Raw genomic sequence first — 55,951 nt, 5'->3', positions numbered from 1 at the left:
AAGCGAGGGCTGAAGGTCGGCGTGATCGATGCCGATATTTATGGCCACTCCGTGCCCGGCTTGATGGGCTCCACCGACAAGCCGCACCAGGTGGACGAGATGATCATGCCGCTGCAAGCACACGGCGTGAAATTGATCTCCATTGGTCACTTTATTGGAGACAACTCGCCGGTTGTGTGGCGTGGCCCAATGCTGCACCGCGCAATCCAACAGTTCCTGGCAGACGTGTTCTGGGGCGACCTAGACATTCTGCTGCTGGACCTGCCGCCGGGAACCGGCGACGTGGCGATCTCCGTGGCGCAGCTTGTGCCAAACGCCGAATTGTTGATCGTCACCACCCCGCAGGCTGCAGCAGCCGAGGTTGCGGAGCGTGCGGGCTCCATCTCTCAGCAAACTCGCCAGCGAATTGGTGGCGTGATCGAGAACATGAGCTGGATGGATATGCCGGATGGCACTCGCATGGAGGTCTTTGGCTCCGGAGGCGGCCAGTTCGTTGCGGATCGCCTGTCCCAGATCACCGGGGCGAAGGTACCCCTGATGGGGCAAATTCCACTGGACCCGAACCTGCGCATCGGTGGCGACCTCGGTAACCCCATTGTGCTTTCGGAGCCGAACTCTCCGGCCACGATCGCATTCGGAGGAATCGCCGATCAGCTAGCTGTGCGTCGTAGCTCGCTGGCCGGTAAATCACTGAACCTCGGCGTCACAAAGAAATAGGCCGAGCTCCAGGCTACGTTACGTCCTCCCACCCGTTGCTGGGTGCGGAGGGCTTTTCATTGCCAGTCAGCTGCTGGGCAGCATTGGCCACAGGATCGTCCAATTGGGAAGAACGGGACTCCCCCGCTGCGGACTGCTGTGACACGCTCACACCACCGTTATCAGCACTTCCGCTAGCCGGGGCGGGTTGACCTGGCTTATTTCCAGACTTCAGGGTCTCGCGAAGATTTGGCTTGCGCACCGTATCGACGGTGTCTTTGACATCCTGCTTCGTCTCATTGAAGGAGGTCAGGAAGCTGTCATCGTCATCCAGCAAAGTCTTGGTGATGAACCCCTTCGCACCCATTTGGCGTACAGAGTTCAGCTCCTGCAAAGGCTTGGAGAACTCGCGAAAGTCCTCCCCCAGCTCACCGTCTAGTTGATCCTTTGCCTGCGATACTGCCTTGCGTACCGCCAGCAAGACCGCGCGAACCTCCTTGATAAGACCCGGCAATCGCTCCGGGCCAATGAGGAACAACGCGACGATCAAAAGTACGAGGACTTCGCCCCAACCTACATTGGAAAACACCTGTCTAACCTAACTCAAACTGCAGGGCATTTCACTTTACTTGCCGCGGAACTGCATTTTACGCAGCAAAAGATCCAGCCGATCAACCAACGTTTCGGGGCGGCGACAGCCATCCACGGAGAAACGATGCGGCGCATCATCCTCGCGGCACTCTTCCGGAATGCGCTGTAACTTTTCCATCAATCCGCCCGGGGTGTGTACGTCCGAAGCGTGCTCGCGCATCCGGTTGGCCGCACTTCGCTGGGCACGCACCTCCGCCCTGCACGTTTCACAGTGAACGAGGTGGATTTTTGCTCGGTGTTCCGCACGGCGGGAAAGTTCCCCATCAACAAGCGCAGCGATGGCCTCGGTGGACAGGTGGTCGACGGACAGTTCCCCCGTGAGGTTTTCAACGAAAGATGTCACGTGCTTTACCTGCCTTTCCACTTCAACGGTGTCTTTTTCTTTAGCGCCGTTCCCAACGTCTCAGACCGACACTAGTCGCTCAGCCTTTAGGCCTGGCCGGTGTAGACCAGTTCGCCTTGGTTACGTTCCAGGTTACCGCGAAGTTGCGCGCGGGCGCGGTGGATGCGGGAGCGCACGGTTCCCATCTTCACGCCAAGGGTCTGGGAGATTTCGTCGTAGCTCATCCCCAGCCCGTCACAGAGCACAACAGCTACGCGGTACTCCGGCGCTAGCTGATCCAGCGCCTTTACCAGTGCAGGATCCAGATTGTTCAGTTCAAAGATGGCTTCGGGGTCGTCAATGCCGCCCTCGATTCGGTCGTAATCTTCGGGCAGCGCTTCCATGCGAATCTTCGCACGCCGGCGCACCATATCCAGGAATAAGTTAGTGGTGATGCGGTGCAGCCATCCTTCAAAGGTTCCCGGCTGGTAGCTCTTGAGGCTGCGAAAGACTCGCATGAACGTATCTTGCGTGAGGTCTTCTGCGTCCTGTTGGTTTCCTGCGAGGTGATAAGCCAGCCGGTAGACGCTGTCTGCGTGTTCTGCGACCAATTCCCCCCAGCTCGGAAGTTCGCCGGTACCTGCATCGAACTCTGCAGTGGTTCGTGGGGCGGGGGTTTGATCTGCGTTCATGCCCATATTGTGGCTGATTGTCCTCAAAATCTTGTGCTGCACGCCTGGCAGTTTCCTGTGAGGATTTTACCCCCTGTGGGGGTGGAACGAAAGTTCGTCACTCGGGTCACTCTTGTTCACTTGCTTTTCTATTTTTGACGCCGGCGCCTGACATGCCGAGAACAAGCACAACATTGACGCTTTCCTGGCCTATCGTCGTGAAGCGTGAATGCTGCATCATCTTCCCCCATTGAGGCCATCCGTGAGTACGTTCGGGCGACCAGCGAGCCGGACGAGGTGACCATCACCGCTGTCGAGGCGGCACAGGAGTTTGGTCTACTCACCCCCGATGCGATGACTGCTGAGTTTTTGGAATTCATCGCCACCCGCGCAGGCGCCAGCGCCGCCGCCCAGGGGCACACCCCCACCGGCATTATCGTTTCGCCAGCCAGTGGCGTAATCGGCCTGCACCTTTTCAAGGGCCTTAACGCCGCACAGACCGAAGGACACCTGACGTGCATCGAGCCGGAGGTACAACACCAACAGTTGGCCAAGCAAGCTTTCGCCAATGCCGGTCAGCGCCCCAATACCTTCCGTTTCTTGCCCAGCGCTCCGCTGGATGTAATCCGCCGTCTAGCCAACGATAGTTACGACATGGCGGTCGCAGAGGCCGCGACAGAGGAGTTCACCGCGATTGTGGAATCCACGCTCCCGGCACTTCGCACTGGTGGTGTCCTCGTACTTCTGGATTCTTTGATGGACGGCCTGGTGGGCGATGAAAACCGCACCGACCGCCAGACCACCCGGGCTCGCGAAGCAGATCAGTTCTTCCGCGAGCTGGAAAACGCCAAGGTCTCTCGCCTTCCTCTGGGCGCGGGTGCGACGCTGATCACGAAGATCGGCTAAAGAACCTCGGCTAAGAACGCAAGTCTGTTAGACGACTACGTTCTTGCCAATGCAGACCACGCCACCCTTGGAGATCGTAAAGCGATCCTGATCGCGGGCGCGATCCACGCCGATAATCTCCCCTGCCGAGACCTGCACGTTCTTGTCCAGGATGGCGTGACGCACCACTGCACCGCGACCGATGCGCACACCTGGCATGATCACGCAGCCTTCCACAGAGGCACCTTCCTCCACGACGACGTTCTCACTCAGCACGGAGTTTCGCACCGTGCCCGCGGAGATGATGCAGCCCGCGGAGACCATCGAAGACTGAGCAATACCGCCCTTGACGAATTTCGCCGGCGGCAGGTTGCCCGTCTCAGCCGTGTGGATGGGCCACTGCTGGTTGTACAGGTTAAACACCGGGTGCACGCTGATGAGATCCATGTGCGCCTCGTAGAACGCATCAACGGTTCCGACGTCACGCCAGTAACCCTTGTCACGCTCGGTCTCTCCTGGAACGTAGTTGTTGGAGAAGTCGTATACATAGGCCTCGCCACGGTCCACCAGGCGCGGGATAATGTCACCGCCCATATCGTGGTTGGAGTTCTCGTCTTCAGAGTCTTCCTTCAGGGCGTCGATCAAGGTCTGTGCGGTGAACACGTAATTACCCATGGAGGCAAAGGCAACCTCTGGGTCATCCGGAACGCTCGGCGGTTCGGCAGGCTTTTCGAGGAACTGCTCGATCTTGTTGTCATCGCTCGCCTGGATCACACCGAACGCGGTAGCTTCGTGGCGTGGCACCCGTAGGCCAGCGACCGTCACACCGGCGCCACTGGCGATGTGTTCCTGCACCATCTGCTCCGGATCCATGCGGTAGACGTGATCCGCACCGAAAACGATGATGTAATCCGGCTGCTCGTCGTACACCAGGTTTAGGGACTGCAGAATGGCATCTGCAGAACCGGTGAACCAACGCTTGCCCAGGCGCTGTTGAGCCGGAACAGGAGTGATGTACTGGCCTGTCAGGCCGGACAGTTGCCAGGACTGGGAGATGTGGCGGTCGAGGGAGTGGGACTTGTACTGGGTCAGCACACAGATTTTGTAGTAACCGGCGTTGACCAGGTTAGACAGCACGAAGTCGATCAGGCGATAGTTGCCGCCGAACGGTACGGCAGGCTTAGCGCGATCGGCGGTGAAAGGATACAAGCGCTTTCCCTCGCCACCGGCAAGGACAATGGACAGGACATTTGATCTGCTCTTCACACTTTCCAACCTAGCGACCTCGGAATAGTTTTGCTTGTCAAGCAGGCAATCTGATATGGAACGGTGCCCCCTAATGCGTTAAACCGGATGATCGTCGACGTTCTTACCAGGACACACAGCGCCTAGCCCGGTTAGGCTGGAAGCATGCGTATCGCCATGCTGACAAAGGAATATCCCCCAGAGATTTACGGTGGTGCCGGCGTGCACGTCACCGAGTTGGTTCGTTACATGCGGAAGCTCGAACACGTCGATGTGCACTGCATGGGTGGGCCACGCACAGAGCAGGATGTCTACGTTCACGGAGTTGACCCGGAGCTCGCTGAGGCCAATGGTTCGCTCAAGACTCTTTCCACCGGTTTGCGTATGGCTGATTCTTTGGGCGACGCCGAGGTCGTCCACTCCCACACCTGGTACACGGGACTGGGCGGCCACGTTGGTGGACTTCTGCACGGTATTCCCCACGTGGCAACGGCTCACTCACTGGAGCCACATCGCCCGTGGAAACGCGAACAGCTTGGTGGCGGTTACGATGTTTCCTCTTGGTCGGAAAAGAATGCGATGGAAAACGCAGATGCGGTCATCGCCGTGTCTGCCAAGATGAAGGAATCCATCCTCGACGCCTACCCAGCTATCGACCCAAACCGCATCCACGTGGTGCTGAATGGAATTGATTCCGAGCTTTGGCAGCCTCGCCCGACCTTCGAAGCGGCAGTGGAGGCTGGCAACCGTTCCGTACTCACGGAACTAGGCGTCGACCCCAACCGCCCCATCGTCTCCTTTGTCGGACGCATTACGCGTCAAAAGGGCGTCCCTCACCTGCTGAAGGCCGTAGCGCACCTCGATCCGGAGATCCAGGTTGTTCTGTGCGCGGGCGCGCCTGATACCCCGGAAATCGAAGCCGAGGTCACTGCACTGGTTGAAAAGTTGCAGGCTGAGCGCGACGGCGTGTACTGGGTTAAGGAAATGATGGAAAAGCCGAATCTGCAGGAGATCCTCTCGGCCTCCGATGCATTTTTGTGCCCTTCCATCTACGAGCCACTGGGCATTGTGAACCTAGAGGCCATGGCATGTGGAACCGCCGTTGTGGCCTCCGACGTTGGCGGTATTCCGGAGGTTGTCGTCGACGGCGAGACGGGAACGCTAGTCCACTATGACGAGAACGATACGGCGACTTTTGAGCGTGGCCTGGCCGATGCTACAAACGCTCTCGTCGCAGATCGGGATAAGGTACGCAGCTTCGGTGAGGCTGGGCGCCAGCGCGCCGTTACGACCTTCAGTTGGGCGACCATCGCCGAGCAAACCGTCGACGTATACAGGTCCCTGCTTTAAATTCAATCCGCTGGTATGAATGGTGGCATGCATTCTTCCTCCCATAAGCACCGCCCGGAACTGCACGTCACCGCAGAAACGGGGGTGCTGGAAGCACCCGCAGGCGCCGTGTTCTCAGGTAACGCCCTGCATGTGTTCCACCAGTTCCGCCCGCGGTCTTCCGAAGGCTCTCGTTGGGCGCATCAGGTAGCCTCTGAGGCAACTTATGACTGGGACATCTGTGACGATGTCATCGTCCCGAACCAGGGACTAGGCGAACAGAGTGCCAGCGCGGAAGCTGCTTCCCACGGCACCGAAATCGATATGCTCGCCGGAGCCGCCGTGCCTATCGACCATGGTGCCGAATTGTTTTTCGTCGTCACCCATGCCACCTCCGCGGCCACTGCGGAGCAAGCTCTGGCCGCGGAGATTCCCCATGGCCAGCGCGGCCCACGTACGTTCACCATTGAACGTGCGCAGATCCCGAACCTGCTCGAGGCCACTGAGGTGTCGGACGATCCCAGCCTGCCGGATCCCCATGTGCTTCGCCTGGGGCCAATCGACATCGACGATTCGGCGTTCCCTGTAGAAAATCTGGTGACCCCCAGCGTGATTCGTCATGAGGATCCCGCTTTCCCCGACGAAGGCTGGCTCATGGTCGCTCTTTCGTTGACCGGTGACAAGGACGCGCAGATTGTTGTTCTACGTTCCGCAGACCGCCAGCACTGGCGCGTCCTGGGGCCAATCGAGTTGCCGAGCGAGGCAGGTTTGCGCCCCGGCCGCCCGTTCGCCCCGCGCATTGTTTCTATGGTGGACGCCGACTCTTCCGCCCGTCGCGATATCCTCTTCGTCACCTTCCCCGGCGGTGCCGGAGAGTCCGATGAGGTTGCCGGTTACGTGGTTGGCAACCTCAGTGGCACCTCGTTTAGCGTTATCAGTCCCTATACCGTCATCGACTTTGGACACGACTTCACCCGCCCGCGCGTCATCGACCACACCACCCCGGTGATGTTTGGCCTGGTCGGCGCTCACCCGTCCTTGGATGGACAATGGGCAAATTGTCTCTCCGCGCCGCGTTATCTCACGCTGGTGAACGGCGAGCTCTTCCAAGATGTTGTCGGTGCGCCCACGGCGGTACGTACTTTCTCGGACTACGCATTCATCTGGTCGGCCCAGCTAGATGCCGAGGAGGGTCGCGTGGACGTCGACGTCACTGATGACTCCGGCCAGGTGATCGCCACTATCAGCTACACCAAAGACGCTGTCTCCGTTACCCGCTTGGGTGTGGACACCCGCACCGCTCCGCTAAAGGATGCGGACTCGGATACATTGACGGTATTTCTCGATGGCCCCGTATGCGAAGTATTCGCTGACGGCGGTGCTGTCACTTTGACCAGCGCCATCCCAGCACACTCGCAGATTTCCGATATTGATGTACGCGCCACTGGCGGGGCGAAGGTTATTTCCTCCATGCAAACGGCGGGGCGCCATTTGATGCGCATGCAGGCAGGACTGACCACCCCGGAAGAACAGGAACACTACATGGCAGAAGCTCTCATCGCAGATCGCGATGTGTCCGAAGGAATCTTCGACGAAGAAGACTAGCGGGTGGCTTTTGCCAAGCGTGTAATCGCTGCACGGGCGGTAACTTCCATGGTCTCCGGCAGAGCTTCGATGCGTTCCTTCAAAACGTCCGGGTGGATGTGACGCGCCGAGGGGCTCATGCCGATCTGTGCTGCGATGGAAGCCTGATCGAGAACCATCGGGAACTCGATATGCTCGGACTCCCCTACCGGAACCAAGTGACCGGAAGCCTGGCTGATCATCCGCTCAACCTTGCCCTCCTCAACGTCCAAAATGCCCAGCGGCTCACGCAGTTCACCTAGGTGGCCGACCTCCGCGGTGAGGACTACAACCTGTCCCTCCGGCGTAAGGATACGGGCGAACTCTGCCGCATTACGCGGTGCGAAGACAACCATGATGGCGTCAACACTTTCCGAAAGAATCGGCAGGCGCGACCAGGCGTCAGCGACGACGGCGCCTACCCGTGAATGCGACGAGGCCAGCCGCTTAGCCGCAGCAGTCGAAACGTCGATTCCCACCCCGCGGGAACGCTCGACCGTGTCCAGCGTGTGGGCGAGGTAGTAGCCGGTACCGGCACCGATCTCCACGATGGAAGGTGCGTGCTCAGCGGCAACATTGCCATCGTCCAGAACGTTTTCAACATTTGCGGTCACAGCCTCGACGAAAGGTGCGAAGTGGCCGCCAGACAGGAAGGTTTCGCGGGCGTCGATCATCGACGCATCGTCACCGGAGTAGCGCAGTCCGGAGCCGCCCGCGAGGGTCACATACCCCTGCCTTGCAACGTCGTAGCTGTGGCCGGACTCAGAGACTAGAGTGCGCCACTCTTCGTCGCCAGCGCTCAAGCGGGAACCGTCTACGGGATCGGCGAGGAGGTCAATGACATCTGCAAGCACGAACAGATTCCTTCCTGATTTCTCTTACAAAGCCCGCTGTGGGGAGCTAATAAACGACCACCTTATGGTAGACCGTCTACAGCTCGAAACATATATCGGGCAGCGATTTCAACAAAGGATTAGTGGATCAGCCACTGCACCAGAGTGCGCGCGCCGAAACCGGTACCTACAGGTGTGACCTCATCGTAGGCAGATTCTGCGCGACCGGGTCCAGCAATGTCCAGGTGAATCAGCGGCACACCCCGGGTAAAGCGACGCAGGAACATAGCCGCGGTGGTCGCACCCGGCCCCTTGGGAGTTTGACGCACATCTGCGATCTTGGAGTTCACGTTCTCCTCCAAGTAATCCTGCATCGGCATTGGCCACCAGTGCTCCCCTACTGTCGCACCACGACGAGCAAGTTTGACGCCTGCACCCCAGTTGTCGGCGAATACCGCACCGGTGCGCAGCCCCAAGGCCACCTTTGCTGCACCCGTCAGCGTTGCGACAGTCACCACGGCAACCGGCTTGTATTTCTTCGCGCCATAACTGATCGCATCGGCCAAAATCATGCGACCCTCTGCGTCGGTGTTCGTCACCTCGGAGGTCAGGCCACCATAGTGTTCCACCACATCGCCCGGGCGGTAGGAATTTCCATCGATCATGTTTTCCGCCGTCGGAATCAGCGCCACGATCTTTCGCGGTACCTTTTGCTCCGCCAGGGCGCGGAACGCGGCAATGACACTGGCTCCGCCCGTCATATCGGTGCGCATGGTATCCATTCCCGCAGCGGGCTTTACGCTAATTCCACCGGTATCGAAGGTCACGCCCTTACCAACCAGCACGACGGTGCGGCGACGACGGCGCAAGTCGACCTTCTCCGGATCCCACACCAACTCGATCAACATCGGCGGACGGGAGGATCCCTTGCCGACGGCCAGTACTCCGCCAAAGCCCTTATCCTTCAGCCATGCGGCATCGCGCAGGCGAACCTTGACGCCTTCAATGTCCGATACCGCCTTCTTGGCCTGGGTTGCGAGCCATTCCGGGGACTTCACGTTGGCCGGGGCATTGGCCAGATCTCGCGACAAGCAGGTTGCCTTGCCCAGGGCCTTGCCTTCCTTCACAGCAGCTACATAATCCGCAGTGTCGAATCCGGAAGATTCAAAATCCTGCGGCAGTACTAGGTGTACGTCGCGCACTCGGGCGGGCTTACGCTTATTGGTGGTAACAAAGCTGTGGTTGCCAACAATTAGGCCGATCACCAAGGAACGGACGTTGTCGGGAGTGAACTCCTCTGGAAGGTGTACCTGCACAATGTGCCTCTTCGCCCGCACAGGGTGGCCATCTACGACCTTGCCAATACGGCGCACCAGCTTTGCGCCTGCTCCGCGCCATCCGTCCTCCAGGAACTCACGTCCATCGCTGAGGTCGAGAGGACGGGTCGGGTCGGCAGGCACCCTTACAACCCACTGGCCGGTGGAATCAAGCTCGACCTCACCCGGCGCGGAGGAACCGGCGGCCACCTTCACCTGCGCTTCGATAATTTCGGATCCCTCTGCGCGCGGGCCGATCGTCACATTGGTCACTCTTTGGGGGATATTCGGAATCGGTGCCATTGTTTAACGCTCCTGTTCGCGGGGTTCTGCGGGGTTATCGACGGTGGCTTCGTCTTGATCTGTATGCTGCGCACCAACCTGCTGCTCAAGCTCTTCGATACGCCCGGCGAGGCGATCGATATAGAAGTCGACTTCAGCTTGATTGTAGCCACGAATTTCCAGCGAAAAGCCGGTGTCGCGAATGCCCTCGGCGGTCAAGGGCTTGCTCTCGAGATCCCGCCAGTGTTGCTTCTTTGCTTCTCCTGCAGCCACGGGAGGCAATGCCTCTCCACGGCCAAAGACCGTGCCGAGCAAATAGACCAAGAGCGCGCCTACAAGGAATGCTCCGACGAGAGACAACAACCAAAACATGTCTTCAAATGTACCGTCTCTTCACTTTCTGCTGGCGCTTAGTGAGGCTTTTATTCGAATACCTCGCTACTTACCGCGCTTTCCTTCACAATCGAAACGATCCAGCTGCTCGGAGATACGATCCTGCTCCGCAGCCAGCTCCTCCTGGCGGCGCTTCAGCTTCTCTACAGCGTCGGCGTGAGCATCGACGCAAATCTGCACGGCCTCGGCAGGATCATCAGTGACGTGGAACAGATCCACGTCCTCCGGCGAGATCATGCCCTCGTCCACCAGACGGGTGGTGATCCATTCGACGAGCCCACCCCAGAATTCCTTGCCGATCAGAATAATCGGGAACTTCCGGATCTTTTCGGTCTGCACCATGACCAGTGCTTCAAAGAGCTCATCCAAGGTGCCGTAACCGCCCGGTAGACACACAAATGCCTGTGAATACTTAAGGAACATGGTCTTGCGTACGAAGAAGTAGCGGAAGTTCAGTCCCAGATCCACCCACCGGTTCAGGCTCTGCTCCATGGGAAGCTCAATGCCAAGTCCAATGGACAATCCGCCGGACTCCTGTGCTCCGCGGTTGGGGGCCTCCATCAGGCCGGGGCCTCCACCAGTGATCGTCGCATAGCCGGCCTCATGGATCAGTCGCCCGAGTTCGCGACCCTTTTCGTAGTACGCGTGGCCAGGCTTTACGCGTGCCGACCCGAACACCGTGATCGCCTTGGGGATCTTTGCCAGCGCACCGAAACCATCAACGAACTCGGATTGGATTCGCATCACTCGCCACGGATCCGTATGCAGCCAATCGATATTGGTCTGTTGCGCCAGCAGTCGTTGGTCCGTCGTTGATTTCTGCTTCTCGTTGTGCCGCTTTCCGCGCAGCAGGACGGGGCCGCGAAGCCGGAAATCGCCGTTATTGTCGCTCGAGTTCATGCGTGGGATTGCTTTCGGTGTGTTGTTGAGTTGTCGGTCTTTTTGTTCTTTTTCTCTGTGCGCTTTTCACGCTACTGCTTGGTGCCCCCTCGCGCTCGTTCTAAATGACGCCACCCCGCATCCACCCAGCTCAGTCTCCCCCCCAGTGCCCTAACCAGAAGGGAGTGGGCGCGACGGATTTAGTTGGAAAGGAACTGTATAAGTTCCCGGCTCACGTCCTCGATCTGAGCCACTGGGCAGCGCTCATCCTTCGTGTGGCACAACCCCGGGTCGCCGGGCCCGAAATTCACGGCTGGAATCCCCAACTCCGTGAACCTGGTCACGTCGGTCCATCCGTACTTTGGGCGCACACGTCCTCCGGTTGCCTCCACCAATTTCGCCGCGAAAGGTTGATGGAGGCCCGGAGCAGCCGCGGCTGCGGCGTCATCCAATTCCACAGAAAAATCCTCGACCGGTGCATCGGGCGTGCCTACCTGGAGCACCTCGTATAGATGCTCCAACGCCTCGTCAACACTGCGGTGCGGGGCATAACGGAAGTTGATAAAAGCCCAGGCCTCGTCGGGAATGGTGTTGGTGGCCACGCCGGACTCGGCGATGACAGCGTTGAGCCCTTCTTTATAGACCAGGCCATCGATCTCCACATCCTGCGGTTCGTAGTCCGCCACACGCACGAGCACCCGCGCCAACTCATGCAGCGCGTTATGGCCAAGCCAGCTGCGTGCGGAGTGTGCGCGGGCTCCCAAGGCGGTGACCTTCACACGCAAGGTTCCCTGACAGCCTGCCTCGATGATTCCGCCGGAGGGCTCGCCGAGCAGGGCTAGATCGCCCGCCAGTAGATCGGGGTCGGACTGTACAAGATGGTTGAGACCGTTGTATTTGGTGGCCACTTCTTCACCTTCGTACAACACCAGGGTCAGGTCACAGGCGAGTTCTGCGGAGTTCGCCAGAGTCGCAAAGGCATGAGCATAACAAGCTGCACCGGACTTCATATCTACAGAGCCAAGGCCAAAGATGGTTTCCTCGCCCGTTTCCGGGTCTGGTCCAAGCCGCGAAGGCAAGTTATCCGCCGGGGGAACCGTGTCCAGGTGACCTGCGAGTACCACGCGGAACGGCAGGTCGCGGTGGGTACGCGCGACGAGGGTATTACCTCGGCGCGTAACCTCCACGTTTTCGATGGCACGGAGTGCGGGTTCGACCGCGTCGGCGATCTCCCGTTCATGGTGCGACTCGCTGTAGATATCGACGAGTTGGCGTGTGAGAGCCACCGCGCCGGCGGACAGGTCTATGGAAGTTTCTGCAGTATTCATTGGTTGCGATCCTAGACTACCCCTCGAAAAACCCGTGCCGGCTGCTTGTCGACTCCAGGGCAAAACCAGCGCAATCACCTGCACTTCCCCATGGGCTAATTGGAGGTGAACGGGGTTAAATATGCCCATGCTGGCCTGCGCTAAAGACCGGTGTGTTCTAATTTCGGTATGAAGTCTCGAGAATCCGATTCAGGTGCCGATAAAGGCGCTTCAAACCAGCTTGGCCACAGCCTAGAAACCCGCCACCTCACGATGATGGGTCTTGGCTCCGCCATCGGTGCAGGCCTGTTCCTCGGCACCGGTGTGGGCATTCAGGCGGCGGGTCCGTCCGTGCTGCTGTCCTACATCGTCGCCGGCGTTGTGGTCATCGCTGTCATGCAGATGCTTGGCGAACTCGCCGCCGCCCGCCCGGCCTCCGGTACATTCGCTACTTATGGTCAGATGGCATTTGGTCGCTGGAATGGCTTCGCACTCGGCTGGTTGTACTGGTTCATGCTCATCATGGTGATGGGCGCGGAGATTACCGGTGCCGGCGCAATCATGGGCTCCTGGTTTGGTGTAGAGGGCTGGATCCCTGGACTTATATGTGTGGTCCTCTTTACGATCGTGAACCTGGCTGGTGTGCGAGGCTTCGGCGAGTTTGAGTACTGGTTCGCGTTTATCAAGGTCGCCGTGATCATCCTCTTCCTTATCATCGGAACCGGCCTGCTGCTGGGCTTTTTCCCCGACTACGAATCCCCCGGGTTGAGCAACTTCTCAGACTTCGCCCCCAACGGCATCTCGGGTATGGCAGTCGGCCTACTGGCAGTGGCTTTCGCCTTCGGAGGCATCGAGATCGTCACTATCGCCGCTGCCGAGTCCAAGGATCCAGCAAACTCCATCGCCGCCGCCGTGCGGGCAGTCATCTGGCGTATCTCCATCTTCTACCTGGGCAGTGTATTTCTCATCTCAGCTCTGTTGCCCTTCGACACCCTCGGCGAGGCGGAGTCCGCCGAAGAGTCGCCGTTCACCCGCATCCTGGCTCTGGCACAGATCCCCGGCATTGTGGAGATCATGGAGGGCGTCATCGTCTTGGCTCTGCTGTCCGCCTTCAATGCGCAGATCTACGCCACCAGTCGCCTGATGTACAGCTTCTCCCAGCAGCGCAATGTCCCGCGTTGGTTCGGCAAGACGAATGACCAGAAGGTGCCTTACCGCGCCGTCTGGTGCTCGCTCTTTTTCGCCTTCGTTTCCGTCGCGCTGCAGGTCTGGGGCCCCAAGGATCTCATTAACATCCTGTTTAATGCCGTCGGCGGAACGCTGCTAGTCATTTGGATGGTTATTGTGCTGGCTCAGATCAAGTTGCGTCCGGTGTTCGAGCGCGACGGCAGCCTGAGCGTACGGATGTGGGGATACCCTGTTCTTCCCTGGTTGACGTTCGTCGCGCTCATTGCTTTGACCATCCTGATGCTCTTCGATGACAGTGCTCGCCTGCAGGTTCTCACCGTCACCATCGCCTTCGCAGTGCTCAGCGTGATTGGTTTTGTGCTGCAGAAGACTCAAGTACGAACAGCACCACACACCCCAAACAGCGGTGCACAGGCTTAGGTAGGATCGACAACCATGACTGCTGCTTATGGATATGGATTTGCCACTCTGACCGATTCTGGCGATGTGCTAGACACCTGGTTCTTCGAGTTCGACCTGGGCAATGCAAACGCTGAGGCCGAAGCTGCGGCCACCGCTGGCACGCAATTGCTCGATCTTGATGACGCCACCAGCTCCGCCCCCGAGGTTTTCCGTCCCCTAGCCCAGTTGGCCGGCACGGACGAGATCCGCGGAACCCGCCGTGTAGCGGTGACCACCACCATTACCGATCTGGACGCCCCAGCCGTTGATGCGCACGACGCGTACCTGCGCCTACACCTCATCTCCGGCCGCAAGATCCAGCCGCATGGCTGCAACCTAGATGGCCTGTTTGGACTGCTCAGCAATGTTGTGTGGACTAACCACGGCCCCTGCGCTGTCCCCGGTTTCGAGTCCGTTCGCGCCCGCCTGCAGGCTGAGCGTGGCCCGGTGACGGTCTACAGCGTGGATAAGTTCCCGCGCATGGTCGACTACGTGGTTCCCACCGGTGTGCGTATCGGCGATGCCGACCGGGTACGCCTAGGCGCTCACCTGGCGGAGGGAACGACCGTCATGCACGAAGGCTTCGTCAACTTCAACGCCGGCACTCTGGGCTCCTCCATGGTCGAGGGCCGTATCTCCGGTGGCGTAGTAGTCGGTGACGGTTCCGATATCGGCGGTGGAGCCTCTATCATGGGCACCCTTTCCGGTGGTGGCAAGCAGGTTATCTCCATCGGTCAGCGTTGCCTGCTGGGCGCTAACTCCGGCGTGGGTATCTCACTGGGAGACGACGTCACCGTTGAGGCTGGGCTTTATGTCACCTTTGGCACCAAGGTCACTCTGACCGGCGAGGTTGCGTCCCAGCTGGGCAAGCAGGAAGGCGAAACCGTAAAGGCAGCCGAACTTTCCGGCGCCAGCGGTATCCTCTTCCGCCGCAATTCCGTTTCCGGTGCGGTGGAGGCCGTTGCTAACGCCTCGACCGTGGAACTCAACGAGGCACTCCACGCCAACTAGCAACTCTCCCACTGCGACCAAGGATCCTGCAGGCAGCGCTCAATTTCGATGCGCTGCCTGCTTTTTGTTTCGCAATGCCCCGAGTTGGCCGTGCCGTTCGTACCGTTGTATGTCGACGCCACCAGCGCCAGTTCTATGGCGACCGCGCGCAAGTGCAACGCACCCGCCCCGGGACAATAATGCGGGTAAGTGTCATCACCATGAATTGGCACGCCGAGGTGATTCATCACCACCCGCAGCTGATGAGTATGGCCGGTGAGCGGCTGCAGCTCATAGACGGCCACACCTGCTGCGCGGGTAGCCAACTTCCGAATGCGAGTCACTGTGGCCCGTGCTCCGGCAGCGTCCACAACGCGAACCTGCGGATCGTCTTTGATTTTGAGCATCGGCAGACGCAGCTCACGCCACCGGGCATCGACGTAGGGAGTATCCGCGGCCAACGCCTGATAAGTCTTTGATACCTCCCGGCGCTGGAACTGGGACTGCAAGAACCCGCGAGTGGCCGGGTTCCGAGACAGCACCAGCAGGCCGCGCGTATCACGATCCAAGCGGTGAGCAGCCACCAACTCGGGCTCGTCCATACGCACGCGCAAAAGAGACTGCACGGTAGCGCGCAACAGGCGACCATTAGGCGTAGACGGCAGCCCATGGGGTTTGTCTACCACCACAGCATCCGGCCCGGAATACAGAATTGGTATCTCCGCAGCCAAAAGCTCGGCAGGCTCTTCTGGGAAGTCGGGATACACCCATGCGGGCGTCGCAACGGGGAGCCCCAGCCCCGGGGCCAAGAGGGTACCCGGCGCAAAAGGCGAATCTCCGGCTGCGGCGGCGAAGTATGTGCGTCCATCGTCGGGCACATGGCCTCGCAGCATCTTCTTTACTGCGGGTACGCCATGGCGTGGCGGCGGGCGCCAGCGTTGCAGGGCGGGAATGGCAGACAGCCCCCTTACAAACTAGCTTGGCATTTACGCGTCGCTGGTTAAGCGACGAGCGGCGACCTCAATCCTTTCATCAGTGGCGGTCAGGCCTACACGGACGAAGTTCTTGCCCTTCGGGCCGTAGAAATCGCCGGGAGCCACCAAAATGCCCTTGTCCGCTAGCTCCGCGACAGTCTCCCGGCCATCGCGTCCCTGGGTTGCCCACAGGTAAAGGCCACCGTCCGAGTACTCAATGTCGTACCCGGCCTCGATCAGGGCTGCGCGCAGAAGCTCCCGGCGGTTTTTGTAAAGCTCCTTCTGCAGCAGCTCGTGGCCATCCTCTTCCAAAGCAGCAACCATGGCGGACTGGATCGGCCCGGGGTTCATCAATCCTGCGTGGCGGCGGATTCCCAGCAACTCCTGGATAAGCTCGCCATCGCCAGCCAACCAACCCGCCCGATAGGAAGCCAAGTTAGAGGTCTTGGACAGCGAATGCACGGCGATGAGATTGGTAAAGTCACCGCCACAGACCTCCGGATCCAGAATCGACAAAGGTCGCTCCTCGCCCCACCCCAGCCCCAAGTAGCACTCATCGGAAACGATGACGGTGCCGCGCTGGCGGGCGAATTCTACAAACTTGCGCAGGTGATCCGCGCCCAGCACCTGACCGTGCGGATTGGCCGGAGAGTTCAGATAGATCAACGCTGGAGTCTGCGGCCCCAGCTTCAACAGAGAGTCACTGCGCAGCACCTCCGCCCCAGCCAGGCGGGCGGATACCTCGTAGGTCGGGTAAGCCAACTCTGGGATCACTACCGTGTGACCTGCGCCAATACCCAGAAGGGTCGGCATCCAGGCGATGGCCTCCTTGGTGCCGATGACGGGTAGCACATTGGTGTCGGCGTCCAAGCCAGTAACGTGGAAGCGGCGCTCCATCGCCCCCACGATGGCAGCGCGCAGGGCGGGTGTGCCCTTTGTTTGCGGATAACCAGGTTCCGCCGCGGATTCGGTCAGCGCCAGCTGGATAGCCGGAGAAACCGGATCGACAGGAGTGCCGACCGACAAATCCACGATCCCATCGGGATGGCTCGAAGCCTTGGCCTTAGCCTCAGCAAGTGAGTCCCAGGGGAAGTCGGGCAGTCGGTCGGCTACTGGGGTGCGCTTGAAGGTCATGCTTGTACTCTATACCGCATGTCTCTTACGCCCGGCGCTACCCGGTGGAAATGTGGGCGTCACAAAGAAAAAGCCTAAGCCTGCGGCGGCAAAGCGGCGATCAGCTCCGCGTCGAAGTCCTGCGGCCCCAGCTTGGCGGCACCGCCTGGGGAACCCAGATCGTCGAAGAACGCGGCGTTCGCATCGTTGTACTCTTCCCACTCGTCTGGCACATCGTCTTCGTAGAAGATGGCTTCAACCGGGCACACCGGCTCGCAGGCGCCACAGTCGACGCACTCGTCGGGGTGAATGTACAGGGAACGCTTGCCCTCGTAGATGCAGTCAACGGGGCACTCTTCTACGCAAGCGCGATCCATCACGTCTACACAGGGCTGCGCGATCGTGTAGGTCATCGTCTAATTACCTACCCTTTCTGGAAAGTTCGTCATACTCTCACAAGAGCTCTTTTAGGCTTCTATTCTGTCACTTCAGCGGTTCCAGAGAAAACTGAGGGCGAAGCGGCCATGCAGCCGCTGCCATACCGACTACAAGCAGCAGCATAGACCACACGGTCTGTGGCATTAACGTCGCCTCGCCGAAAGGCAGCTCCGGCCACATGACCGCCAGCAGGTAACCGGCTAGCCAGACAAGCGCGGGAATCCCGGCGATCAGTTTGTTATCCGTCCACAAAAGGGCGGTCTTCGTCACCGCACGGTTGAAGAACAACGCAAACAAGATCGTCCACGGCAACGGCACCAGCATGTCCCCCACCGTAATGCGCGAACCGATGTAGAGAACGCTGATGAACAGCCCAAACAGGGCGCCAATGGAGAGCCATACTATTCCGGAGATACGCTCGGCACGCGTTGTATCCTGACGTGCTTGGGCTTTAGTGGGGTGGCCCCAGTTCGGCTCGTCTTTCAGGCTTGAGGTCGTGCTTTTCTTAGCGTTCACGTCGATCTATCCTACTGTCCATCCGCAGTGACCTCTTCGCCTAGTGCTTGTGCGAAGAAATCCGTTGGCGTGCCGGGGCGCGTCCAGCCCACGCGATAGCTCTCGCTATTGAGCAGTGGCTGCGCAATAAGGTTGGACAGGCAGAACAGCGTGGTGGCAGTAGCGGCCGGTGGGTTCGAGGTCCGCGTCTGGTCGTTAACATCTGAGGACGAGCCATCGGCTACCCAAATCTGGGTGGCGTGTGCGCGCATGGCGGCCTGCTTGCTGGCGACGTCTGCTGGAGTGCCGTGTACCACCAGATCGACCTTTGAAGAGGGAACGGAGGCGATCTCCCCCGCTGTGGGGAGACGCCATCCCTCCGGTACCATCGCCGGGTCACCCTCTAGGCCCTGCATTCCCTCCGCGAACTTCTCTTCTTCTGTGACACACCAGAGAACCTGGTTCGGAACACAGTCGCTCGAGTTTTGGCTCATCCGTTGTACCGCTGCGTGCACAATCTGGTGTGCTCGCTTGTGGTCGGGGTGGCCGTATCCGCCATCGGCGGCGTAGGTCAAAATCACGTCGGGGCGAATGTGCTGAATCTGCTCGATCAGCTGTTCCACCTGGGCTTCGAAGGCAGCATCGGAAGGTGAGCTTGCGCCCTCCGGCACACGTGCGAACGCCCGCGGGCGGCGGATCGACTCGCTGCCTTCCATTCCGGAATCTCGCCATGCTCCGCATCCACCCAGAAGGTTCGGATCGTGCTCAATCCCCAACGCGGTCAAGGCACGCTGTAGCTCAGCGATGCGGTAGCCTCCGAGCATTCCCGTTCCGTTTTCATTCTGCTGGGCGTCGACGAGGGCTTGGTATTTCTCCCCAATCACCTCGCCTTCTTCGCCGAGGGTACAGGTCACGACGGCCACATCATGTCCAAGCCGCCGTGCCTTCGCCAGCGCCAGCCCCGTCCACAGAGTTTCGTCGTCGGGGTGTGCGTGTACCGCCATCACGGTGATTTTCTGCGTGGTTGCGGGAGTACGAGTCACGAGCTAATTCTCCTCAAGGGCGTTTTCGGCGGCGTTGCGATTGACTTCCTCGATGGGCTTTAAGGTCCATTGCGGGGCCGAGATTAGCAGTGAGCTGCTGTCGTCTAAAGGCCAATCCTCTAGCCCTGCTGTCGGGCCTTCGAGCCGATCGGAAGCCACTACCGTATAGCGGTCAGACATAATCGGGAGCACAGTCGACATCTCGGCAATCCGATCGTCCAGCTGAGTGCGCTCCTGCGACAGTTCACCTCGCCCCTCGCCCAGCTTTACAAGGCGTTCTTGCAGGTCACGATCGCAGGTACCACTCAGGTTGCCGCCTGTGGCTCTGTGTGGAGACGACGCCCCCTCGCTGCTACCCTCTTCACGTTCAGCTGGGTCTGACGCGCCGGTGTCGCTGGGCGGTGTGCTGGAATCATCCTGGTCTAGTGGCTTAATACAACCGTATTGCACCAGATAGTCGGATACGGCCTGGGGGCTGCGCTGCCATGTCACCACACCATCGACTATTCCGTTCTCCACCTCGGATCCCAGTGTTTCTGCTGCCTTTGCAGTGCGCACGGTAGCGGGGATCCCCAAGTGCAGCAGTTGATCCACCACCGAACGGGCGGCATCCACCGCCACCTGGTCGTCGGTAACCGCACCGATAACGATGCCGTTGGGACGCTTATCAGAAACCACGTTCGGCGGTTGTTTATCTGAAGTCTTTGGGGCGACATTCCACGGCGGAGCCTCAATCTTCGGATCGCCTGAAATGATCTGAGCGATCTTCTCTGGCTTTATAGCCCCCAACACTCGACGTCGGGTTTCTCGGTCGGAAAAGATCGGACTGGTTTGATTGAGCTGCAGGTTTAGCTGCACTCCACGGGACGTATTACGAACTCGCGTGAAGGGAAGCTGGTCCAAGGCAAGTTCAGTCGTCGCCGACTTGTGCGCCATGTACAACTGCAACTGCTGGGTGCGCATCATCTGCACACCCGTTGATTCGTCCGGAACGGCAGTGAAACGAATGATGTCAGTCTTCGCCGCCTTCGCGCCCCAGTAGCGGTCATTCCGTTGCAGCTCCAGCAGGCCGCGTCCTTCATCCACGGATTTCACGGAGTACTGCCCCGCCGACGCGACGGAGCCTCCGTCCATCATTGTGGCGAAACTGCGCCCCTCCGCGCGGTAGATATGGCTCGGGAGAAGATAGGTAAAGAGTCGCTTCCAGGCGGTCAAAGGTTGATCGAAAGTGACCTTGAAGCTCTTTTCTTTTTTCCCCGGCTCGATGGAAGTGACGTGCTGGTATAAGCCCTTCGCCTCTGCAAGAGGTTCATTCATGATCGCCTCGTGGAGGTATTGGAAGTCAGAAACCGTGATTGGCGTGCCATCTGACCACTGTGCCTCTGGCTGGAGGGTGTAGGTGACCTCTGTGGGGTGCGATTCATCGTTCGGAGTAATCTCGCGAATCAAATCATTGTTGAGATTCTCCCCCAGCGATCCAAAGGTGTACACGCTAGGCAGGGTTAGATCCGCCACTGCGGCAACCACCGGGTTCCGGTTCCCAACCAGATGCGGGTTGAGGTTGCTAGTGAAGCGGTCCACTCCAACCGCAATCTCGCGCAGGCTTTCATCCACCGGCTGGGGCTGCTGAGTCTTGGTCGACGACGACGGATCATCAACCGTCGGCGCCTCGCCGGGATTAGCTTGGCAGGCTACCAGTGACAGTGCGAGGGTCGCGGAAGTTAGCGTGGTTGCAACAGTGGGCGTCACACCCCACATACCTCGTCGACGCGACGCAGCGCGACGACTCCCCCTCGATGTAAAAGACGAGGAGGAGGACGAAGAGAAAGAGGAAAAGAGCGAGTACAAGAGCCTGATTAGGAGTTGTTGTTGCGCTGCTTTTCGCGGGAACGGGCGCGGGCGCGCTCGGTCGCGTTGAGGATTACCTTACGCACGCGAACGACCTCCGGGGTGACCTCGACGCACTCGTCGAAACCACAGAACTCCATGGCCTCTTCCAGAGTCAGAGTACGAGCCTTTGCCAAGGTCACCGTTGCGTCAGCTGTCGCCGAACGCATGTTCGTCAGCTTCTTTTCCTTGGTGATGTTGATGTCCATGTCCTCGTCGCGGTTATTCGCGCCGACGACCATGCCCTCATAGGCTTCCGCGCCCGGTTCGACGAAGAAGGTACCGCGGTCGGCCAGCTGGATCAGCGCGTAGGCGGTGATCTGGCCGGAGCGGTCGGCAACCAAGGAGCCGGAGGCGCGTCCCTTGATTTCGCCTGCCCATGGCTCGTAACCAGCGGAGTAGCTGTTGGCGATACCGGTGCCGCGAGTTTCGGTCATGAATACGGTACGGAAACCAATCAGGCCGCGGGCTGGAACAACGAACTTCATGCGAACCCAGCCGGTGCCGGTATTGTCCATCGACTCCATGCGACCCTTACGGGCGGCCAACAGCTGGGTGACAGCACCCAGGTGCTCTTCGGGAACGTCGATGACCAGATTCTCGAAAGGCTCGTGAACGGTGCCGTCGATGGTGCGGGTAACCACCTGCGGCTTACCGACGGTCAGCTCGAAACCTTCGCGACGCATGGTCTCCACGAGCACGGACAAGGCCATCTCGCCACGCCCCTGTACCTCCCAGGCATCCGGACGCTCCGTGGGCAAGACGCGCAGAGAAACGTTACCGATCAGCTCCTGATCCAGGCGAGCCTTAACCATACGGGCGGTTAGCTTGTCGCCACCGCCACGGCCTGCCATCGGGGAAGTGTTCACACCGATCGTCATGGAGATCGCGGGCTCGTCAACGGTAATGCGCGGCAGGGCGACTGGGTTCTCCGGGTCGGCGAGCGTATCGCCGATCATGATGTCCTCGATACCGGAGATAGCGGCAATGTCGCCGGCGATCATCTCTTCAGCCGGTACGCGCGTCACGCCCTCCGTGCGCAGCAGCTCTGCAACCTTGGCAGTCTTGACGTGCTCATTGCCATCCTCATCGTAGTGGATCCAGGCAACCTGCTGCCCCTTGCGCAAGCGGCCCGAGTGGATTCGAACCAGGCCAATGCGTCCCAGGAAGGAAGAGGAGTCCAGGTTAGTAACGTGTGCCTGCAGTGGGCCGTCAACATCAGCGGACGGCTCTGGCAAAACGTCGTAGAGAACGTCGAATAGCGGCTGCAGATCCTCGGAGTCCGGAACGTTGCCGTTGCCAGGGTTTTCGGTAGAGGCCTTGCCCTCGCGACCGGAGGTGTATAGAACCGGCAGGTCCAATAGCTGTTCCGCAGCTTCTGCCGCTTCCTCGTCCTCCAGAGTAGACGCCAGTTCCAGGAGCAGATCCTGGGATTCCTCAACGACCTCATCAATACGAGCATCCGGGCGGTCGGTCTTGTTCACACAGATAATCACCGGCATTTTTGCGGCCAGAGCCTTGCCCAGCACGAAACGGGTCTGCGGAAGCGGACCCTCAGAGGCGTCAACAAGCAAAACCACACCGTCGACCATGGACAGGGCACGCTCGACTTCACCGCCGAAATCGGCGTGGCCGGGGGTGTCGATCACGTTAATGATCAGGTCGCTGCCGTCTTTACCCAGACCCTTGCGGTGAATGGCGGTGTTCTTCGCCAGGATCGTAATGCCCTTTTCCTTTTCCAGGTCGCCAGAGTCCATCACGCGCTCTTCCACTTCGCCGTGCGAAGAGAAGGCACCGGACTGGTGCAGCATTGCGTCCACGAGGGTGGTTTTGCCGTGGTCGACGTGCGCGACGATGGCGACATTACGGAATTCAGTCAAAGACACAGATCCGAACTTTCCTTTATTTGGGGTCAGGTTTGATGTGCAAAGTAGGCGCTCCTGAGACAGGGGCCAGGGGAACCCTTCACAGCCTACTCCTTTGGCTTCCTAGAATAACGCATAGGACGCAAAGAAGTTTTTCCCAAAACCGCGAGAAATGCCCCTTGGGCGGTGCTATTGTTTACAAAAGGTTTCTACTGGATCCCACCATTAGTTACCCATGTTACTCACGTGACAAATGTTACTCGTGTGACTATTGTTGTTGGCATCCCTGTCTAAACCGCACTAGACACAACAGATTTAGACCCCGAAAGGTTCACCGTGGCTTTCTCTCGACGCTTGACCCGTGCCGCTGCTGCACTGACCACTGCCTGCGCACTGGCAGTCCCGACCGTGGTGGCTCCCGCAACCGCTGGCGCCCAGGTACAGGGCTCCATCGATCACTTGGGCCGCCCCGCGCCCCACGTCCTGAATCAAATCGAGGCTTTCGCCAACAACCCACAGCTGCCACCGAAAGTGAAGGCTTCCCTCAAGAAGCTGGTCGGCTTCTTCCGCGGTGACGGCAAGCCGGGCGTTGACGTTCCTAAGAACGCTCCTGCGTTTACCCAGTTCGGCTGGCCGACCGTTTCGGGCAAGTGCATCGGCGGTAAGAACAAGGCCGTCGGCACCGCCATGGGCGTCCCCGGCCCCGCCAAGCTTCCACTCCCGGGCATCGGCGCCGGTGAAGTCAACTTCGTCTTCACCGCTATGGGCACCGGGACCGTGGCAAAGAAGCAGACTGCTGCTATGAACGTCCACTGGATCAACATCAACACTGGCAAGATGGGCCGCACCCCACTGCGCTACACCGGTATCAACCCGAAGGGACCAGCCACCGTCAACGGTGTTGCCAAGACCGGTCGCGGCACCGTCATCGCCCTGCTGGAAGGTGGCGTGACCACCCACGAGAAGGAGTCCGGCAACTCCAACTGCAGCTTCCTGCCGACCGCAGCGCTGCTGCACGTCTAAGAGCTTCGAGCTAGACCTCCGGGCTGCAAGCCCCCTCGGCCGCGCCTTCCTGCGCGGCCTTTTTCATACCTTCGGCCTTTACCCACACCTCGCCGTATTCCCCCGGACTCCACTCCCACCCGCTCACCACATTAATCTGAAACGATGGCTGACCTGCACAAAGTAAAACAAGAGACCTTCGACCTCTCCCACGCGATCAATATCGACCCGAAGGGCTTCGAACGCGCCGTCGACGCCTACGAGCTGTCCCCCAACCAGCCCGCGGCTGTGCAGTCTGGCACTGCCAACCCCAACCCGGTGCTCTACATGCGCCGCCCCACTCCTGGCCACCCACGCTTCCATTATCTCGAATCCTGGCTAGTCCCCCGCCTGGACATTCGCCTCAACAAATTCCACTTCTTCGACGGGATCGAGCCCACGCAGGACCTCTATATAGACATCGCCTTTATCGAGATTGATGACGCCACCACCCCACCAACCTGGCGCACCCGCGATATTTACGTGGATGTGGTGACGCACCTCCGCGAGTCCCCTTCTCCGGAACAGGCTCAGGCGAGCTCTAGCTACGCCCCGGGCACATCTTCAAAGACGAAAGTCCAGGTACTGGACCTGGACGAGTTGGGCGAAGCACTCCTGGCGGGTTACATCACCGCCGACGAGGCCCGCCGAGCTCTGGACTCCGCCCAGCGACTGCTGGATGGGCTGCACAAGTACGGCAGCGTGGCAAAATGGCTGGCCGCTCAAGGCATCCACCTTCGTCGCGCTGCCTAAGCCAGCCACGAGTTTAAACAGACTAGTACCTCGGGCGCTTCTCGCAGCCTACGCCATCGCCGTCACGGTCAAAGCGGCTAGAGAAACCTGCATCCCTCTGGTAGATCGGACGCCCCAAACGATTCCAAACGTCCTTACAGTTCTGGTAGTAGACGTTCTGCGCACGCGCTGGAGCCGGGCGCTTAGCCGGAGCAGGTCGCTTAGCTGGAGCCGGCTTGGCAGCAACGGGCTTCTTAGCTGGTGCCGGCTTAGGCGCCTTCTTCACTGGTGCCTTCTTTGCCGGTGCAGGTTTCGCCGGAGCCTTCTTCGCCGGAGCGGGAGGCGCAGGTGGATTAGGGATCAAGCCGGGCAGAGGATTGGGGATCAGTCGAGACTGAACCGCCCAGTTCACACCCGCAGCAATCAAAGCCCCCACCGCAAGGCTTCCGACAATCGCACCAATAACCGTCTTCAAGTCAGTGGACCCAACTGGCTTGGAGCTTAGCTCTGCACCCTGCGAATCAGTAGAGGGATCCTCATTATCTTCAGAGCCAGGTTCCCCGCTGTTATCCGGGTTTTCCGCCCCGGGATTGGGTGCCCCCTGAGAGGAGGAATTTACTGGAATACCTGCTGCATTATCCTGTGCAGCAGCTGGGGAGATACCGCCCATGACCAGGCTGACCGAAAGCGCAGCCACGATTACTTTTTTCATCATGACGTAAGAATAGACCGCTTTCTAACCCTGCTCTAAGCAAGGGCTTAAGAAGGGGTAGTTTTTACTACCCCCACCGCTAAGCCAAGATCTGGCGGCCCATCACCATGCGGCAGATCTGGTTGGTGCCTTCGTAGATCTGGGTGATCTTCGCATCGCGCATCATGCGCTCCAGCGGGAAGTCGCGAGTGAAGCCGTAGCCACCGAGCAGCTGAACGGCGTCGACAGTGACTTGCATGGCAACGTCAGAGGCAAAAGCCTTGGAGCCTGCAGCCATGAGACCCAGCTTGGCGCCGTCCTCGGCTACACCGCGCTCGGCATTGGAAGCGGCGGTGTAAATCATCAGACGGGCAGCGTCAATCTTCATCTTCATGTCTGCCAGCATGAACTGGGTGTTCTGGAAGTCGGCGATTGCCTTGCCGAACTGCTTACGCTCCTTCACATAAGCCACTGCCTGGTCGAACGCACCCTGTGCGATACCCAGCGCCTGCGCGCCGATGGTCGGGCGGGTGTGGTCCAGGGTCTGCAGGGCGGTCTTGAAACCGGTACCTTCCTCGCCGATCATGCGGGAAGCTGGAACGCGGCAGTTCTCAAACAGTAGTTCTGCCGTTGGAGACCCCTTAATGCCCAGCTTGTGCTCGTAACCGGAAACACTGAAGCCCGGGTCATCCTTGTGCACCATGAATGCAGAAATGCCGCGTGCACCAGCCTCCGGATCAGTTACAGCCATGACGGTGTACCACGTGGACTTACCACCATTGGTGATAAAGCACTTGGAGCCGTTGATTACCCACTCGTCACCTTCGCGGACAGCGCGGGTCTTCATCGCTGCGGCGTCAGAACCAGCCTCGCGCTCCGTAAGAGCGTAAGAAGCCATCGCACCGTTAGCGATATCCGGCAGAACCTCCTTCTTCAACTCTTCAGAGCCCTGGAGGATCAGCCCCATGGTTCCCAACTTGTTCACGGCCGGGATCAGGGAGGAGGACGCACAAACGCGAGCTACTTCTTCGATGACGATAACGGCTGCGAGGGAGTCGCCACCCTGGCCGCCGTACTCCTCCGGTACGTGGATGGCGTTGAAACCAGCGGCGTTCAGGGCATCCAGCGCTTCCTGTGGGAAGCGTTCCTCTTCGTCTACGTCCTTGGCGTACGGTGCAATCTGCTGCTCAGCGAGATCACGGATAGCCTCGCGCAGAGCAATGTACTCGTCCGGTAGACGGAATGGTTCGAAATCAGGGTTGAAGCCCATGGTTAATTCTTCGCCTCTCTAGCAGTGAAGTTGAGAACGTTCTTTCCCACCGAGTGTAATGCGCTCCGGCGCGTCGGTGATTTGAAAGCGATAATTCCATATGGATTTTAACGCCGGCGCATCGGCCTTTGAATGCTGCAACATCACCGTCCTCTCACCTTTCGATAACAAAATGGGCAGCCTCATTGGCCACATACGCACCAGCCCTTTACAGTGATAAATATGAAGAGCCTACGCCGTCGCCCGGTCACGTTCCGTACTCGCAGCCCGCGGGCCGCTTTTACCACCGGTGCTGCCGCCTTGCTACTTGCCGGTACTGCACTGACTTTGGGAGCCTGCGAGGACGAGGACACCACCCCCTCCGAGGCCGCCTCTGTTCAAAGCCAGAGCGCAAACGACAACTCCGCTCAAGCCCTTGCGGATCAGAAAGCCAACAGCACTGGCAGCACCGCCAGCAAGACCGACGACGGCTCCGTCGGCAAGGGCGGCATGTGCGCCACCAACGATCTGGAAATCACCACTGCAGACTCACAAGGTGCAGCTGGTTCTACCCTCGTGAATGTGGTGTTTAAAAACACCTCCACTGAACCCTGTTCGATGCGTGGCTTCCCCGGTGTGTCAATGGTCACCAACCACAATGGCACCCAGCTAGGTAAGCCCGCCCAACGTGAAAAGGGCGCTCCTAGCGAGACTGTAAAGCTTGATCCCGGTACATCCGCCATTGCTGGCGTAAAAATCACACAGACCGGCGCCCTTGACCCTAAGGACTGCAAGGCACAAAAGGCAGATGGCCTCCGCGTGTATCCCCCGGAGCAAACCAAGGCAGCATATGTGCCCATGAAGGGGCTGGAAGGCTGCTCCGGCGACGTAGAGTACCTCTCCGTGCAGCCCGTCAGCCTAGACAACCAAGCGGGCGATCAAAACTAGCTGCATTAGCAAACGGCTTCATTACTCACCGATATCTCACACCCACATCTCACTCCACACTGTGCACACCACACCTTCCACCCCTCCCCCGTCCCGCTCCTTCACGTCCCGGTCCTCTCGGCCACGCGACCACAAGTTCACTGCACTGTTAGGCGCGTTGGCCGTTGTTTCGCTTGTCGTCCGTGCTCTCCAACTCAGCCAGCGCACGTTCTATTGGGACGACTTCCTCATCCCAGCCACGTTCGACGGCGGATCCTTCGGTGATTACTTCACTAACTACGACGGTCACCTCATGCCCGCGTCGGCGCTTATTCAAGTACTAGCCCATCACCTAGCGCCACTGAACTGGCTGCTCCCGGCCTCGCTTTTGTTGCTCTTTAGCGCCCTTGCTGCGGCACTGTGGGCTGTGTTCTGTATCCGTCTTACCGGTCGCAGCATCACGACCGTAGGACTCTACGCCGCCCTACTTTTCAGCCCTTTTCTCATGGACGCCGCCGGATGGTGGTCCGCCGGCATCAACGCCCTGGCCTGGCAGATCGGCATGGCTGGATTCCTCCTGTGCTTGTTTGCCGCCCATCGGAGTTTCGCCTATAGCTTCGCTGCCACCGTCATACTGCTTTTAGCACTGCTCTTTACGGAAAAAGCGCTCACCATCGTTCCTGCAGCGATCGCCCTAGCGTTGCTAGCTGGCCTACCCCGGCGCGACCTGCTTCGCTTCTTCGCAGCCCCGGGTGCACTTTTCATCGCTTGGTCGCTGCTCTTCCTAACCCTTTCCCCACTGCCTGCTGAAACCCCGGCGCGTCAGACGCTCTGGTCGACGCTTCCCAATAGCCTCCTCACCACCGTGCTGCCCGGAATGCTCGGAGGACCATTGTCTTGGGATCGTTGGTCCCCGTCTAGCGCGTTTGCCACAGCTCCGCCGTGGTGGGGCATCACCAGCGCGGTACTCATCGCCCTCAGCGTCGCATTGTGGCTACGTCGCGATACTCGCCGTCGCTGCTTGGGGCTGCTGACGATCCTGGCATACCTCGCCATCATCTATGCCCTGCTCAGCCGAGCACGCAACAGCACCGGAACCTCTGGCCTGCTGTTGTGCTCTATGCACTACTTCGCTGACTGGTTTACCTTCGCCGTACTGGCAATCGGTTGTTGTGCCCTTTCTTTTGGACGCCCCCACGTCCCCACCGGCCGCGCCACCAGCACGGGCACGAGACGACGCCTCTGGGTAGGGGTAGGCGTGATCCTCGTTGCTTTCAGCATCAGTCTTGTTTCGACCTTCACCTGGGTTCGCGCTTGGGACAATGATCGGACCGCGGATTACCTAGCCAACCTGCGCGCTGCCACCAAGCTGGATGGGTCGGGTGAGCCACCGCAGCTCATGGAACAACCAGCGCCACTGGATATTCTCACCCCTGTAGTAAATCCATATGACCGAGTTTCCACCCTGACTGGCCAGCCGGCTGTCACCCAGTTAGACCACGAACCACAGATAATCGACGAATCCGGAAAACTGGTAGCTGCGGAAGTGGTGGCGTCGGCAACAAGCAATCCTGGGAAAGAACCCGAGTGCGGAGTACGTATCCGCGCAGGGCAATCCCGCGCTATCTTGCTGGATAAATCCCTGCCTTTCGGTGACTGGACCTGGCAACTCAATGCGACGGCAACTTCCGACATGACATTGACGATCACCACCCCCAACGGTCTGGAGGATGCCGAACAAACCGAACAGCGTGCCACCCAAGCCCAGGTGGACACACAACTCAAGCCCCGCTGGGTACGAGTTTCGGGCGGTGGCGGAATCCTGCTTGTACGTGCAGAGGTGGCGGATCGCCACAGTCGGGGCGGAGAAGACGACTTCGTATGTATTGGTGCTGGAGGCATCGGCCCGCTGGCGGAAAAGCGCAGCGCGGAATAGAGCTCCGTCCTATCCCGTTGAGAGAAACTGGAGCCGTTTTACGGCTAGCGAAGAAGCAAACACAAAAGGAGGACTGCAAGAATGTCTAACGCTCAGAATGTGATGATCCTCGGAGGCCACGGCAAGGTGGCATTGAAGGCGTCGCCCCAGATCGTCAAGGCCGGCCACACTGTCACCTCCGTAGTGCGCAACCCCGATCACGTAGCAGATGTGGAGGCTACCGGCGCGAAAGCCGTCGTACAGGACATCGAGCAACTAGACGTTGCCGGCTTCGAAAAGCTCTTCGCCGATCAGGATGTCATCATCTGGTCCGCGGGCGTCGGCGGTGGCGACGATGCACGCACCCTGCGCGTCGACCGGGACGCCGCAATCCGCTCCATCGACGCGGCAGGTTCAAAGCGCTACATCATGGTCAGCTACTTCAACTCCCGCGCCGACCACGGTGTGCCGGAGGATCACTCCATGTTCACCTATTGTGAGGCGAAGGCAGCCGCGGACGATCACCTGCGTGATTCGGCAGCCCAATGGACGCTCGTCGGGCCGTCTGCCCTGACGTTGGAGGAACCGACCGGTAAAATCGAGACTCGTGCGCCTAAGGCGGATGGAACCGCCAACGACGGCGATGCACTGAAGTCCAGCCAGGTCTCTCGTGCTGATGTCGCAACCGTCATTGCACAGGTTGTCGATCGCCCGGAGCTGGCCGGCCACTTTATTGAATTTAATAACGGCGATACCCCCATCGATGAGGCTCTCGGCGCACACGCAGGGAACTAAGCGGGGCTTTTGCCGAAAAATAGCCGAGCACACCCGTTCACTGCTCGGCTCTGAAAGGAAAGAGATTTCACCATGGCAGCTGGCCTTGCGGCTCTGTTAGACGATATTGCTCTTATCGCCAAGAAGGCCGCGGCCACGACGGATGACGTCGCTGCTATGGCGGGACGCACTTCTACGAAGGCAGCCGGGGTTGTTATTGATGACGCCGCAGTCACCCCGAAGTTCGTTGCCGGTGTAACCCCGGCGCGTGAGTTGCCCATCATTTGGAAGATCACCAAGGGCAGCCTGGTCAACAAACTGGTTATCATCCTGCCGATCATCCTCTTGCTCAGTTGGTTGCTGCCTGGCGCCCTTACTCCCCTCCTCATGCTCGGTGGCTTCTACCTGTCCTATGAAGGCGCGGAGAAGGTCCTCCATAAGCTTGGTCTGGGTGGGCATGAAGAAGACACAGCGGATACAGAGAACTCAGCGGACGCAGAAACCCCAGAAGACGCAGACAACGCAGACAACGCAGCCCAATCAGAGGATGCGTTGGTCCGTGGCGCGGTATTCACCGACCTCATCCTGTCCGCAGAGATTATGGTGATTTCGCTCAACGAGGTTGCTGACCAGCCCTTGCTGAACCGCACGCTGGTTCTGATTATCGTTGCCCTGCTCATCACTTTTGCGGTCTATGGTCTTGTCGGTCTACTCATCAAGATCGATGACATGGGATTGGCGTTGATGAGCAAGGAGGGTGCAAGCGAGGGGACGAAAAAATTCGGCCGTCTGCTTGTCCAGGGCATGCCGAAACTGCTCACCGCCATTGGCATCATTGGCACTTTGGCTATGTTGTGGGTCGGCGGGCACATTTTGCTCGTAGGTCTAGACGAACTCGGCCTGCACTGGCCCTATGAAAAGGTTCACCATGTGGTGGAGCGCGTCGAACACCTCGGTGGCGCAGTAACTTGGTTTACCGAGACTGGCTTTAGCCTGATTTTCGGACTGATCATCGGCGCAATTATCGTGGCGGTGGTCGCTGGGGTGAAGAAACTGCGTTCCCGATAGGCCGGCGCACGACAAAGGTATTTAAAGCCAAAAATACTAGGAGGCTCTGACATGTCCGCCAAGGAAGTAGCCCTCGTCCTCGAAGGCGGGGGGATGCGAAATAGTTACACGGCGGCCTGTATCGACCAGCTGCTAGAACACAATATTGAGTTCGGCTGGGTCGGGGGTATCAGTGCCGGAGCCTCTCACACCGTGAACTTCCTTTCCGGGGATCGGAAGCGTGCCCGCGAATCCTTTGTTGAATTCGGCGGTCACCCGAAGTCTGGAGGGTTTAAGTCTCTCCTGCGCGGCAGTGGCTACTTCAATGCGGAGTACATCTACGAAACCGCCGGAGCACCAGGCAACGACCTTCCCTTCGATTGGGAAACCTTCCAACGTTCCTCCTCCCAGATGTGCATCGGAGCTACCCGTGCTGATAACGGCGAGACGGTGTACTGGCGACGCGAGGACGTCAAGGATCTTCCCGACCTCATGCGCAAGGTGCGAGCCAGCTCCACGCTGCCGGGGCTTATGCCGGTGCCGACTATTGATGGCGTGGATTATGTCGATGGTGCCCTTGGGGAGTCCGGTGGCCTGATCCTCGACGCTGCCATCGAAGATGGTTTTGAGAAGTTCCTGGTTCTGCGTACCAAGCCCAAGGGATACGTTCGCCCAGCGCTTCGCAGCCCGCAGCTGGTGCGCGCGCTTTTGCGCAAGCGTCCCGCCGTCGCCCAGGCAATGATTGATCGTCCGCCGAAGTACAATCTAGCTTCCGACAAGATCGCAGAGCTGGAATCAAAAGGGCAGGCTTTGGTTTTTTATCCAGAAAAGATGCAGGTCAGCAATACTGAGCGCCGTCTGGATCGGCTAGAAAAATCTTGGCAGGACGGGATGGAGCAGACCAAGCGCGAGTGGGATAAGTGGATGGAGTTCCTCGGCGAGGCCTAGAGGAAGCTCAACAGCCCCAACACAATCAACATCGCTGCCACCACATAGCCTGCCAGCGCCACCATCTGCTCCTTGCGATGGCGCAGCCCGTCGATAAACTTCGCCAAACCACTATTCGGTTTCCTTAAAACCATGCCCAGTGCGATTGCAGAGAGCGCAGGCAGGCTGAGTGCGAGCGTGGCGTAAAGAACCACCGTCAGATATTTCGCGAAAGTGCTGATCTCCACCGTGCTTAGATAGGCTAGGCCAGCGAAAAACGGCGCCGACGTTGCGGACTGCACCAGTCCCAGCACCATGCCTGAAAGAAAGGTGCTTAGCGATGCCCTGCGGAGGGGCTTAGCCAGACGGTTGATCATAGGGCTCGGGTCGCCGCCTCGTAGCGTCAAAAAGGCACTAAGAAGACCGATTGCAATAAGCACCAGGCCAAAAATCGGCGACGCCAAAGCCGTCTGCACGACATCCTCAATGCCATTAAAGAGCAGAAGCGTTAACAAAGACAGCAGGAGTACGCCGCACCAGTCCCCCGCCACCAGCACGGCAGCAATGGGGCTATAACGCCGCGGCTGCGGATGCATGACTGCAATAGCGAAAAGCACGCCGATTAATAGGACGTTGACGGAATCAGCCAACGCGAAACTCACGGCGTGCAGCATGCGACAAAGATCCTTTCGAGGGCTCTCCGCGATACCTCAATTGGTGTGCGGAGAAGGTTGGAACTCTAGCGAACTTTAGCCAACCTTGCGACCGTGAACAAGGAAGTACACGGCGCCGCTCAAGACGACCAGCCCGGCCAACATTGCATACATGGCCTGGTAGCTGGTGGAAGAAACAATCATGCCTAGCAGGATAGGACCAAAGCCAACACCCACATCCAGGAGCAAGAAAAGCGTGGAAATACCCGCGCCCATCTGGTGCGGCTCCACCGCCTTAACAGCAATCGCCTGTGCGGCTGGCATCAGCGAACCATAGCCCAGGCCAGTGAGAGCACCGGCCAGGATGACCATCCAATCCTGTGTAGACGATGCCAGCACAACCAAAGCAATCGCGAAGGTCACCAATCCCAGATAGACGACAATATTGTCGCCCTTTTCATCCTGCACTTTGCCCAAAATGAAACGCATGACCAACGTGACCAAGGCATAGGCAAGGAAGAAGTATTGGGCACCGGTGACCAGATCGTTGCGTTCAGAGAAGCTGTTCAGGTAGGTGATTACTCCGGCGTAGCAAATACCGACTAGCAGCATAAAGAAACCGATGGGGGCAACCTTGGGATGCACGATCGCCGACAGGTTGAAGCTGGGACGGTGATGATGAGCTCCGTCCTTAGGCTCTGGCGAGCGAACCAATAGCGACAGCAGGAACGCCGCAACGGACATCCCAATTACGACCTTGAACATGGTGGAGTAACCAACCGACCCTACCAACCACAGACCCAGTGCCGGGCCAATAGCAGTAGCCAAGGTGGTGCCTAGAGCAAAGTAGCCCGTGCCCTCCGCCCGGCGCGCACTCGGAATCACGGACTGGGCAACGGCCATCACAGCGGTGCTGGCGAAAGCGTAGCCAATGCCGTGGATGACACGCACCGCAACTAGCAGCCCCAGAGAGTGTGCCGGAATGTAGAACGCGCAGGTTAGGATCACCAGAACCAGGGAGGTAAACAGAACACGTCGACGTCCCACCGCGTCGACGAGAAATCCCGAAAACACACGCGCGCCTGTCGCGCCGATGACGAAGGCACTGGAGGCCAGGCCTGCGCTTGCGTTGTTGGCCGCAAATTCCTTAACTGCATACCCTGCCATGGTCGTAACCAGAACGTAGAAGATCATGAACTGTGCAAAGTTCACCAACCATGCAAAGACAAAAGCCGGTGTTACAACCGGCTCTTTTGCTGACGTGGACGTGAGAAACACCCTCTTTTAACTTGTAAACTTAGCTGCGCCCTATGGCTCCTATTAGTTCAGCTGTGTTTTTACGAAGGGCAGATTACCAAACATCTGCAGTCCTTCGGGCGACTGCCTCCCACCTTGTTTTAGGCAAGTAGCACCCGTTCACCCACGCTTGGTCTCCAATATGCTGCCTCAGCTGCACTGATCGACTTGAGCTCCCGCGGGGTGATCTGAGACAGGGCGTCAATATAAGAAGGAACAACATCCCTCGGCAGCCGTAGCCCCACCGTTAGATGCGGCACCCAGCGTGGGCCTCGTCCGTCAGGGTTGAGCGCGCTCAGCTCGCGGGCGGCATTTTCCAGCTCATCGGTGGCTTCCAATAGCCACGCAACGGTTTGCTTCTTGCCTGTGCCGAAGACGACCACTCCCCTACGTTCAAGCTCGGAGGGGACGGCGCCAGGCAGGATTTCGCGGGCACGTTCCACAACATGCGGGGCCATGTTCGGGGAGAACGTGACTGTGATGTGTGGAGTCTGCCGTTGTAGAGGGAATCCACGATTGGCGAGTTCGTCGAAGACGCCGCGGATGATGGCGCACTGCTCGTCGGGCAGATTTAGAAGGATGTTTTCAGGTGAATTGACGGACATTGTCCCCATCCTATCTGGCCATGACCAGTGCACCGAGAGCGCTTTCGCCCACGAGAAGAGCTACTTAATGGACACGTACTCGGGCAGGTCCGCAGGCTTGTCCAGCGGCTGTTTTTTCGGATTCATATCCAAGCCCAACTCCTTGGCAAAAACCAAGCGGGTCGACTTGTAGACACGCTCGTCGGCCTCGTCCAGCTCGAACACACGGGCACCTCGCAAGGTGTGCATGTCCCAGGTGCCGTCATGCAGACCATAGGGTCCGAACCCGGTGCCTGGGCAGTAGCCCAGCTCTACACCGAAGTAGTTGCCGTTGAATGAATTGATGTGGTCATGGCCGCAGTAGATACCCAGCACGTCGCCGCGCTCGCGGACGGCGGAGTAGATGCCAGGATTGAAGGCACCGACGTAGACATCCTCGTTCTTTACCCCTTCGATGCCATGGCGCTTCTTCGCCTGGCCGTGCTTGATGGGGTCGTTATTGTAGGGGCCGCCGAACCACATATCGCGGTGCTCATAGGTGGGAATGTGGAAATACATCAGGCCCGGGATTTTCTTGCCGAAACGCTCTTCGTAGCTACGGGAGGTATCGCGGTACCACTGGATCTGGTCACTATGGATGTAGTCATAGCCCGGAATCTCCTTGGTCTCCTGCCCCGCAAGCTCCTCGCCGATGTAGTTGCCGGAATCCAGTAGCCAGATGGCAAATGCTGGGTTCGGGTTCGCGTTGCTCTGAACCAGCAGCGATACGTTGGATTCGCCATGAATCGGATCGTCGGCAACGTTGAGGTTGTACTTGTACTTGCGGACAAAGTTCAGCAGTGCGATCTCGTCGGCCTGGGTGCCGTCTTCCATGGAGTCTTCGTCGTGATTGCCGAAAGTAATGGCCCACGGGATTTTGCGGGACTCCATCGGCAGCACCACATTATTAACGGCCTGGAAAGCCTGCTCGGTGGTCTTCGGCCCAGACGAAATCACATCACCGTTGATCAGCGCGAAGTCCGGTTTTTCCTGGTCGAGGACTTTGCCCATGAATTCAATGGTGCGGCGGTCCGTTAGATGGTCATCCTGGGTGTCGTTGAACTGCACGATCTTGAACTTGCCGTTGCCATTGAACTTCAGCGGCATGTCTGCTCCGGTGCCATTGTTGTCGCCACCGCTACTGTCGCTGCCGTCGTTACCGTTGCTGCCGTTTCCGCGGCCTGGACCAAAGCTGGAACCGGCCAGCGAGCCAGCCGACGAACTCCACGCCTGCGCCTGTGCTGCCGGCGCCAATGCCGCGGTGACGCCCAACGCTCCCGTCCCGGCCAGGAAGTTACGGCGGTTTACGCTCATTTTATTGGGCGCTTTCTGGTTTTCCGGCTGCTGCGAGTTGCTAGGCGAATTGTTGGACGAGTTTGTAGACACGATAGATGTGCTCCTTTTCTGCGAGAATTGAACTCCCACAAGTTATCGCCAATAGGTAAGCGCGAGGTTGCCTGAAGATGAATTCATAACAATCTCACCACGCAGTCGCCGCCCCCCTTTCCACTCTCGGCTTGACCTTGCCCCTGCGACAACCGGAAGGATCTTTCCCATGACCGAATACACGATTGGCGATGCAGCAGATTTCTTGGGAGTGACGCCCAAAGCCCTGCGCCACTGGGATTCCATCGGGCTCCTCACCCCGCAGTGGCGCACACTGGGCGACTACCGGCTCTACACCGAAGACGATCTGCGCATTGGTGCGACCATCGTGCTGTACCGGAACATGGGCTTCAAACTGGCGGACATACCCGACCTAATCGATGCCCCTTCCGAGGCAGCGCTGGATCGTGCACTCCGAACCCACCGAGCTGCGCTGACGCAAAAGCTCGACCAGGTGAAGAGCCAATTGCGTGCGGTCAGTGACCTAATAGATACAACGCAAGTGAAGGGATACACCATGGAACAAATGAACAAGATCAAGAAGTACTTCGGCGAAGACATGCCTGCCTATCAGGAGGAAGCACGCGAGCGTTGGGGGGACACTCCCGAGTACCAGCAGGCTCAAGAGAAGCTGAATTCGCTGGGCGATGAAGATTTTCAGGAAATCAAGGACGACCACGACCGCTTCGTGGCTGAACTTGTTACCGCCCGAGATGCGGGCGTCGCGCCCGAAAGCGACAAGGCACAAGCTCTGGTCGAGCAGCACCGCGCAACGATCAACCAGTGGTATGACGTCACTACGTCGCGCCAGCTGATTCTGGCTCGGATGTACGTCAGCGATGAGCGATTCGCCGATGCCTACCAAGGTGCTCAGGAATACCTGCTGTCTCTGGTGGAATACCGCGCACAGCAAGAGGGAATCACGAACCCTAGCTGGGACGACTAGTCCACGTAGTACGCATCGGTATTGCTACGATTGCGCCATGAAGGGCTACCGTATCGGCGAACATGCACTGGCGATCTATCTATCCTCTATCGCGGGCTTTGTCGATACGTTGGGGTTTTTGTACTTGGGAGGGTACTTCCTTTCGTTTATGTCGGGTAACACCACGCGCCTGACGGCGGCAGTAAACGCGGGGAAATGGGAGGTTGCTGCGACAGCGGGCGGCGTGATGGTGCTGTTCTTGGTCGGCGTGGGAATTGGGGCTCTGATCAGCCAACTGGGACATCGGCACTTGCCACGCACGCGCACTCGTGAGGCGATCCTGTTGTTTATTTGTGCAACCTCCACTCTCGCATCGGTGATGGTACTAACGGGGCACGAGCAGCTGGCGGTGTACAGTCTGTCGTTCACCGTGGGTGCGATGAACTCTACGTTCGAACGCGATGGCGAGGTAAGCATCTCGCTGACATATATGACCGGCACGCTGGTGAAGATGTCGCAGCGATTCGTGGCCGCTTTGTTCGGCGGTCCTCACATCGACTGGATACGCTACTTCGCTCTGTGGATGGCGCTAGCCTGCGGGGCACTGCTGGGCGGCTGGATGTATGTGCAGGTGGGACTGCACGCGGTTCTGGTGGTGACGGGCATGCTGTACGCGGGAACCGTGACTGCACTGGTGTACCGCCAATGGCGGCGCAACCGTGGGCTGGCGGTTTAGTGCTAGTGGACTAGACCTCCCAGGGATTCAAATATTGCACACCCATCGGCTCAAAATCCTTCTGATTTCGAGTCACGATTGTCAGCCCATGCACACGCGCGGTGGCAGCAATAAATAGATCAGCCTGGGGCCGGGGATCCGGAACATTCATATTGGCCGCCTCTATAGCCACTCGCTCATCAAGAGGAAGAACCCGGCCTTCGAACAGCAGAAGTAAATCCTGAGTGAACCACTTCTGCAGCCGCTGCCCCTGCACAGGATCGGTGTGATTCTTTCGGGAGATACCTAACTTCAGCTCATAGATAGTGATCACAGAGAGATATTGGCTGTGCAAGATCTGCGCATTAACCCACTCAAACACCCTGGGATTTACTTTCCCGGGCGGCTTCCGGAGTTCGCTGACTACATTCGTATCGAGCAGGTAGTTCATAGCTCGGGCACCCGCGGTTCGAAGTCCATCCTTACGTCCTCGAGGTCAATATCCTCTTCCATTTGCAATCGCGAAACCCAGCCTTTATTCGAGCCGGAGATCTTCCTGTAGTCATCAATGGAAAGCAATACAAAGGCCGGCTCACCTCGATCAGTAATAACAACGGGCCCCTCACTGGCCTTCCTTTTCGCGTAACTCACATCCTGATTGAACTCACGCGCACTCACGCTAGTCATGAGAACCCTCCTTTGTAGCAACGTGCCTACATTCTAACCAACGAGCCAGCGCTTTCAATATCCACGGTTAGAAACACCCTGTTTTTATCTTGGCAACATATTGTTGCTAAAGTCTGTGTAGCGACTGATCAACCGCTCACCTCTCCAACCTCAACCCCAGGGATTTTCATCATGTTTCTAGCCTTGCGCGAAATGCTTTTTGCGCGCACCCGATTCCTTCTCATGAGCGTCGTCTTGGCGCTCATATCCTTGCTGGTCGTCATCATCTCCGACCTCACAGCCGGATTGGTTAACGACGGTGTTTCTGGTCTGAAGGCAATGGATAGTGACGTCATCGCTTTCGCCGATGGCACCCAGACCGATTCGGCCTTCACGCGCTCCATCGTTGACATCACAGAGGCCGACAAGTTCGCCAACATCGACGGGGTGGAAGAGGCCGCCCCACTGGGCCTAACCATTGCAAACGCCCACAACCAGAACGGCAAGGCCGTCGACCTCGCCCTCCTCGGAGTAAAGCCCGGCTCCTTCATCGCACCGGAGCGGCTGCCAGAACAGAGCACCGCCCCTAACGGCGGCGCCCCCACCAAAACCAAGCACGAAATCGTCGTGTCCTCCACCCTCCAAGACGAAGGCATCAAAGAAGGCGACACCATCACCATCGATCGCCTTGAGATCCCGTTGAAGGTCGTCGGCTTCACCGATGGCCAGCGCACCTTCGGCCACCTCGATGCCGCCTACCTGCCCCTCGACGTCTGGCAAGAAATCCACGCCGGCGTACGTAAGGGCGAAGAGGTAAGCCCGGAGGCGTACAAGGAAATATCCGTCATCGCCGCCCGCACGCAGGAGAAGCCAGACACTGAGGCGCTCTCCGACGCCTCTGGCCTGGATGTCCGCACCCTCAAGGAAAGCTTCGACTCCTCCCCCGGCTACACCGCCGAAATGATGACCCTTTCCATGATTAAGTGGTTCCTCTACGTCATCGCAGCCCTGGTCACCGGTGCTTTCTTCCTGGTGTGGACCATCCAGCGCGCAGGCAATATCGCCGCTCTGCGCGCGATGGGTGCCACGAAGGGCTTCCTGCTGCGCGACAGCCTGGGCCAGGCCGTCATCATCCTGGGCGCGTCCGTCATCGTCGGCGCACTTATCGCCGTCGGCCTCGGAAGCCTCCTGGAAACCACGGCCATGCCCTACGCCACCGAACTCGGATCCGTCCTCAGCGGCAGCGCGATCCTCTTCGTATCTGGCCTGATCGGCGCGTTGATTGCCGTCGTCCGCGTCACCCGCACTAACCCGCTCGCAGCCCTAGGAGAAAACCGATGAGCCCCGCCTCGCACCTTCCCGCCCCGCACGTTCCGGCCCTGGAACTTAAAGACGTCACGGTGACCTACACCGACGGTGATTCCCAGATCACCGCGTTGGACCAGGTGAACCTGACCGTCGATCCCGGAGAGTTCGTCGCCGTCGTTGGCCCCTCCGGTTCCGGCAAATCCACGCTGCTGGCCGTCGCAGGAGCGCTGACCAACCCAGCCTCTGGCAGCGTCAAAATCGGCGACGAAGACATCACCAAATACGATGACAAGGAACTAGCCCGCATTCGCCGGGACTACATCGGCTTCGTCTTCCAATCCTCCGGCAGCCTGCCCGGCGCCCTCACCGCCGAGGAACAACTGGAGCTCGCCGCGCGCGTCATGGGTAAACACGGTCGTTACTCTGGTGCGGAGCTTTTGGAGAAGGTTGGTATGACGCCCCGAGCTAAGCACCGCCCAGGAAGTCTGTCGGGTGGCGAACGTCAGCGGGTGGGCATCGCCCGAGCTCTCGTCGGCGACCCACAGGTGTTGCTGGTCGACGAGCCCACCGCGGCTCTGGACCGCAAGCGTTCGCAGGAAATCGTGGAGCTGCTGGCTCGCGAATGCCACGAATTCAACGTCGCGGGTGTGATGGTCACCCACGATCACGAGGTCTTGAACCACTGCGACAAGGTCTACGAAATGGTCGATGGGCGCTTGAGCCCCGCCTCCAAATAGGCACCCAAATAGGCCTGTACGCAGGCCGAAAAGCGGGTAGTAAACTAGGGAACTATGCCGAAGATCACGGAGACGACAGTATCCGAGCACCGCGCGGTCCAGCACCGCGCAGTGCTGGAGGCCGCTGAGCAGCTGATCGTTGCTGGCGGCGGCAAAGTTCCCTCCCTAGCAGAGGTGGCCGCCGAGGTTGGCCTAGCCCGCCCCAGCGTCTACCGCTACGTCTCCTCCCAGCATGATCTGATGGTTCAACTGCTGGTGCTTAACAGCGATACCTGGCATGACCAGCTGGAAGACAAGGTCAAGGCCGCTCCGCCAGAGGCCGAAGAACGCATCTGCGCCTACGTGGACGCGATGCTCGATCTCTTCGTGCATGGTTCCCACGGCCCACTGATGGCCGCAGCGCAACAGTTTCCAGAGGCATTTGCCGAGGACAGGGTCCAGAAGTCACATGCACGATTTAAAGAAATCGTGGATAGCTTCTGCCCCGGCGTCTCCCCGATGGATATCGGATTGCTGAATGCAGCGGTGATGCGGGCGTCAGAAAGCGCAGAGACTCCCCAGAACCTCGAGCATGCGGCGGCGACGCTGCACCGCATGGCGCGCGCCATCGTGGTGGGTTAGCCCGTAGCCACGAGCGTCTAATTCATTAGTTCTGCAGGGAAAGTCCCTGGCAACATCGCACGCTTAACTGCATGCGAAAACGCCTTGTTGCACTCTCCGTTGCCACGTTGACGGCTCTCTCGCTTGCTGCCTGTTCGGATGATGAGACGCCGACGGATCCGAACGCTGCTTCGTCTTCTAAGGAGACCGGCGAAACGACCGCCGCCGGAGGACTTCGCACGAGTTGCAAACATCGTAGACGATAGCGTGGTCTACTACGCGATCAAGCTCGATCCGAAGAAGCCCGTGACGGCGGTGACGATCGAGAACTCCGACTATAAGCCGGAGACTCGACTAGTTGGCGTTAGCCTTCATCGCTCCGTATGCCGCAACCAAGCAAGTACTGCTTTTACACGGCGATTAGCATCCTCGGGTGCAAACCCAAGCTTCATAAAGACGCTGGCAACGTGCTTGCTCACTGCTCCCGCGGTCAGCACCAATTCATCCATGATCTCCGAGTTGCTCAGACCACGAGCCATTAACGCAAGGACTTCCTTTTCCCGAGGTGTCAACGCAGCCAGGCCGGTTCGTCGCGCCGAAAGTAGGGCAGATACAACCTCTGGATCGACGACGGTTCCTCCCCGAGCAACCTCGTTAAGAGAGTGAACGAATTCGTCCACGTCAGAGACGCGTTCCTTCAAAAGATAGCCAAAGCCGCCGTGCTCCAACAGCCGATCGAGGTAGCTCGCCGCAACATACTGGCTAAGCACCATAACCGGTTGAGAAGGATACCGTTTGCGCAGTTCATATACCGCACGCAGACCATCATCAGTCATGGTTGGAGGCATACGGACATCGGTGATAATCACATCGTATTTCTGCCCATTTTCATCACTCGCCATCGTGGCATTTCGCAATTCTGACGCATCGACCACCGTCACGACTTCATACCCAAGTGCCATTAGTAGCTGTTCAAGTCCAGCACGAAGCAATGCAGAGTCTTCTGCAAGTAAGACCTTCAATCTATTCTCCACTAGGTTGATTTAGGGGATTCCGACAGAGGCAGTTCAAGAATCAACCGCGCACCAGAACCATTTTCAAGCGAGCTTTCACCATCCTTAATGTTCTGGAGTTTCACCGTTCCACCAAGTGCAGCAGCACGCTCACGCAAACCTGCGATACCTGTACCGTTTAAGTCACGTGAATCTTCTGAAGAGGTCTCGATAAATCCAACCCCATCATCTGTAATAGACACTCGTAGCCGATTCGAAAAGGCAACCCTCACGTCAACGTGCTTAGCTTGGCCGTGTTTCGTTGCATTCGTCAAAGCTTCGGCAACGCAGTGGTAGGCCAGTAGCGCCATTGTTTCGTCCAACTCCGAAGAGCTACCTTCGACCTGCAAACAAGCGTCGACCCCTGCGTGTGCGATTAGCTCTTCAAGGGCTGCAATCAGCCCTCTGTCAAAGAGCACCTGCGGGGCGATTCCCCGCACAGTCGCACGTAACGCGCGTAGCGCCTGGGAGGCATTGTGTTCTGCATCCTCCAATGCTATCTCCATAACTTCAGCGGAAGCCTGATTCTTGTAATGCAATTTTGCAGTAGCGAGGTTGAGTTTTAGCGCTGTCAAATATTGTTGTGGCCCGTCATGGAGTTCACGCTCGATGCGACGGCGTTCGCCAGAAAAAGCGTCGATAAGAGTGGCACGAGAAGCAGCGAGTTCCTTGTCGCTGGGAGATAGCGCAAACCGAACTACAGCTATTGACGCCGCGGAAAGCAGTCGCGAGAAGATCATCAAAAGACCAATAGCAATGGCAGCCACACCCCAAGAAACAACAAAAATGAGAATTGGATTTGAGGTGGACCATTCGCCCAGAGAAAGCTCGCCGACCGGTAGGAATGGGATGGCAATTAGTACTCCTGCGAAGAAGCCCAAAGAAACCCATGTGAAGAAGGCAGCCGCAGCAAGCACAAGTTGCATCACCAGATGAAAGAACTGTGGCCAGTCGAACCAGCGGCTCGCTTTGCGGTACGGGACTTCTACGCCCATCCACAACGCCCCACGTCTACAGATAGCATCTGCACCGCGTGCAACAAGGGGAATCCAAGGCAGTAGCAGCAACGAGATAACGAATCCAGGTACGAAAAGGAGCGCGAGCACTGCACTCCAACCCAAACTCTTCAACGTCTTCATCGATTTCAACATTAGTGGTCGCCTTTGAGAAAAACGGTAGAGCCAGCTCTACCGTTATGTAGGTAGTTGGCTCCATGGCTTCCATACTGTGTGGCTGGTCGGATGAGAGTATGCAGAAATCAAGAACAAGCAGTCATGCCACCACCGCATCAGCTAGCTCACCAGTCTCTCCGCAAGCGCTCCAAGCTCATAACCTTACGAAGCGATTCGGTAAGCACAAGGTGCTAGACGGTCTCGATTTGAGCATTAAAGCTGGTGAATTTGTCGCTGTGATGGGCCCATCTGGAAGCGGCAAAACAACACTGCTCAAAATTCTATCCGGCTTAGACAAGCCTTCATCAGGCACAGTGAATGCTCCGGACCGTACAGAGCGCGCCTTCGTCTTCCAGGATTACAACCTGCTGGAATCCCTCACGGCAAGGCGCAATGCGATGCTTACCGCCAGGTTTAGTGGGCGCCGCTGCTCCATGGCTCAAGTCAAGACAGTCTTTAATTCATTGGGACTCAAAGGATTTGAAAACTATCTGCCAAATCAACTCTCCGGAGGTCAACAGCAGCGTGTAGCCGTAGCTCGTGCGTTGCTTGCTAACGTTCCATTCATCTTTGCTGACGAGCCCACGGGAGCTCTCGACGATCAAACTGCTGATGTGGTGTTAAGGCATCTCAAAACAGCAACCCAATCAGGATCGACAGTGGTAATGGTTACGCACTCCCAAAGAGCAGCCGCATATGCGGACCGCGTAATTGATCTCGCTAAAGAACCTCTGGCCACTCCTGGGAGCAAAAACTCATGATTGTTTGGCTTAAAGACCTAAAGTCGAATTGGTTGTCATGGCTGGCGATTTCAATCACGATGCTCGTTTCCTCCGCTAGCTGCAGTCTGGCAATTTCGATGATCTCCGCAGATGGCAAAGACGCAATTCCCCTTGGCGGAACGATCCTTGGAATGTCAATCTGTGCCATCGTTCTAGTCACGTTTAGTCAGATGCGTTTGACCATCGAAGAACACCAACCGATTTATCAGAGTTGGCGCATGGTCGGCATGCCTGGGTGGATGATCAACCTCCTCATACTCGGCCAAGTTGCCGTAGTTAGTGCTACTGCCTCTTTAATCGGGGCACAACTCATTCGCCCAGCGCTGAGCCCAGCAGTCGAGGCCCTTCGTGGTGATGGTATCCCCATGCCTGACCTATCGGTTGATGCCTCTGTGGTGATGTGGGTCGTACTTGTTTGTGGTGGGGCCGCTATGGCTGGCGCACTGCTACCGCTAAAACAGATTTTTCGACCGCAGACCGACTCTCACCCGTTGTGGATCACAATCCGGAGCGCGGTTGCTACGGTCGCTATTGCTGGATGCAGTATTGGAGGCGCCTGCATCGAGAAAACAGAAGATGTACTCGCCTGGGCGATGGGAATGTCAGTCCTCATACCGCTACTACTGCCCTGGCTGCTGCCTCTTCTTGACCAGTGGACACGTGTACTCGGCATTGCAGGAGCCAACGTTCGCGTCCGACGTAAATTTTCCTCGCCTCACATCATTCCATGGGTATTGTTCGGAGGCCTCATCATCAGTGTGGGTTCAGGGCTTCGATTAATCAAGGGCGCAGAGCCTGGGAGCTCAATGTCGGCATGGCAAGTTTTTGTGGTTGTCCTTGGTCCAGTCCTTGCCCCCAGTATCGTTGGCGCCGTAATGACTTCGCTCATCATGCATGCCCGAATCAAAAGGGATATCCATGGGCTTCGCCTTGCAGGCGCGCCCAGTAGGTCCTGGATTCTAATTGAAATAGGCGAAGCATTTGCACTCACCGGAACGGCTGCAGTGGTGGTTTTGGTGTTCACGGTTCTGACCGTTGGCATAGTAAATGACCACCTCACCGGCTTTGTTTCTTTCCATGGGATTTGGTGGACAGCCTTTGCCTGCACCTTCGCTGCGATGTTCTTGGCTCTATGTAGTGTCAAATTGTCGGTAGCAACAATCCGGACAGCAGTCGATGACGTTTTGCCCGGTGCATGCGTCCGCCGTCGACTAACGTTCAGCCGCGCTATCGAGTGAACCAAACCAGCTTCATGACAAAGGACAACGATTTTCATATAGGGTGAGCACATGAGCTCTCCCAGCGATATCTGGTCAGCCAGCGATTACGCCCCGACAGCTGCACGCCTACGACCGATCTCTGAACTCGTCGCCACGGAATTGGCCGGACGTTTGCCCACCCCTGCAACGGTTGTCGACATCGGATCGGGGCACGGCGATGGCGTCGCAGCGCTCGTCGCCGAAGGCTACACCGTGACCGCTATCGAGCCGACCGCCCGAATCCGCGCGATCGGGCAGCGCAACGCGCCAAACGCCACGTGGATAGACGCACTGGGCGAAGCCACCGGCTTGGATGACTCGTCCGTTGACGCCGTCACGAGTACTTTTGGCTCAATGTTCTGCGATCCAACTCCCGGAACGACAGAATGGGCTCGCATTTTGCGTCCGGGCGGCGAGCTTGTGATGACCGCCTGGAATCAAAAGGGTTTCCTCGCCACAATGACAGACGCAATGATGGAGACGGTCAATCCAGGTTCCTCCAAGCAGACCCCACCGCACATGGCCTGGGGCATTGACGAGGTGGCACACGAGCGTCTGTCGCATTGGTTCGAAAGCATCCACATCGAGCACCGCGAGCTGGAATGGTCCTTCGACAGCGTTGAGGACGGTATGCGGCTATACCGCGAAGGCAGTCCAACGCATGCATGGATGGCCGAATGCATCGGCTCTCACCGAGAAGCGTTGTGGACTGCATTGCGCGATCACCTCGAAGCCCATGCCGACACGTCCGGACGCGTCAACTCCACGACCGGCTACGTGCTCATCACAGCACGCCGTCGCTGATCGCCAGGATTCTTGCAGAGAGATCGCCGGAAAATTGCAGAAAATACGGCTTAGCTACACGTTGAACTTGAACTCGATGGAGTGTCGTTGCAGGGTTTCTTACTCGCTTGTAGATAACAAGCGGAAACAACGAAACACAGGTACGCTGCGGATTATGCGTAACCCAGCTTTCGCTATCCGCCAGGTCACCTTCGACTGCCACGATCCTTCCAAGCTAGCCAAGTTTTGGTCGGCGGCAACTAACTGCGAGATCGCCGCAGATTATGGGGACTTCGTTTTGATCGATTCCACCCCAGCGTTAGGTTTTCAGCGCGTTTCGGTTCCCACGCCTGGCAAGAATCGCATACATATCGACGGCGGTGGGGTTGACCGCGAACTCCTTGTGGAGCGTCTTAAGAGTTTGGGCGCTATCGAACTTAGCTCCCACGAGGCGCCAGGCCTGGTTTGGACCATAATGCAGGATCCGGAGGGCAACGAGTTTTGCGTGGGCAACCCCGGAGCCTAGCTACACATTGAACTTAAACTCCACCGAATCCCGTTGATTGTTCACATGCGCAACGTTCTACTCGTACTCAGGAGCGATTCCACACCAATAGATAGCGAAACAGCGGGAGCCGCCGGAAGGAACACCCCGGCAAGCATGAGCGTGCCTGTGTTCGAACTTGCCGATAAGTCAAGGGAAACTCGAACTTTTTGGGTGCTGAATCTTCTACGTAATTACGGAGCTTTGCATAGAACCGGTGCTGAACTGCTCCGACAACATCGTAGACAAAGTCGACTGTGGTCGTACTCCTGGCTAAACCGAGGATTACCAACGTGCCACCCGGGGAAACTAGACTGCGCAGCCGAGCCAGCGCCGCTTCAAACTCCGGCAAGTGATGAACCGTTGCTACGGCAGTAACAAAATTAAACTGCCGTTCTCCAAAGTCATGGGTCAACACATCCCCTTGCACCCATCTGACTCCACACTCACGCCGACGCGCAGTGACTAAAACATCATCATTGGCATCAATCCCTGTCACGGTCAAGCCACGGTCACTCAATACTTGTGCCAAAAGCCCCTCACCGCATCCCACGTCGAGTGCGCTATTCATTGTCGGCTGACACTGCTCGAGAATTAGACCATGATACTGCCGATTATGGTTCCAACCGTCCTGAATGAACTTCTCCATTCCTGATTTACGCAACCTGGTGCGGCTTGATCAACTCAAGCTGATCAGCAATCGTTTCACTCTCTACATCATAGTTATAATGCGACTGCAGGTTGATCCAGAACTGCGCCGTCATGCCAAAAAACGGCCGAGACGCAAGGCAGTGTCCGCAGTGATACGGCGCTTGCCATGCACAATCTCGTTGATGCGTCGAGGCGGAACGCCGATAGACACTGCGAGTTTATGCTGAGAAATACCCACTGGTTCCAGGAATTCCTCCATAAGGATTTCCCCGGGATGAATCGGAGGGTAAAAACTTGTCATTCCGCTTCCTAGTGATAGTCGACAATCTCCACGTCACGTGGCCCAGCAATGGCACAGATGAAGCAAATGCGCCATTGACTGCTAATTCTGACACTGCGCTGCCCTGCTCGGTCGCCACTGAGTTTTTCCCAGTTGGTTACTAGGCGCCACTTTGAGTTCGACCAATTCAGTTGCAGCATTCAGCTGACCGCGGCTGGGAGGACTTCGGCTACAAGGGCGAAGCGCCCAACGGCGCGGACGTGGCACAAGCCCACCTCGAGGCGTTCATGGCTGCAGTGGACGGCAACGGATTCGCCACCGCCGCACCGCTGGATCGGCAATACCCCAACATGTTCCAGCCCGGCTCCGCCCTGCCGATCTTCCCCATGGTGCCCGAGCTGCGTAAGCACATTTTCTACGGCTCCGGCACCCACGCTTCTGCCGAGCAAACCGCCAAGGACGGGCTCAACCTGATGTCCTCCACCCTGGTCTCCGATACCACCGCCGAGACCCTGGGCGAAATCCAGGCGGATCAGATCAGCCGCTACCGCGCCGCGTGGAAGAAGCCGAATCACGAAGGCCCAGTTACCGGCTATCCCATCGACTAATTCCTGCAGGTCGCAAGCTCTTCGTTTCAACGTCAGTTCAGTGCGTGTTGAATAGTTCAGTAACTGCTGTATGATTCAGCATATGCTGACTATTGCTTCACGCCTCGACGTCATGAACCGGCTCGGCCGGGCCATGGCGGATCCGACGCGCTCCAGAATCCTAATCACCCTACTCGACGGCCCGAGCTACCCGGCCGTGCTTTCGCGCGACCTGGACCTGACCCGCTCGAACGTCTCGAACCACCTGACCTGCTTGCGTGACTGCGGCATCGTCGTCGCCGAGCCGGAGGGCCGCAAGACACGCTACGAAATCGCCGATCCGCACCTCGCGACAGCGCTCAACGCGCTAGTGAACGCGACGTTGGCTGTCGACGAAAACGCCCCGTGCATCGACCCTGAGTGCTCGGTGCCCGGCTGCGACGGAAAAGGAGCGGACGCATGAGTTCAGCATGTGGATGCGAACACGAACCAGCCACGGAGATCGAAGATCTCGATCGGCCCTGGTGGAAGGACCCCGAGTTGCTACTGCCGATCTTCTCCGGCGTAGCCCTCTGCATAGGACTGGCACTGGGCTGGTCCGGGCTAGAGACACCCGCGACAGTACTGTTCTGGGTCGGCCTGCTGCTAGGGGCGTATACGTTCGCGCCCGGCGCTATCCGGAACCTTGCCACGAAGCGCAAGCTCGGCATTGGTTTGCTGATGACGATCAGCGCGGTCGGCGCGGTGATCCTCGGTTACGTCGGGGAGGCCGCGGCGTTAGCGTTCCTGTACTCGATCGCCGAGGCACTGGAAGACAAGGCGATGGACCGAGCCCAGGGCGGACTGCGGGCACTGTTGAAATTGGTGCCGCAGACCGCGACGGTGCTGCGCGACGGTACGGCGGTCGAGGTCGCAGCGAAGGACCTCGTGGCTGGCGAGCTGATGCTCGTGCGCCCCGGAGAGCGAATCGCCACGGACGGCATCATTCGGTCTGGGCGCTCCAGCCTTGACACCTCAGCGATCACCGGAGAATCCATTCCGGAGGAGGTTGCGCCCGGCGACGAAGTGCCCGCGGGAGCAACCAACTCCGCCGGCGTGCTGGAAGTCGAAACGACCGCAGCTGGAACGGACAATTCGCTGACCACACTCGTGGACCTGGTCGAGCAGGCGCAGGCGGAAAAGGGCGACCGCGCCCGGATCGCCGACCGGATTGCCCAACCCCTAGTGCCCGGTGTGATGATCCTGGCGGTGCTGGTCGGCGTGATCGGCTCGCTGCTGGGCGACCCCGAGACGTGGATCACCCGCGCGTTGGTGGTCCTGGTCGCAGCATCCCCGTGTGCGCTGGCAATCTCCGTGCCGCTGACGGTCGTGGCCGCCATCGGCGCGGCCAGCCAGTTCGGCGTGGTCATCAAGTCCGGCGCGGCGTTCGAGCGGCTCGGTGGAATCCGTCACCTGGCGGTGGACAAGACCGGAACCCTTACCCGCAACCAGCCTGAGGTTACCGACGTGGTCCCGGCAGACGGATTCGATCGGGCGCAGGTGCTCTCCTTCGCGGCGGCGGTTGAGCAGCAATCGACGCACCCCCTCGCCGCGGCGATCGCGGCAGCGGGGCCCGAAGCGCCCGCTGCCTTGGACATCAGCGAAGAGGCCGGGCATGGCATCGGCGGCACCGTCGAAGGTCGACAGGTGCTGGTGGGCAGCCCCCGGTGGATCGACGCCGGGCCACTAAAGGCAGACGTTGAGCGCATGGAGTCCGAGGGCCAGACCTGCGTCCTAGTCACCGTCGATGACGCCCTCGCCGGGGCGATCGGGGTCCGCGACGAACTGCGGCCCGAGGTACCCCAAGCCGTGCAGACCCTGCACGACAACGACGTGGAAGTGAGCATGCTCACCGGTGACAACACCCGCACCGCCCGGGCGCTGGCTGAAATCGCCGGAATCGACGACGTGCGCGCCGAGCTGCGACCGGAGGACAAGGCAAGCATCGTCGCCGAACTCTCCTCCAAGACGCCGACGGCGATGATCGGCGACGGCATCAACGACGCCCCGGCACTGGCGGGCGCAACGGTGGGCATTGCGATGGGAGCAACCGGCTCTGACGCCGCGATCGAATCCGCTGACGTCGCCTTCACTGGCCACGATTTCCGGCTGATCCCGCAGGCGCTGCAGCACGCCCGCCGAGGCAGCAGGATCATCAACCAAAACATCGTGCTGTCTCTGGCCATCATCATCGTGTTGATGCCACTGGCGATCAGCGGCGTGCTGGGACTGGCCGCTGTCGTATTGGTTCACGAGGTCGCTGAAGTCATTGTCATCTTGAACGGCCTGCGGGCCGCACGAGCGAAGCGCTGAGACACACCTTCGCCCAGCGCGCTGGCTCTCCAGCGCGGATCTTGGAAGGATCGAGCTGCTCAGGGACCAAGCGTCGCCTCAAAACTTTTGATGCCGAGCTTCATCGACACGGTCCGCGACTACCTGGGCAGTGTGTTTGGCAAAGGGCTCCCACCCATCAGTGTTGCCGAGGCGTCGCCGGTCCAGTTGCCGTAACCGACCAGATGCAGATTCGTCATCGCGGTTTCGCGGCCGCGCATGAGGTGGCGGAATGGACTGAGGGCCGGACGGAAACCAGTGCACCAGATCAGATGGTCGTGGTCGAGCTCGCTCAAGCTATCGAAGATGGGGGTAGCGGCGAGCTGGCCGGAGTCGCGGAGCTCACGTAAATGAGGAAGCGCGACAATGTCCCCGAGGTTCGGGCCGGAATCGCCACCGAGAATCCGGCGGCGGCTGCTCGCGTTACACGTTGAACTTGAACTCCACCGAGTTTCAGTCGAAAGCTACCTGCCTTTTCGCACCATCAAGCGTGGTAAAATCCTCACCATAAAGCGCACGTATAAGTGGGAGCATGTCGAGACTCCCCTCATCCGGCACGAGGCCGCAGTTCATTTTTTAAGAGCCGGCTTGACCGCTTCCGGAGTGCAATACGGCGATGGATACGAGGCCACGTGGGAGCTGCGCACCGCGGAGAACTGGGTGACCGAACGTGTGTCGGTGAACGTTGAAGGCGACGGATGGGGGCGAAGCCTCGAGCTGTTTAGGTTCGAGCAAGGCGTGTGGTCGGCGGAAACCAATGAAGAGGGCGCCCAGCCTGAAGATCTGCCCTCCCCCGGTATCGTCCAGTCAGCCGACCTGAAAGCCGCACTCGATTGCGATCTCGGTCTGTGCCCTCTCACCAACACAATGCCTATTCGTCGCTTGACGCTGCTTGAGACTCAGGTTCCGAAAACGCAGCTGATCATGGCTTGGATTGATATACCGTCCCTCCAGGTGATCGCATCAGACCAGTACTACAGCTCCGTCGATGCTGAAACTGTCCGATACGGAAGCGGAACACGGGGAGTCGACGTCGAGTTGGAGGTCGACGGTGACGGAGTGGTCGTACACTACCCTGATCTCGCACGGCGGGTCTGATCCGGAAACAACTCTAACTAAGCTGGGCGGTATGAACGACCTGACCATCGCACCCGGCCCGGGTATCCCCGGCGGCCTCGTCGTCGTCGCCGCCGACCTGACGGAGCGGTTCGCGAAGTCGTCGGGACCAGGCGGCCAGGGCGTCAACACCACCGACAGCAAGGTGCAGCTCTCCATCGACATCGGGGCGTGCGCATCGCTTTCCGACGCCCAACGCCGCCGCGCCCTCTACAACCTCGAACACCGCCTGGACGGCACTGTGCTCACCGTGAGCGCGTCGACGCAGCGCTCGCAGGTCCGTAACCGCGCCGAGGCGCGAGAGCGCATGGCCTCCCTATTGCGTGAGGCGCTCGCCCCACCACCTCCCCCGCGGCGGAAAACGAAGCCGACGCGCGGCTCGGTGCGGCGCCGTCTCGAAGCGAAGAAGCGGCGCTCGGAACTCAAGTCCACGCGACGGCGGCCCCAAATTCCCTAGTTCGAACCATCCGCGTGCATATCCTCACGCTGACGGACCTGGTTCGGGTAACCGCTACGCTGAGACAGCTTGGACCGGCTGAATCCGCTCGATCTCGGCGAGGATTTTGTCTTCCGCCACATCCAGGTCGTACTGGGTCTGCAACCCGAGCCAGAACTGGGGGCTCATCTCGAAAAACTTCGCTAGACGAAGGGCCGTGTCAGCGGTTACAGCGCGCTTACCGTGAACAATTTCGTTGATCCGGCGGGGCGGAACGCCGATGGAGACGGCGAGCTTGTGCTGGGTGATCCCCATTTCCTTGAGAAAGTCCTCCATGAGGATCTCACCGGGGTGAACCGGAGGGAGCTTGTCAGTGGTAGTCAACGATCTCAACCTCCTCTGGCCCCGCGGCGGACCACCGAAAACAGATCCGCCACTGGTCGTTGATTCGAATGCTGAACTGACCCCGCCGATCACCTTTCAACGCCTCGAGCCGGTTTCCCGGGGGAATCCGTAACTCATCAAGAGTCTGCGCGTACCCAAGCTGGCGAAGCTTGCGCAGCGCTACTGAGTGAATGCGGGAATCGATCGAGCGAACCCGCTCTCGATTCCACAGACGCTCAGTGTCCTTGTCAGCGAACGACTGGATCATGCTTCACCCTATCCCCCATAACGCGAAGCGTCAATAACGTTAGACGTTAAACTTAAACTCGACCACGTCGCCGTCGGCCATCACGTAGTCCTTGCCCTCCTGGCGCACCTTGCCGTGGGCGCGGGCCTCCGCCATGGAACCGAGCTCGTCCAGGTCCTCAAAGGCCACGATCTCTGCCTTAATGAAGCCCTTCTCGAAGTCCGTGTGGATCACACCCGCAGCCTGCGGGGCGGTATCACCCTTATGGATCGTCCACGCGCGAGCCTCCTTCGGCCCGGCGGTCAGGTAGGTCTGCAGGCCGAGCGTTGCAAAGCCGGCCTTGGCCAGCGTCTGCAGCCCCGGTTCGGTCTGACCGACAGATTCCAGCAGCTCAGCTGCCTCCTCGTCATCCAGCTCCAGCAGGTCGGCCTCTGTAGCGGCATCCAGGAAAACGCAGTCCGCCGGAGCCACCAGCTCGCGCAGCTCCGCCTTCTTGTCCTCATCCGTCAGCACGGACTCGTCGGAGTTGAACACGTATAGGAACGGCTTGGCCGTCAGGAAGTGCAGGTCGCGCACGGTCGCCAGGTCGATCTCCCCCTGCGCCGCGGCGTTCGACAGAGTACGGCTATCTTCCAGGATCTCCTGCGCCTTCTTAGCACCCTCGACCTGTTCAGCCAGATCCTTGTTCTTCCGCGCTTCCTTTTCCAGGCGCGGCAGAGCTTTCTCCACAGTCTGCAGGTCGGCCAGGATCAGCTCCGTCTCAATGACGGAAATGTCGCTGGCCGGGTCCACACGCCCATCGACGTGGATCACGTTGTCATCGGAAAACGCGCGCACCACCTGGCAAATCGCATCCGCCTCGCGGATGTTCGCCAGGAAGGCATTACCCATACCCTCGCCATCGGAGGCGCCCTTCACAATGCCGGCGATATCCACAAAGGAGACGGTCGCGGGCAGAATGCGCTCCGATTCGAAGATCTCAGCCAGGCGCGTCAGGCGTGGGTCCGGCAGCTCCACCAGCCCCACGTTGGGCTCGATGGTCGCGAACGGGTAGTTCGCAGCCAGAACATCGTTGCGGGTCAGGGCGTTAAACAGCGTGGACTTGCCCACGTTGGGCAGGCCGACGATTCCTAGAGTAAGAGTCACGTGCCCCATCCTATCGCCCGGCCGTTGCTGCCAACAACGCACCCTTTCTATTGACGCCCACAGCTCGCCACCTAAACCGCTTTTAAAGTCCTTTCAAATCTCCGCAGCCCCGCCACCCCACCCCGTAAGTAATCAAACTCAGGAAAAAATTGTGAAAACCCACTATTAGCCCTCTTGCACGGTCGTATAGTAAATGCACCTTAGAAAAACTTGAGGCTTTGCCACCCCTAAAGTCTCGTCTCCCCCTTCACACCCCGAGATGCCTGCAAGAAAGTTGCCTCGCAATGACAACGTCTCAAGCCAACCCCCGTCAGCGACGGGAAACATTCAACTCCCGACTCGTCTTCCTCATGGCCGCCATCGGCTCCGCAGTCGGCCTGGGAAATATCTGGCGTTTTCCCTACGCCGCCTATGAAAACGGCGGTGGCGCGTTCCTCATCCCCTACATGGTCGCTCTCCTCAGCGCCGGTATTCCGCTGCTCTGGTTCGACCTCGCGATGGGTCACCGCTTCCGCGGTTCCACTCCCCTTACATTCCGCCGTACCGGCAAGTTCGCTGAACCTATTGGCTGGCTTAAGGTAGGCGTCAACTTCTTCATCGCGGTGTACTACGCCGCCATTATCGCCTGGGCCGGAATCTATACCTGGAACTCCATTTCCAAGGCGTGGGGCGACAACGCCGAAACGTACTTCCAGGAAGAGTTCCTTAAGCTCGACGATTCCTCCGCCTGGACCGGTGACTTCGTTGTACCAATCTTGCTGGTCATGATTGGTGTGTGGGTAGTGTGCATTTTCACCCTCGCTCGTGGCATTAACGAGGGCATCGGCCGAATCACGATGTTCTTCGTCCCGGTACTGATCATCCTGTTCGTAGTGATGGTAGTGCGCAGCCTTTTCTTGGAGGGCGCAACCGATGGCCTCGACGCCTTCTTCTCACCTGACTGGAGCGTCCTGACGGACACTTCGGTCTGGATCGCCGCCTACGGCCAGATCTTCTTCTCCTTGTCGATCGGCTTCGGCATCATGATTACCTACGCTTCCTACCTGAAGCCCCGCACGAATCTTACCGGCACCGGCATGGTTACGGCTTTCGCTAACTCCTCCTTCGAGGTGCTGGCCGGAATCGGCGTGTTCGCAACCCTGGGCTTCATGGCCGCACAGTCCGGCACCGCAGTAGACGAGACGGTGTCGGGCGGTATCGGATTGGCCTTCGTCGCATTCCCCACCATCATCAATCAGATGCCAATGGGTTCCTTGTTCGGAATCCTGTTCTTCGGTTCTCTTTTCCTAGCTGGCATCACGTCTCTGATCTCCATCATGGAAGTTGTGATCTCGGCAGTGAAGGACAAGTTGAACCTGTCCCGCGAGGTCGCATCGATCAGCGTCGGAAGCATCATGGCTGTTATATCCTGCCTGTTGTTCTCGACGACTTCTGGCCTCATCACGCTGGACATCATGGATAAGTTCACAAATAACCTGGGCATCGTTATCTGCGCCGTGGCCGCCGTCTTGACTATCGGCTGGATTCAGGGGCGTCGCAACGAAATCGCACAGCACCTCAACGCTGTATCCGAGCTGCGACTGGGTATTGTCTGGCAGGCTTGCGTGTTCATTATCACCCCTGCAGTGCTGTTGTTCTTCCTGGTTGAGGAGATCCGCACCCTACTCTCCGAGGGATACGAAGGCTATGAATCGAGCACCATTTTCAGCTACGGCTGGCTGGTACTAATCCTCATTGCCTTCGGGGCGGTGCTGTGGACCTTCATCCCGTTCCGCGGCAACCAGATCCTCGACGGACTGCCTAGCAGCGACTACGGCGTACCACCTAATGGCCGCCCGCGCGGGGTACCAAACCCTCTGTCCACTGGCGCTGCCACATCCTCGGTGACGACGCCTACCTCCACCCCGACCGAAGGGAATGAACTCTAATGACCGGCCCCGCAATACTTCTCATGGTGTTGTTTATTCTGGTGATCTGGGGCGGACTCATCGCCGCTATCTTGATGCTCGCCAAGACTGACGACAACTCCACTGGTGAGCTAGGCGACGCACCTGGCACGGACAA

At 58.7% G+C, this 55,951-nt stretch carries 60 protein-coding genes and 1 pseudogene (2 of these 61 running past the window's edge); 30 read left to right on the top strand and 31 right to left on the bottom strand.

Features of this window, described 5'->3' with window-relative positions; all coding sequences use genetic code 11:
* Positions 1 to 717 carry the 3' portion of an Mrp/NBP35 family ATP-binding protein gene (locus ACUY2T_RS08080; RefSeq protein WP_293789700.1) on the top strand. It extends 414 nt beyond the left edge of the window, so the window shows 717 of its 1,131 coding nt (coding positions 415–1,131); its start codon lies beyond the left edge, outside the window; its stop codon occupies positions 715 to 717.
* A gap of 13 nt (positions 718 to 730) precedes the next feature.
* Here the strand turns inward: ACUY2T_RS08080 and tatB are convergent, their stop codons facing one another.
* From tatB to sigE, 3 genes are all read right to left on the bottom strand, one after another.
* Positions 731 to 1,285, bottom strand: a complete 555-nt coding sequence (gene tatB, locus ACUY2T_RS08075; RefSeq protein ID WP_448308205.1) for a Sec-independent protein translocase subunit TatB — start codon at positions 1,283 to 1,285, stop codon at positions 731 to 733.
* A 36-nt stretch (positions 1,286 to 1,321) separates the two neighbouring features.
* Positions 1,322 to 1,690, bottom strand: a complete 369-nt coding sequence (locus ACUY2T_RS08070) for an anti-sigma factor family protein (protein ID WP_448308204.1) — start codon at positions 1,688 to 1,690, stop codon at positions 1,322 to 1,324.
* Between the two features lie 86 nt (positions 1,691 to 1,776).
* Positions 1,777 to 2,367: an RNA polymerase sigma factor SigE gene (gene sigE, locus ACUY2T_RS08065; RefSeq protein ID WP_448308211.1), complete on the bottom strand. Its 591-nt coding sequence runs from the start codon at positions 2,365 to 2,367 to the stop codon at positions 1,777 to 1,779.
* 198 nt (positions 2,368 to 2,565) lie between these two features.
* Between sigE and ACUY2T_RS08060 the strand changes: the two genes are divergently transcribed.
* A complete protein-coding gene (locus ACUY2T_RS08060; protein ID WP_448308203.1) occupies positions 2,566 to 3,246 on the top strand; it encodes an O-methyltransferase in 681 nt (226 codons plus the stop codon).
* A gap of 27 nt (positions 3,247 to 3,273) precedes the next feature.
* On the opposite strand, the gene glgC is transcribed toward ACUY2T_RS08060, so the two are convergent.
* The gene (glgC, locus tag ACUY2T_RS08055) at positions 3,274 to 4,491 is read right to left on the bottom strand and encodes a glucose-1-phosphate adenylyltransferase (RefSeq protein ID WP_293789692.1); all 1,218 of its coding nucleotides are present in this window, start codon (positions 4,489 to 4,491) and stop codon (positions 3,274 to 3,276) included.
* Between the two features lie 144 nt (positions 4,492 to 4,635).
* Between glgC and glgA the strand changes: the two genes are divergently transcribed.
* Together glgA and ACUY2T_RS08045 are read left to right on the top strand one after the other, a co-directional pair.
* Positions 4,636 to 5,820, top strand: a complete 1,185-nt coding sequence (glgA, locus tag ACUY2T_RS08050) for a glycogen synthase (RefSeq protein ID WP_448308202.1) — start codon at positions 4,636 to 4,638, stop codon at positions 5,818 to 5,820.
* Positions 5,821 to 5,847: 27 nt separating this feature from the next.
* Entirely contained in the window at positions 5,848 to 7,404 is a 1,557-nt protein-coding gene (locus ACUY2T_RS08045; protein WP_448308201.1) for a GH32 C-terminal domain-containing protein, read from the top strand.
* On the opposite strand, the gene ACUY2T_RS08040 is transcribed toward ACUY2T_RS08045, so the two are convergent.
* The 5 genes from ACUY2T_RS08040 to dapE form a co-directional block, all read right to left on the bottom strand.
* On the bottom strand, positions 7,401 to 8,276 hold the full coding sequence (locus tag ACUY2T_RS08040; protein ID WP_293789686.1) for a methyltransferase domain-containing protein: 876 nt from the start codon (positions 8,274 to 8,276) through the stop codon (positions 7,401 to 7,403). The two genes, ACUY2T_RS08045 and ACUY2T_RS08040, sit on opposite strands and share 4 nt — an antisense overlap.
* 119 nt (positions 8,277 to 8,395) lie before the next feature.
* Positions 8,396 to 9,874 carry a leucyl aminopeptidase family protein gene (locus ACUY2T_RS08035; RefSeq protein WP_448308200.1) on the bottom strand — a complete coding sequence of 493 codons (1,479 nt, stop codon included), beginning with the start codon at positions 9,872 to 9,874 and terminating at the stop codon, positions 8,396 to 8,398.
* 3 nt (positions 9,875 to 9,877) lie between these two features.
* The gene (locus tag ACUY2T_RS08030) at positions 9,878 to 10,225 is read right to left on the bottom strand and encodes a DivIVA domain-containing protein (RefSeq protein WP_293789681.1); all 348 of its coding nucleotides are present in this window, start codon (positions 10,223 to 10,225) and stop codon (positions 9,878 to 9,880) included.
* A 66-nt stretch (positions 10,226 to 10,291) separates the two neighbouring features.
* Positions 10,292 to 11,146: an LOG family protein gene (locus tag ACUY2T_RS08025; RefSeq protein ID WP_293789679.1), complete on the bottom strand. Its 855-nt coding sequence runs from the start codon at positions 11,144 to 11,146 to the stop codon at positions 10,292 to 10,294.
* Between the two features lie 179 nt (positions 11,147 to 11,325).
* On the bottom strand, positions 11,326 to 12,453 hold the full coding sequence (gene dapE / locus ACUY2T_RS08020; RefSeq protein WP_448308199.1) for a succinyl-diaminopimelate desuccinylase: 1,128 nt from the start codon (positions 12,451 to 12,453) through the stop codon (positions 11,326 to 11,328).
* 168 nt (positions 12,454 to 12,621) lie between these two features.
* On the opposite strand from dapE, the gene ACUY2T_RS08015 reads away from it, so the two are divergent.
* Positions 12,622 to 14,040 (top strand): amino acid permease, encoded by a 1,419-nt coding sequence (locus ACUY2T_RS08015; protein ID WP_448308198.1) that lies wholly within the window; start codon positions 12,622 to 12,624, stop codon positions 14,038 to 14,040.
* A 15-nt stretch (positions 14,041 to 14,055) separates the two neighbouring features.
* Positions 14,056 to 15,072 (top strand): 2,3,4,5-tetrahydropyridine-2,6-dicarboxylate N-succinyltransferase, encoded by a 1,017-nt coding sequence (gene dapD, locus ACUY2T_RS08010; protein ID WP_293789672.1) that lies wholly within the window; start codon positions 14,056 to 14,058, stop codon positions 15,070 to 15,072.
* Here dapD and ACUY2T_RS08005 read toward each other — a convergent pair.
* From ACUY2T_RS08005 to typA, 7 genes are all read right to left on the bottom strand, one after another.
* The gene (locus ACUY2T_RS08005) at positions 15,069 to 15,944 is read right to left on the bottom strand and encodes a pseudouridine synthase (protein WP_448308197.1); all 876 of its coding nucleotides are present in this window, start codon (positions 15,942 to 15,944) and stop codon (positions 15,069 to 15,071) included. The genes dapD and ACUY2T_RS08005 overlap by 4 nt on opposite strands.
* Positions 15,945 to 16,037: 93 nt before the next feature.
* Positions 16,038 to 17,159 (bottom strand): succinyldiaminopimelate transaminase, encoded by a 1,122-nt coding sequence (gene dapC / locus ACUY2T_RS08000; protein ID WP_448308196.1) that lies wholly within the window; start codon positions 17,157 to 17,159, stop codon positions 16,038 to 16,040.
* Positions 17,160 to 17,233: 74 nt separating this feature from the next.
* A complete protein-coding gene (gene fdxA, locus ACUY2T_RS07995; protein WP_043015056.1) occupies positions 17,234 to 17,551 on the bottom strand; it encodes a ferredoxin in 318 nt (105 codons plus the stop codon).
* Between the two features lie 70 nt (positions 17,552 to 17,621).
* Positions 17,622 to 18,092: a hypothetical protein gene (locus ACUY2T_RS07990; RefSeq protein WP_043015055.1), complete on the bottom strand. Its 471-nt coding sequence runs from the start codon at positions 18,090 to 18,092 to the stop codon at positions 17,622 to 17,624.
* Between the two features lie 11 nt (positions 18,093 to 18,103).
* Positions 18,104 to 19,114, bottom strand: coding sequence for an N-acetyl-1-D-myo-inositol-2-amino-2-deoxy-alpha-D-glucopyranoside deacetylase (mshB, locus tag ACUY2T_RS07985; RefSeq protein ID WP_448308195.1), 1,011 nt, complete (start codon positions 19,112 to 19,114; stop codon positions 18,104 to 18,106).
* 3 nt (positions 19,115 to 19,117) lie between these two features.
* Positions 19,118 to 20,863 carry an ABC transporter family substrate-binding protein gene (locus tag ACUY2T_RS07980; protein WP_448308194.1) on the bottom strand — a complete coding sequence of 582 codons (1,746 nt, stop codon included), beginning with the start codon at positions 20,861 to 20,863 and terminating at the stop codon, positions 19,118 to 19,120.
* Positions 20,864 to 20,970: 107 nt separating this feature from the next.
* The gene (gene typA / locus ACUY2T_RS07975; protein WP_293789656.1) at positions 20,971 to 22,887 is read right to left on the bottom strand and encodes a translational GTPase TypA; all 1,917 of its coding nucleotides are present in this window, start codon (positions 22,885 to 22,887) and stop codon (positions 20,971 to 20,973) included.
* Positions 22,888 to 23,202: 315 nt separating this feature from the next.
* Between typA and ACUY2T_RS07970 the strand changes: the two genes are divergently transcribed.
* Both ACUY2T_RS07970 and ACUY2T_RS07965 read left to right on the top strand, forming a co-directional pair.
* On the top strand, positions 23,203 to 23,889 hold the full coding sequence (locus ACUY2T_RS07970) for an Rv1157c family protein (RefSeq protein WP_448308193.1): 687 nt from the start codon (positions 23,203 to 23,205) through the stop codon (positions 23,887 to 23,889).
* Positions 23,890 to 24,033: 144 nt separating this feature from the next.
* The gene (locus ACUY2T_RS07965; RefSeq protein ID WP_448308192.1) at positions 24,034 to 24,660 is read left to right on the top strand and encodes a DUF402 domain-containing protein; all 627 of its coding nucleotides are present in this window, start codon (positions 24,034 to 24,036) and stop codon (positions 24,658 to 24,660) included.
* Between the two features lie 22 nt (positions 24,661 to 24,682).
* On the opposite strand, the gene ACUY2T_RS07960 is transcribed toward ACUY2T_RS07965, so the two are convergent.
* On the bottom strand, positions 24,683 to 25,354 hold the full coding sequence (locus ACUY2T_RS07960; RefSeq protein WP_448308191.1) for an excalibur calcium-binding domain-containing protein: 672 nt from the start codon (positions 25,352 to 25,354) through the stop codon (positions 24,683 to 24,685).
* Positions 25,355 to 25,430: 76 nt separating this feature from the next.
* The gene (locus ACUY2T_RS07955; RefSeq protein ID WP_448308190.1) at positions 25,431 to 26,600 is read right to left on the bottom strand and encodes an acyl-CoA dehydrogenase family protein; all 1,170 of its coding nucleotides are present in this window, start codon (positions 26,598 to 26,600) and stop codon (positions 25,431 to 25,433) included.
* A 222-nt stretch (positions 26,601 to 26,822) separates the two neighbouring features.
* Between ACUY2T_RS07955 and ACUY2T_RS07950 the strand changes: the two genes are divergently transcribed.
* From ACUY2T_RS07950 to ACUY2T_RS07930, 5 genes are all read left to right on the top strand, one after another.
* The gene (locus ACUY2T_RS07950) at positions 26,823 to 27,527 is read left to right on the top strand and encodes a DUF4232 domain-containing protein (protein WP_448308189.1); all 705 of its coding nucleotides are present in this window, start codon (positions 26,823 to 26,825) and stop codon (positions 27,525 to 27,527) included.
* 157 nt (positions 27,528 to 27,684) lie between these two features.
* Positions 27,685 to 29,442: a hypothetical protein gene (locus ACUY2T_RS07945; RefSeq protein WP_448308188.1), complete on the top strand. Its 1,758-nt coding sequence runs from the start codon at positions 27,685 to 27,687 to the stop codon at positions 29,440 to 29,442.
* A gap of 81 nt (positions 29,443 to 29,523) precedes the next feature.
* Positions 29,524 to 30,216, top strand: a complete 693-nt coding sequence (locus tag ACUY2T_RS07940; RefSeq protein WP_293789643.1) for an NAD(P)H-binding protein — start codon at positions 29,524 to 29,526, stop codon at positions 30,214 to 30,216.
* 72 nt (positions 30,217 to 30,288) lie between these two features.
* Entirely contained in the window at positions 30,289 to 31,263 is a 975-nt protein-coding gene (locus tag ACUY2T_RS07935) for a DUF808 domain-containing protein (protein WP_293789640.1), read from the top strand.
* A 51-nt stretch (positions 31,264 to 31,314) separates the two neighbouring features.
* Complete coding sequence (locus ACUY2T_RS07930; protein ID WP_448308187.1) at positions 31,315 to 32,190, top strand: patatin-like phospholipase family protein; 876 nt, start codon at positions 31,315 to 31,317, stop codon at positions 32,188 to 32,190.
* Here the strand turns inward: ACUY2T_RS07930 and ACUY2T_RS07925 are convergent.
* The 4 genes from ACUY2T_RS07925 to ACUY2T_RS07910 all read right to left on the bottom strand — a co-directional run bounded on the left by ACUY2T_RS07925 (position 32,187) and on the right by ACUY2T_RS07910 (position 36,127).
* The gene (locus tag ACUY2T_RS07925; protein ID WP_293789634.1) at positions 32,187 to 32,843 is read right to left on the bottom strand and encodes a hypothetical protein; all 657 of its coding nucleotides are present in this window, start codon (positions 32,841 to 32,843) and stop codon (positions 32,187 to 32,189) included. The two genes, ACUY2T_RS07930 and ACUY2T_RS07925, sit on opposite strands and share 4 nt — an antisense overlap.
* 75 nt (positions 32,844 to 32,918) lie before the next feature.
* Complete coding sequence (locus ACUY2T_RS07920) at positions 32,919 to 34,100, bottom strand: MFS transporter (RefSeq protein WP_448308186.1); 1,182 nt, start codon at positions 34,098 to 34,100, stop codon at positions 32,919 to 32,921.
* Positions 34,101 to 34,219: 119 nt separating this feature from the next.
* A complete protein-coding gene (locus tag ACUY2T_RS07915) occupies positions 34,220 to 34,723 on the bottom strand; it encodes a 2'-5' RNA ligase family protein (protein WP_293789629.1) in 504 nt (167 codons plus the stop codon).
* Positions 34,724 to 34,783: 60 nt separating this feature from the next.
* Entirely contained in the window at positions 34,784 to 36,127 is a 1,344-nt protein-coding gene (locus tag ACUY2T_RS07910) for a metallophosphoesterase family protein (protein ID WP_448308185.1), read from the bottom strand.
* 169 nt (positions 36,128 to 36,296) lie between these two features.
* Here ACUY2T_RS07910 and ACUY2T_RS07905 point away from each other — a divergent pair, with 169 nt between their 5' ends.
* Together ACUY2T_RS07905 and ACUY2T_RS07900 are read left to right on the top strand one after the other, a co-directional pair.
* Positions 36,297 to 37,073, top strand: a complete 777-nt coding sequence (locus ACUY2T_RS07905; protein ID WP_448308184.1) for a MerR family transcriptional regulator — start codon at positions 36,297 to 36,299, stop codon at positions 37,071 to 37,073.
* Between the two features lie 37 nt (positions 37,074 to 37,110).
* On the top strand, positions 37,111 to 37,788 hold the full coding sequence (locus ACUY2T_RS07900; protein WP_448308183.1) for a YoaK family protein: 678 nt from the start codon (positions 37,111 to 37,113) through the stop codon (positions 37,786 to 37,788).
* A 10-nt stretch (positions 37,789 to 37,798) separates the two neighbouring features.
* Here ACUY2T_RS07900 and ACUY2T_RS07895 read toward each other — a convergent pair whose 3' ends face one another.
* Positions 37,799 to 38,218: a PIN domain-containing protein gene (locus tag ACUY2T_RS07895; RefSeq protein WP_448308182.1), complete on the bottom strand. Its 420-nt coding sequence runs from the start codon at positions 38,216 to 38,218 to the stop codon at positions 37,799 to 37,801.
* Positions 38,215 to 38,454: a type II toxin-antitoxin system Phd/YefM family antitoxin gene (locus ACUY2T_RS07890; protein WP_408925408.1), complete on the bottom strand. Its 240-nt coding sequence runs from the start codon at positions 38,452 to 38,454 to the stop codon at positions 38,215 to 38,217. The genes ACUY2T_RS07895 and ACUY2T_RS07890 overlap by 4 nt, the downstream gene beginning before the upstream one ends.
* A gap of 171 nt (positions 38,455 to 38,625) precedes the next feature.
* Between ACUY2T_RS07890 and ACUY2T_RS07885 the strand changes: the two genes are divergently transcribed.
* From ACUY2T_RS07885 to ACUY2T_RS07875, 3 genes are read left to right on the top strand one after another with little or no spacing between them, the layout of a single operon-like run.
* Entirely contained in the window at positions 38,626 to 39,774 is a 1,149-nt protein-coding gene (locus tag ACUY2T_RS07885; RefSeq protein ID WP_448308181.1) for an ABC transporter permease, read from the top strand.
* Positions 39,771 to 40,478, top strand: a complete 708-nt coding sequence (locus ACUY2T_RS07880; RefSeq protein ID WP_448308180.1) for an ABC transporter ATP-binding protein — start codon at positions 39,771 to 39,773, stop codon at positions 40,476 to 40,478. The genes ACUY2T_RS07885 and ACUY2T_RS07880 overlap by 4 nt, the downstream gene beginning before the upstream one ends.
* 54 nt (positions 40,479 to 40,532) lie before the next feature.
* A complete protein-coding gene (locus tag ACUY2T_RS07875; protein WP_448308179.1) occupies positions 40,533 to 41,099 on the top strand; it encodes a TetR/AcrR family transcriptional regulator in 567 nt (188 codons plus the stop codon).
* Positions 41,100 to 41,449: 350 nt separating this feature from the next.
* Here the strand turns inward: ACUY2T_RS07875 and ACUY2T_RS07870 are convergent, their stop codons facing one another.
* Both ACUY2T_RS07870 and ACUY2T_RS07865 read right to left on the bottom strand, forming a co-directional pair.
* Entirely contained in the window at positions 41,450 to 42,100 is a 651-nt protein-coding gene (locus ACUY2T_RS07870; RefSeq protein WP_448308178.1) for a response regulator transcription factor, read from the bottom strand.
* An 11-nt stretch (positions 42,101 to 42,111) separates the two neighbouring features.
* On the bottom strand, positions 42,112 to 43,281 hold the full coding sequence (locus ACUY2T_RS07865) for a sensor histidine kinase (RefSeq protein ID WP_448308177.1): 1,170 nt from the start codon (positions 43,279 to 43,281) through the stop codon (positions 42,112 to 42,114).
* Between the two features lie 62 nt (positions 43,282 to 43,343).
* Here ACUY2T_RS07865 and ACUY2T_RS07860 point away from each other — a divergent pair, with 62 nt between their 5' ends.
* From ACUY2T_RS07860 to ACUY2T_RS07845, 4 genes are all read left to right on the top strand, one after another.
* Positions 43,344 to 44,063 carry an ABC transporter ATP-binding protein gene (locus ACUY2T_RS07860; protein WP_448308176.1) on the top strand — a complete coding sequence of 240 codons (720 nt, stop codon included), beginning with the start codon at positions 43,344 to 43,346 and terminating at the stop codon, positions 44,061 to 44,063.
* A complete protein-coding gene (locus ACUY2T_RS07855) occupies positions 44,060 to 45,322 on the top strand; it encodes an FtsX-like permease family protein (protein WP_448308175.1) in 1,263 nt (420 codons plus the stop codon). The genes ACUY2T_RS07860 and ACUY2T_RS07855 overlap by 4 nt, the downstream gene beginning before the upstream one ends.
* 51 nt (positions 45,323 to 45,373) lie before the next feature.
* Positions 45,374 to 46,147 (top strand): class I SAM-dependent methyltransferase, encoded by a 774-nt coding sequence (locus ACUY2T_RS07850; protein WP_448308174.1) that lies wholly within the window; start codon positions 45,374 to 45,376, stop codon positions 46,145 to 46,147.
* A 154-nt stretch (positions 46,148 to 46,301) separates the two neighbouring features.
* Positions 46,302 to 46,652, top strand: coding sequence for a VOC family protein (locus ACUY2T_RS07845; RefSeq protein WP_448308173.1), 351 nt, complete (start codon positions 46,302 to 46,304; stop codon positions 46,650 to 46,652).
* A 67-nt stretch (positions 46,653 to 46,719) separates the two neighbouring features.
* Here ACUY2T_RS07845 and ACUY2T_RS07840 read toward each other — a convergent pair whose 3' ends face one another.
* Positions 46,720 to 47,319, bottom strand: a complete 600-nt coding sequence (locus ACUY2T_RS07840) for a class I SAM-dependent methyltransferase (RefSeq protein ID WP_293789592.1) — start codon at positions 47,317 to 47,319, stop codon at positions 46,720 to 46,722.
* Positions 47,320 to 47,326: 7 nt separating this feature from the next.
* Positions 47,327 to 47,622 (bottom strand): annotated as a pseudogene (locus ACUY2T_RS07835) (HigA family addiction module antitoxin).
* Positions 47,623 to 47,792: 170 nt separating this feature from the next.
* Between ACUY2T_RS07835 and ACUY2T_RS07830 the strand changes: the two are divergent.
* The 6 genes from ACUY2T_RS07830 to arfB all read left to right on the top strand — a co-directional run bounded on the left by ACUY2T_RS07830 (position 47,793) and on the right by arfB (position 52,131).
* Complete coding sequence (locus ACUY2T_RS07830; RefSeq protein ID WP_448308172.1) at positions 47,793 to 48,209, top strand: hypothetical protein; 417 nt, start codon at positions 47,793 to 47,795, stop codon at positions 48,207 to 48,209.
* Positions 48,210 to 48,291: 82 nt separating this feature from the next.
* Complete coding sequence (cmtR, locus tag ACUY2T_RS07825) at positions 48,292 to 48,651, top strand: Cd(II)/Pb(II)-sensing metalloregulatory transcriptional regulator CmtR (protein ID WP_012359887.1); 360 nt, start codon at positions 48,292 to 48,294, stop codon at positions 48,649 to 48,651.
* Positions 48,648 to 50,540, top strand: a complete 1,893-nt coding sequence (locus ACUY2T_RS07820) for a heavy metal translocating P-type ATPase (RefSeq protein WP_448308171.1) — start codon at positions 48,648 to 48,650, stop codon at positions 50,538 to 50,540. The genes cmtR and ACUY2T_RS07820 overlap by 4 nt, the downstream gene beginning before the upstream one ends.
* A 203-nt stretch (positions 50,541 to 50,743) precedes the next feature.
* Positions 50,744 to 50,908: a hypothetical protein gene (locus tag ACUY2T_RS07815; RefSeq protein WP_192816054.1), complete on the top strand. Its 165-nt coding sequence runs from the start codon at positions 50,744 to 50,746 to the stop codon at positions 50,906 to 50,908.
* A 238-nt stretch (positions 50,909 to 51,146) separates the two neighbouring features.
* Entirely contained in the window at positions 51,147 to 51,656 is a 510-nt protein-coding gene (locus ACUY2T_RS07810; RefSeq protein WP_237746811.1) for a putative glycolipid-binding domain-containing protein, read from the top strand.
* Positions 51,657 to 51,687: 31 nt separating this feature from the next.
* On the top strand, positions 51,688 to 52,131 hold the full coding sequence (gene arfB / locus ACUY2T_RS07805; protein WP_448308170.1) for an alternative ribosome rescue aminoacyl-tRNA hydrolase ArfB: 444 nt from the start codon (positions 51,688 to 51,690) through the stop codon (positions 52,129 to 52,131).
* A 54-nt stretch (positions 52,132 to 52,185) separates the two neighbouring features.
* Here the strand turns inward: arfB and ACUY2T_RS07800 are convergent, their stop codons facing one another.
* Genes ACUY2T_RS07800 through ychF form a run of 3 tightly spaced genes read right to left on the bottom strand, consistent with a single transcriptional unit; the run spans position 52,186 to position 53,887 of the window.
* Positions 52,186 to 52,446, bottom strand: a complete 261-nt coding sequence (locus ACUY2T_RS07800) for a HigA family addiction module antitoxin (RefSeq protein WP_448308210.1) — start codon at positions 52,444 to 52,446, stop codon at positions 52,186 to 52,188.
* Between the two features lie 34 nt (positions 52,447 to 52,480).
* Entirely contained in the window at positions 52,481 to 52,762 is a 282-nt protein-coding gene (locus tag ACUY2T_RS07795; protein ID WP_005290974.1) for a type II toxin-antitoxin system RelE/ParE family toxin, read from the bottom strand.
* 39 nt (positions 52,763 to 52,801) lie between these two features.
* Entirely contained in the window at positions 52,802 to 53,887 is a 1,086-nt protein-coding gene (ychF, locus tag ACUY2T_RS07790) for a redox-regulated ATPase YchF (RefSeq protein ID WP_293792316.1), read from the bottom strand.
* 284 nt (positions 53,888 to 54,171) lie between these two features.
* On the opposite strand from ychF, the gene ACUY2T_RS07785 reads away from it, so the two are divergent.
* Together ACUY2T_RS07785 and metS are read left to right on the top strand one after the other, a co-directional pair.
* Positions 54,172 to 55,815 carry a sodium-dependent transporter gene (locus ACUY2T_RS07785; protein WP_448308169.1) on the top strand — a complete coding sequence of 548 codons (1,644 nt, stop codon included), beginning with the start codon at positions 54,172 to 54,174 and terminating at the stop codon, positions 55,813 to 55,815.
* Positions 55,815 to 55,951: the 5' portion of a methionine/alanine import NSS transporter subunit MetS gene (gene metS / locus ACUY2T_RS07780; protein ID WP_448308168.1), read on the top strand. 46 nt of this gene lie beyond the right edge of the window; the window shows 137 of its 183 coding nt (coding positions 1–137); the start codon lies at positions 55,815 to 55,817; the stop codon falls past the right edge of the window. The genes ACUY2T_RS07785 and metS overlap by 1 nt, the downstream gene beginning before the upstream one ends.

It is taken from the genome of Corynebacterium sp. 22-2729, assembly GCF_053479475.1.
The sequence above is the reverse complement of the archived record's forward strand: the minus strand, read 5'-3'. Positions and strand labels throughout refer to the sequence as shown.

Coding starts and splice junctions, on each gene's coding strand:
- ACUY2T_RS08015 (WP_448308198.1), top strand. CDS start 12,622: ATGAAGTCTCGAGAATCCGATTCAGGTGCCGATAAAGGCGCTTCAAAC.
- ACUY2T_RS07895 (WP_448308182.1), bottom strand. CDS start 38,218: ATGAACTACCTGCTCGATACGAATGTAGTCAGCGAACTCCGGAAGCCG.
- ACUY2T_RS07880 (WP_448308180.1), top strand. CDS start 39,771: ATGAGCCCCGCCTCGCACCTTCCCGCCCCGCACGTTCCGGCCCTGGAA.
- ACUY2T_RS07820 (WP_448308171.1), top strand. CDS start 48,648: ATGAGTTCAGCATGTGGATGCGAACACGAACCAGCCACGGAGATCGAA.
- ACUY2T_RS07950 (WP_448308189.1), top strand. CDS start 26,823: ATGAAGAGCCTACGCCGTCGCCCGGTCACGTTCCGTACTCGCAGCCCG.
- ACUY2T_RS07925 (WP_293789634.1), bottom strand. CDS start 32,843: ATGCTGCACGCCGTGAGTTTCGCGTTGGCTGATTCCGTCAACGTCCTA.
- ACUY2T_RS07795 (WP_005290974.1), bottom strand. CDS start 52,762: ATGATCCAGTCGTTCGCTGACAAGGACACTGAGCGTCTGTGGAATCGA.
- ACUY2T_RS07875 (WP_448308179.1), top strand. CDS start 40,533: ATGCCGAAGATCACGGAGACGACAGTATCCGAGCACCGCGCGGTCCAG.
- ACUY2T_RS07905 (WP_448308184.1), top strand. CDS start 36,297: ATGACCGAATACACGATTGGCGATGCAGCAGATTTCTTGGGAGTGACG.
- ACUY2T_RS07845 (WP_448308173.1), top strand. CDS start 46,302: ATGCGTAACCCAGCTTTCGCTATCCGCCAGGTCACCTTCGACTGCCAC.
- ACUY2T_RS07855 (WP_448308175.1), top strand. CDS start 44,060: ATGATTGTTTGGCTTAAAGACCTAAAGTCGAATTGGTTGTCATGGCTG.
- ACUY2T_RS07860 (WP_448308176.1), top strand. CDS start 43,344: ATGGCTTCCATACTGTGTGGCTGGTCGGATGAGAGTATGCAGAAATCA.
- ACUY2T_RS07955 (WP_448308190.1), bottom strand. CDS start 26,600: ATGGGCTTCAACCCTGATTTCGAACCATTCCGTCTACCGGACGAGTAC.
- ACUY2T_RS07900 (WP_448308183.1), top strand. CDS start 37,111: ATGAAGGGCTACCGTATCGGCGAACATGCACTGGCGATCTATCTATCC.
- arfB (WP_448308170.1), top strand. CDS start 51,688: ATGAACGACCTGACCATCGCACCCGGCCCGGGTATCCCCGGCGGCCTC.
- fdxA (WP_043015056.1), bottom strand. CDS start 17,551: ATGACCTACACGATCGCGCAGCCCTGTGTAGACGTGATGGATCGCGCT.
- dapC (WP_448308196.1), bottom strand. CDS start 17,159: ATGACCTTCAAGCGCACCCCAGTAGCCGACCGACTGCCCGACTTCCCC.
- ACUY2T_RS07865 (WP_448308177.1), bottom strand. CDS start 43,281: ATGTTGAAATCGATGAAGACGTTGAAGAGTTTGGGTTGGAGTGCAGTG.
- ACUY2T_RS07890 (WP_408925408.1), bottom strand. CDS start 38,454: ATGACTAGCGTGAGTGCGCGTGAGTTCAATCAGGATGTGAGTTACGCG.
- ACUY2T_RS08045 (WP_448308201.1), top strand. CDS start 5,848: ATGCATTCTTCCTCCCATAAGCACCGCCCGGAACTGCACGTCACCGCA.
- ACUY2T_RS08025 (WP_293789679.1), bottom strand. CDS start 11,146: ATGAACTCGAGCGACAATAACGGCGATTTCCGGCTTCGCGGCCCCGTC.
- ACUY2T_RS07785 (WP_448308169.1), top strand. CDS start 54,172: ATGACAACGTCTCAAGCCAACCCCCGTCAGCGACGGGAAACATTCAAC.
- ACUY2T_RS08030 (WP_293789681.1), bottom strand. CDS start 10,225: ATGTTTTGGTTGTTGTCTCTCGTCGGAGCATTCCTTGTAGGCGCGCTC.
- ACUY2T_RS07935 (WP_293789640.1), top strand. CDS start 30,289: ATGGCAGCTGGCCTTGCGGCTCTGTTAGACGATATTGCTCTTATCGCC.
- ACUY2T_RS08005 (WP_448308197.1), bottom strand. CDS start 15,944: ATGCTGCGAGGCCATGTGCCCGACGATGGACGCACATACTTCGCCGCC.
- ACUY2T_RS07930 (WP_448308187.1), top strand. CDS start 31,315: ATGTCCGCCAAGGAAGTAGCCCTCGTCCTCGAAGGCGGGGGGATGCGA.
- ACUY2T_RS07815 (WP_192816054.1), top strand. CDS start 50,744: ATGCAGATTCGTCATCGCGGTTTCGCGGCCGCGCATGAGGTGGCGGAA.
- glgA (WP_448308202.1), top strand. CDS start 4,636: ATGCGTATCGCCATGCTGACAAAGGAATATCCCCCAGAGATTTACGGT.
- ACUY2T_RS07965 (WP_448308192.1), top strand. CDS start 24,034: ATGGCTGACCTGCACAAAGTAAAACAAGAGACCTTCGACCTCTCCCAC.
- ACUY2T_RS08035 (WP_448308200.1), bottom strand. CDS start 9,874: ATGGCACCGATTCCGAATATCCCCCAAAGAGTGACCAATGTGACGATC.
- cmtR (WP_012359887.1), top strand. CDS start 48,292: ATGCTGACTATTGCTTCACGCCTCGACGTCATGAACCGGCTCGGCCGG.
- ACUY2T_RS07840 (WP_293789592.1), bottom strand. CDS start 47,319: ATGGAGAAGTTCATTCAGGACGGTTGGAACCATAATCGGCAGTATCAT.
- dapE (WP_448308199.1), bottom strand. CDS start 12,453: ATGAATACTGCAGAAACTTCCATAGACCTGTCCGCCGGCGCGGTGGCT.
- ACUY2T_RS07940 (WP_293789643.1), top strand. CDS start 29,524: ATGTCTAACGCTCAGAATGTGATGATCCTCGGAGGCCACGGCAAGGTG.
- ACUY2T_RS07800 (WP_448308210.1), bottom strand. CDS start 52,446: ATGGAGGACTTTCTCAAGGAAATGGGGATCACCCAGCACAAGCTCGCC.
- ACUY2T_RS07960 (WP_448308191.1), bottom strand. CDS start 25,354: ATGATGAAAAAAGTAATCGTGGCTGCGCTTTCGGTCAGCCTGGTCATG.
- dapD (WP_293789672.1), top strand. CDS start 14,056: ATGACTGCTGCTTATGGATATGGATTTGCCACTCTGACCGATTCTGGC.
- ACUY2T_RS07915 (WP_293789629.1), bottom strand. CDS start 34,723: ATGTCCGTCAATTCACCTGAAAACATCCTTCTAAATCTGCCCGACGAG.
- ACUY2T_RS07850 (WP_448308174.1), top strand. CDS start 45,374: ATGAGCTCTCCCAGCGATATCTGGTCAGCCAGCGATTACGCCCCGACA.
- ACUY2T_RS07885 (WP_448308181.1), top strand. CDS start 38,626: ATGTTTCTAGCCTTGCGCGAAATGCTTTTTGCGCGCACCCGATTCCTT.
- sigE (WP_448308211.1), bottom strand. CDS start 2,367: ATGGGCATGAACGCAGATCAAACCCCCGCCCCACGAACCACTGCAGAG.